The 55,118-nt window shown below is 67.4% G+C and carries 51 protein-coding genes and 3 pseudogenes; 30 read left to right on the top strand and 24 right to left on the bottom strand.

All coding sequences use genetic code 11. The features are described 5' to 3' along the window. Positions 1 to 22: 22 nt before the first annotated feature. Entirely contained in the window at positions 23 to 886 is an 864-nt protein-coding gene (locus ACXI0U_RS27965) for a sterol desaturase family protein (protein WP_479551140.1), read from the bottom strand. Between the two features lie 67 nt (positions 887 to 953). Between ACXI0U_RS27965 and ACXI0U_RS27970 the strand changes: the two genes are divergently transcribed. After that, the gene (locus ACXI0U_RS27970) at positions 954 to 1,910 is read left to right on the top strand and encodes an AraC family transcriptional regulator ligand-binding domain-containing protein (protein WP_431484527.1); all 957 of its coding nucleotides are present in this window, start codon (positions 954 to 956) and stop codon (positions 1,908 to 1,910) included. A 55-nt stretch (positions 1,911 to 1,965) separates the two neighbouring features. Here the strand turns inward: ACXI0U_RS27970 and ACXI0U_RS27975 are convergent, their stop codons facing one another. Beyond that, positions 1,966 to 2,616, bottom strand: a complete 651-nt coding sequence (locus ACXI0U_RS27975; protein ID WP_350448608.1) for a helix-turn-helix transcriptional regulator — start codon at positions 2,614 to 2,616, stop codon at positions 1,966 to 1,968. A 231-nt stretch (positions 2,617 to 2,847) separates the two neighbouring features. Between ACXI0U_RS27975 and ACXI0U_RS27980 the strand changes: the two genes are divergently transcribed. Both ACXI0U_RS27980 and ACXI0U_RS27985 read left to right on the top strand, forming a co-directional pair. Continuing rightward, a complete protein-coding gene (locus tag ACXI0U_RS27980) occupies positions 2,848 to 3,315 on the top strand; it encodes a protein activator (RefSeq protein ID WP_265168743.1) in 468 nt (155 codons plus the stop codon). 113 nt (positions 3,316 to 3,428) lie between these two features. Continuing rightward, entirely contained in the window at positions 3,429 to 4,058 is a 630-nt protein-coding gene (locus ACXI0U_RS27985) for a LysE family translocator (protein ID WP_431484529.1), read from the top strand. A gap of 225 nt (positions 4,059 to 4,283) precedes the next feature. On the opposite strand, the gene ACXI0U_RS27990 is transcribed toward ACXI0U_RS27985, so the two are convergent. Then, complete coding sequence (locus tag ACXI0U_RS27990; RefSeq protein WP_021221056.1) at positions 4,284 to 5,486, bottom strand: NAD(P)/FAD-dependent oxidoreductase; 1,203 nt, start codon at positions 5,484 to 5,486, stop codon at positions 4,284 to 4,286. A 359-nt stretch (positions 5,487 to 5,845) separates the two neighbouring features. Here ACXI0U_RS27990 and ACXI0U_RS27995 point away from each other — a divergent pair, with 359 nt between their 5' ends. Further along, positions 5,846 to 6,394 (top strand): RrF2 family transcriptional regulator, encoded by a 549-nt coding sequence (locus ACXI0U_RS27995; protein WP_479551141.1) that lies wholly within the window; start codon positions 5,846 to 5,848, stop codon positions 6,392 to 6,394. Positions 6,395 to 6,406: 12 nt separating this feature from the next. On the opposite strand, the gene ACXI0U_RS28000 is transcribed toward ACXI0U_RS27995, so the two are convergent. From ACXI0U_RS28000 to ACXI0U_RS28020, 5 genes are all read right to left on the bottom strand, one after another. Beyond that, positions 6,407 to 8,770 carry a DNA polymerase II gene (locus ACXI0U_RS28000; RefSeq protein ID WP_479551142.1) on the bottom strand — a complete coding sequence of 788 codons (2,364 nt, stop codon included), beginning with the start codon at positions 8,768 to 8,770 and terminating at the stop codon, positions 6,407 to 6,409. A 71-nt stretch (positions 8,771 to 8,841) separates the two neighbouring features. Beyond that, positions 8,842 to 9,153, bottom strand: coding sequence for a DUF2845 domain-containing protein (locus ACXI0U_RS28005; RefSeq protein ID WP_037022034.1), 312 nt, complete (start codon positions 9,151 to 9,153; stop codon positions 8,842 to 8,844). Positions 9,154 to 9,180: 27 nt separating this feature from the next. Further along, the gene (locus ACXI0U_RS28010) at positions 9,181 to 10,002 is read right to left on the bottom strand and encodes a class I SAM-dependent methyltransferase (RefSeq protein WP_374980842.1); all 822 of its coding nucleotides are present in this window, start codon (positions 10,000 to 10,002) and stop codon (positions 9,181 to 9,183) included. A 43-nt stretch (positions 10,003 to 10,045) separates the two neighbouring features. After that, entirely contained in the window at positions 10,046 to 11,203 is a 1,158-nt protein-coding gene (mltA, locus tag ACXI0U_RS28015; RefSeq protein ID WP_374980841.1) for a murein transglycosylase A, read from the bottom strand. Positions 11,204 to 11,593: 390 nt separating this feature from the next. Continuing rightward, positions 11,594 to 13,129, bottom strand: coding sequence for a nucleobase:cation symporter-2 family protein (locus ACXI0U_RS28020; RefSeq protein WP_374980840.1), 1,536 nt, complete (start codon positions 13,127 to 13,129; stop codon positions 11,594 to 11,596). Positions 13,130 to 13,428: 299 nt separating this feature from the next. Here ACXI0U_RS28020 and ACXI0U_RS28025 point away from each other — a divergent pair, with 299 nt between their 5' ends. Then, a complete protein-coding gene (locus ACXI0U_RS28025) occupies positions 13,429 to 13,695 on the top strand; it encodes a hypothetical protein (RefSeq protein ID WP_021221063.1) in 267 nt (88 codons plus the stop codon). 240 nt (positions 13,696 to 13,935) lie between these two features. Continuing rightward, positions 13,936 to 14,166, top strand: a complete 231-nt coding sequence (locus tag ACXI0U_RS28030) for a hypothetical protein (RefSeq protein WP_148304300.1) — start codon at positions 13,936 to 13,938, stop codon at positions 14,164 to 14,166. A gap of 6 nt (positions 14,167 to 14,172) precedes the next feature. On the opposite strand, the gene ACXI0U_RS28035 is transcribed toward ACXI0U_RS28030, so the two are convergent. Further along, a complete protein-coding gene (locus ACXI0U_RS28035) occupies positions 14,173 to 14,406 on the bottom strand; it encodes a hypothetical protein (protein WP_021221065.1) in 234 nt (77 codons plus the stop codon). 423 nt (positions 14,407 to 14,829) lie between these two features. Between ACXI0U_RS28035 and ACXI0U_RS28040 the strand changes: the two genes are divergently transcribed. Further along, on the top strand, positions 14,830 to 15,096 hold the full coding sequence (locus tag ACXI0U_RS28040; RefSeq protein WP_021221066.1) for a hypothetical protein: 267 nt from the start codon (positions 14,830 to 14,832) through the stop codon (positions 15,094 to 15,096). An 18-nt stretch (positions 15,097 to 15,114) separates the two neighbouring features. Here ACXI0U_RS28040 and metC read toward each other — a convergent pair whose 3' ends face one another. Next, on the bottom strand, positions 15,115 to 16,296 hold the full coding sequence (gene metC / locus ACXI0U_RS28045) for a cystathionine beta-lyase (RefSeq protein WP_043244344.1): 1,182 nt from the start codon (positions 16,294 to 16,296) through the stop codon (positions 15,115 to 15,117). A 655-nt stretch (positions 16,297 to 16,951) separates the two neighbouring features. Here metC and ACXI0U_RS28050 point away from each other — a divergent pair. Next, on the top strand, positions 16,952 to 17,143 hold the full coding sequence (locus ACXI0U_RS28050) for a hypothetical protein (RefSeq protein ID WP_043244345.1): 192 nt from the start codon (positions 16,952 to 16,954) through the stop codon (positions 17,141 to 17,143). 22 nt (positions 17,144 to 17,165) lie between these two features. Here ACXI0U_RS28050 and ACXI0U_RS28055 read toward each other — a convergent pair whose 3' ends face one another. Beyond that, positions 17,166 to 18,110: a p-hydroxyphenylacetate 3-hydroxylase reductase component gene (locus ACXI0U_RS28055; protein ID WP_021221069.1), complete on the bottom strand. Its 945-nt coding sequence runs from the start codon at positions 18,108 to 18,110 to the stop codon at positions 17,166 to 17,168. 68 nt (positions 18,111 to 18,178) lie between these two features. Then, the gene (locus ACXI0U_RS28060) at positions 18,179 to 19,351 is read right to left on the bottom strand and encodes a p-hydroxyphenylacetate 3-hydroxylase oxygenase component (RefSeq protein WP_021221070.1); all 1,173 of its coding nucleotides are present in this window, start codon (positions 19,349 to 19,351) and stop codon (positions 18,179 to 18,181) included. 277 nt (positions 19,352 to 19,628) lie between these two features. Here ACXI0U_RS28060 and ACXI0U_RS28065 point away from each other — a divergent pair, with 277 nt between their 5' ends. Then, positions 19,629 to 20,837 (top strand): MFS transporter, encoded by a 1,209-nt coding sequence (locus tag ACXI0U_RS28065; RefSeq protein WP_043244348.1) that lies wholly within the window; start codon positions 19,629 to 19,631, stop codon positions 20,835 to 20,837. Between the two features lie 15 nt (positions 20,838 to 20,852). On the opposite strand, the gene ACXI0U_RS28070 is transcribed toward ACXI0U_RS28065, so the two are convergent. The 4 genes from ACXI0U_RS28070 to ACXI0U_RS28085 all read right to left on the bottom strand — a co-directional run bounded on the left by ACXI0U_RS28070 (position 20,853) and on the right by ACXI0U_RS28085 (position 24,990). Continuing rightward, positions 20,853 to 22,022, bottom strand: a complete 1,170-nt coding sequence (locus ACXI0U_RS28070; RefSeq protein ID WP_431484532.1) for a Bcr/CflA family multidrug efflux MFS transporter — start codon at positions 22,020 to 22,022, stop codon at positions 20,853 to 20,855. A 91-nt stretch (positions 22,023 to 22,113) separates the two neighbouring features. Further along, entirely contained in the window at positions 22,114 to 23,436 is a 1,323-nt protein-coding gene (locus ACXI0U_RS28075) for a TRAP transporter large permease (RefSeq protein ID WP_021221073.1), read from the bottom strand. After that, positions 23,433 to 23,966: a TRAP transporter small permease gene (locus tag ACXI0U_RS28080; RefSeq protein ID WP_021221074.1), complete on the bottom strand. Its 534-nt coding sequence runs from the start codon at positions 23,964 to 23,966 to the stop codon at positions 23,433 to 23,435. The genes ACXI0U_RS28075 and ACXI0U_RS28080 overlap by 4 nt, the downstream gene beginning before the upstream one ends. A 4-nt stretch (positions 23,967 to 23,970) precedes the next feature. After that, entirely contained in the window at positions 23,971 to 24,990 is a 1,020-nt protein-coding gene (locus ACXI0U_RS28085; RefSeq protein WP_431484533.1) for a TRAP transporter substrate-binding protein, read from the bottom strand. A gap of 339 nt (positions 24,991 to 25,329) precedes the next feature. Between ACXI0U_RS28085 and ACXI0U_RS28090 the strand changes: the two are divergent. Then, a pseudogene (locus ACXI0U_RS28090) lies at positions 25,330 to 26,577 on the top strand (OprD family porin); the annotation flags it as partial. Positions 26,578 to 27,091: 514 nt separating this feature from the next. Here ACXI0U_RS28090 and hpaA read toward each other — a convergent pair. Together hpaA and hpaR (ACXI0U_RS28100) are read right to left on the bottom strand one after the other, a co-directional pair. Next, positions 27,092 to 27,982: pseudogene (gene hpaA, locus ACXI0U_RS28095) on the bottom strand (4-hydroxyphenylacetate catabolism regulatory protein HpaA). Positions 27,983 to 28,007: 25 nt separating this feature from the next. Continuing rightward, positions 28,008 to 28,429, bottom strand: a pseudogene (gene hpaR / locus ACXI0U_RS28100) (homoprotocatechuate degradation operon regulator HpaR). Positions 28,430 to 28,734: 305 nt separating this feature from the next. On the opposite strand from hpaR (ACXI0U_RS28100), the gene ACXI0U_RS28105 reads away from it, so the two are divergent. The 9 genes from ACXI0U_RS28105 to ACXI0U_RS28145 all read left to right on the top strand — a co-directional run bounded on the left by ACXI0U_RS28105 (position 28,735) and on the right by ACXI0U_RS28145 (position 37,811). Next, a complete protein-coding gene (locus ACXI0U_RS28105; protein WP_111264629.1) occupies positions 28,735 to 29,394 on the top strand; it encodes a fumarylacetoacetate hydrolase family protein in 660 nt (219 codons plus the stop codon). Positions 29,395 to 29,404: 10 nt separating this feature from the next. After that, positions 29,405 to 30,178 carry a fumarylacetoacetate hydrolase family protein gene (locus tag ACXI0U_RS28110; RefSeq protein WP_374980833.1) on the top strand — a complete coding sequence of 258 codons (774 nt, stop codon included), beginning with the start codon at positions 29,405 to 29,407 and terminating at the stop codon, positions 30,176 to 30,178. Positions 30,179 to 30,180: 2 nt separating this feature from the next. Beyond that, on the top strand, positions 30,181 to 31,641 hold the full coding sequence (gene hpaE, locus ACXI0U_RS28115) for a 5-carboxymethyl-2-hydroxymuconate semialdehyde dehydrogenase (RefSeq protein ID WP_271657842.1): 1,461 nt from the start codon (positions 30,181 to 30,183) through the stop codon (positions 31,639 to 31,641). 120 nt (positions 31,642 to 31,761) lie between these two features. Further along, positions 31,762 to 32,685, top strand: coding sequence for a 3,4-dihydroxyphenylacetate 2,3-dioxygenase (gene hpaD / locus ACXI0U_RS28120; protein ID WP_021221082.1), 924 nt, complete (start codon positions 31,762 to 31,764; stop codon positions 32,683 to 32,685). A 100-nt stretch (positions 32,686 to 32,785) separates the two neighbouring features. Next, positions 32,786 to 33,178, top strand: coding sequence for a 5-carboxymethyl-2-hydroxymuconate Delta-isomerase (locus tag ACXI0U_RS28125; protein ID WP_184489934.1), 393 nt, complete (start codon positions 32,786 to 32,788; stop codon positions 33,176 to 33,178). Between the two features lie 51 nt (positions 33,179 to 33,229). Next, positions 33,230 to 34,534: an MFS transporter gene (locus ACXI0U_RS28130; protein ID WP_271657843.1), complete on the top strand. Its 1,305-nt coding sequence runs from the start codon at positions 33,230 to 33,232 to the stop codon at positions 34,532 to 34,534. A gap of 12 nt (positions 34,535 to 34,546) precedes the next feature. Then, positions 34,547 to 35,350: a 2-oxo-hept-4-ene-1,7-dioate hydratase gene (gene hpaH, locus ACXI0U_RS28135; protein WP_184489932.1), complete on the top strand. Its 804-nt coding sequence runs from the start codon at positions 34,547 to 34,549 to the stop codon at positions 35,348 to 35,350. A 114-nt stretch (positions 35,351 to 35,464) separates the two neighbouring features. After that, a complete protein-coding gene (gene hpaI, locus ACXI0U_RS28140; protein ID WP_479551143.1) occupies positions 35,465 to 36,268 on the top strand; it encodes a 4-hydroxy-2-oxoheptanedioate aldolase in 804 nt (267 codons plus the stop codon). 88 nt (positions 36,269 to 36,356) lie between these two features. Next, entirely contained in the window at positions 36,357 to 37,811 is a 1,455-nt protein-coding gene (locus ACXI0U_RS28145; RefSeq protein WP_479551144.1) for an NAD-dependent succinate-semialdehyde dehydrogenase, read from the top strand. A 391-nt stretch (positions 37,812 to 38,202) separates the two neighbouring features. Here the strand turns inward: ACXI0U_RS28145 and hpaR (ACXI0U_RS28150) are convergent, their stop codons facing one another. Together hpaR (ACXI0U_RS28150) and ACXI0U_RS28155 are read right to left on the bottom strand one after the other, a co-directional pair. Beyond that, positions 38,203 to 38,625 carry a homoprotocatechuate degradation operon regulator HpaR gene (gene hpaR, locus ACXI0U_RS28150; RefSeq protein ID WP_111264608.1) on the bottom strand — a complete coding sequence of 141 codons (423 nt, stop codon included), beginning with the start codon at positions 38,623 to 38,625 and terminating at the stop codon, positions 38,203 to 38,205. A 54-nt stretch (positions 38,626 to 38,679) separates the two neighbouring features. Next, a complete protein-coding gene (locus ACXI0U_RS28155; RefSeq protein WP_479551145.1) occupies positions 38,680 to 39,741 on the bottom strand; it encodes an extracellular solute-binding protein in 1,062 nt (353 codons plus the stop codon). A 232-nt stretch (positions 39,742 to 39,973) separates the two neighbouring features. On the opposite strand from ACXI0U_RS28155, the gene ACXI0U_RS28160 reads away from it, so the two are divergent. The 4 genes from ACXI0U_RS28160 (at position 39,974) to ACXI0U_RS28175 (ending at position 43,185) form a co-directional block, all read left to right on the top strand. Further along, on the top strand, positions 39,974 to 40,447 hold the full coding sequence (locus tag ACXI0U_RS28160; RefSeq protein ID WP_479551146.1) for a GlcG/HbpS family heme-binding protein: 474 nt from the start codon (positions 39,974 to 39,976) through the stop codon (positions 40,445 to 40,447). A 90-nt stretch (positions 40,448 to 40,537) separates the two neighbouring features. Then, complete coding sequence (locus tag ACXI0U_RS28165) at positions 40,538 to 41,836, top strand: NAD(P)/FAD-dependent oxidoreductase (protein ID WP_021221092.1); 1,299 nt, start codon at positions 40,538 to 40,540, stop codon at positions 41,834 to 41,836. A gap of 225 nt (positions 41,837 to 42,061) precedes the next feature. Continuing rightward, entirely contained in the window at positions 42,062 to 42,427 is a 366-nt protein-coding gene (locus tag ACXI0U_RS28170; RefSeq protein WP_111264605.1) for a cupin domain-containing protein, read from the top strand. A 98-nt stretch (positions 42,428 to 42,525) separates the two neighbouring features. Beyond that, positions 42,526 to 43,185, top strand: coding sequence for a helix-turn-helix transcriptional regulator (locus tag ACXI0U_RS28175; RefSeq protein WP_350448594.1), 660 nt, complete (start codon positions 42,526 to 42,528; stop codon positions 43,183 to 43,185). 9 nt (positions 43,186 to 43,194) lie between these two features. On the opposite strand, the gene ACXI0U_RS28180 is transcribed toward ACXI0U_RS28175, so the two are convergent. From ACXI0U_RS28180 to ACXI0U_RS28190, 3 genes are all read right to left on the bottom strand, one after another. Continuing rightward, complete coding sequence (locus tag ACXI0U_RS28180) at positions 43,195 to 44,103, bottom strand: helix-turn-helix transcriptional regulator (RefSeq protein ID WP_479551147.1); 909 nt, start codon at positions 44,101 to 44,103, stop codon at positions 43,195 to 43,197. A gap of 431 nt (positions 44,104 to 44,534) precedes the next feature. Next, positions 44,535 to 45,311, bottom strand: a complete 777-nt coding sequence (locus ACXI0U_RS28185) for an SDR family NAD(P)-dependent oxidoreductase (RefSeq protein WP_021221096.1) — start codon at positions 45,309 to 45,311, stop codon at positions 44,535 to 44,537. A 92-nt stretch (positions 45,312 to 45,403) separates the two neighbouring features. Then, positions 45,404 to 46,921 carry an amino acid permease gene (locus ACXI0U_RS28190; protein ID WP_479551148.1) on the bottom strand — a complete coding sequence of 506 codons (1,518 nt, stop codon included), beginning with the start codon at positions 46,919 to 46,921 and terminating at the stop codon, positions 45,404 to 45,406. A gap of 322 nt (positions 46,922 to 47,243) precedes the next feature. Between ACXI0U_RS28190 and ACXI0U_RS28195 the strand changes: the two genes are divergently transcribed. From ACXI0U_RS28195 to ACXI0U_RS28225, 7 genes are all read left to right on the top strand, one after another. Next, complete coding sequence (locus ACXI0U_RS28195) at positions 47,244 to 48,065, top strand: molybdenum cofactor biosynthesis F family protein (RefSeq protein ID WP_184489920.1); 822 nt, start codon at positions 47,244 to 47,246, stop codon at positions 48,063 to 48,065. Then, on the top strand, positions 48,058 to 48,852 hold the full coding sequence (locus ACXI0U_RS28200; RefSeq protein WP_043246586.1) for an SDR family NAD(P)-dependent oxidoreductase: 795 nt from the start codon (positions 48,058 to 48,060) through the stop codon (positions 48,850 to 48,852). The genes ACXI0U_RS28195 and ACXI0U_RS28200 overlap by 8 nt, the downstream gene beginning before the upstream one ends. Beyond that, the gene (locus tag ACXI0U_RS28205; protein ID WP_479551149.1) at positions 48,849 to 49,622 is read left to right on the top strand and encodes an SDR family oxidoreductase; all 774 of its coding nucleotides are present in this window, start codon (positions 48,849 to 48,851) and stop codon (positions 49,620 to 49,622) included. The genes ACXI0U_RS28200 and ACXI0U_RS28205 overlap by 4 nt, the downstream gene beginning before the upstream one ends. A 187-nt stretch (positions 49,623 to 49,809) precedes the next feature. Further along, a complete protein-coding gene (locus tag ACXI0U_RS28210) occupies positions 49,810 to 50,793 on the top strand; it encodes a response regulator transcription factor (protein WP_271657854.1) in 984 nt (327 codons plus the stop codon). A 93-nt stretch (positions 50,794 to 50,886) separates the two neighbouring features. Further along, a complete protein-coding gene (locus tag ACXI0U_RS28215) occupies positions 50,887 to 51,756 on the top strand; it encodes a transporter (protein WP_374980820.1) in 870 nt (289 codons plus the stop codon). Beyond that, on the top strand, positions 51,746 to 52,945 hold the full coding sequence (locus ACXI0U_RS28220; RefSeq protein WP_479551150.1) for an MFS transporter: 1,200 nt from the start codon (positions 51,746 to 51,748) through the stop codon (positions 52,943 to 52,945). Before ACXI0U_RS28215 ends, ACXI0U_RS28220 begins: the two co-directional genes overlap by 11 nt. Next, positions 52,942 to 54,051, top strand: coding sequence for a class II histone deacetylase (locus ACXI0U_RS28225; protein WP_021221104.1), 1,110 nt, complete (start codon positions 52,942 to 52,944; stop codon positions 54,049 to 54,051). Before ACXI0U_RS28220 ends, ACXI0U_RS28225 begins: the two co-directional genes overlap by 4 nt. Before the next feature lie 20 nt (positions 54,052 to 54,071). Here the strand turns inward: ACXI0U_RS28225 and feaR are convergent, their stop codons facing one another. Next, positions 54,072 to 55,025 (bottom strand): transcriptional regulator FeaR, encoded by a 954-nt coding sequence (gene feaR, locus ACXI0U_RS28230; RefSeq protein WP_021221105.1) that lies wholly within the window; start codon positions 55,023 to 55,025, stop codon positions 54,072 to 54,074. Between the last annotated feature and the right edge of the window lie 93 nt (positions 55,026 to 55,118).

A 55,118-nucleotide genomic window follows, 5' to 3' on the forward strand; every position in this document is an offset into this window, starting at 1 on the left:
GGCGCCGCTCCAGGCTTCACCGTCAACTGGCAGCTTTACCCGCCTCCTCGGCCAGAGCCGTCTCCGGCTCCGGTGCGCGCTCGCGCACCACAGGCCAGAACAGCTCGTGCTGCCAGCTCACCGGGCGCAGGTGCTCGATGCCGTAACGCTCGGGGCGGCGGCGGGTGATCTTCGCCGTGCCGAACAGCACATCCCAGAAGAACAGCAGGTTGCCGTAGTTGCCCTTGTAATGGGTCACGCCGTCGTCGGCGCTGAGGCCGTGGTGGGCCGAGTGGGTGGAGGGCGTGGAGATGGTCCGCTCCAGCAGCCACATCAGCGGGCGCAGGGGGCGGATGCGGTAGAGCCTGTCGTCCCAGGGCACGCTGCTGTGGGCGCCGAAGATCACGCACATCTTGAGGATCAGGTAGACGTAGTAGACCGGCGCCAGTCCCATGTGGATGAGCATCCCGCTCAACCACAGGCCCGGCATCAGCAGGTAGTAGAAGCTGTTGTTGCGGTAGACGATGCGGATGCTCATGTAGGGCGCCGAGTGGTGTGCCCGGTGCAGGGCATAGAGCAGCGGCACGCGGTGGGCCAGGCGGTGCCAGGCGTACTGGGTGAGGTCATCGAACACCAGGAACAGCGCGAACCCCGCCAGCCAGGGCAGGCCGGCCAGGCTGCCTTTCGCCTCGGGCACGAAGTGGTCCAGCAGCCTGGCGCTGATGGTCATCACCAGGGGGAAGGTGAAGCCCAGCAGCAGGCTGGAGCCGATGATCTCGATCAGCGCGTCACGGCGCTGACCTTGGGGTTGGCGGAAGCAGGCACAGGCTATTTCCAGCAGGATGAACCCCAGGAAGATGGCGGCGACTATCAGCGTGGGGTTATTGGCGAGCGTTGTTGTATTCATGGCAATCTCGTTCCGGCCCGACAGGGGCATTGCCCAGCCATGAGAAACCAGGACACCCGCCCGACCTATGCGAGAAGAGGACAGAAACATCCGAATCGAGGCCAAGTCGCCGGTCCGGCGCTTCCATCGCGGCGCCATGGGCCAGGTGCTGGAGCGTTACCTCGATGCACAGTCCCGAGGCCCACAGCGCGACTACCAGTTGGTGGAGCTGGAGCAGCTCTGGGCGGATGCCGCGCGCCACGACCCCGCCATCGGCCTGCACCTGTTCGCCCGGTTCACCTCGCGGGACCTGCACGTGCTTACCCAGCTGTGCCTGTATTGCGTCGATGTCGCCCAGGCCGTCGCCTACTGGGCGCGCTATGCACCGCTGGCTTCGGACATGGAGAACCTGGTGCTGGTGGAAGATACCGGCGGCGTCGCCGTGGAGCTGCGCATCGACGCGCCCGAAAGCCTGGCCCGCTACGTGGTCGAGCACTACAACGTGATGGCGCTGACCCAGTTGCGCCGGGGCACAGGCGTCGAGGTGACACCGGCACGGGCCTGCTTCACCTACCCCCGCCCCGCCTATCACGCCGAGTACCGGGCCTGGTTCGGCGATGACCTGCAGTTCGGCTGCGACCACAACCGCCTGTACTTCGCCCCGGCCACCCTCAGCCTGCCGATGCAGGGACACAACCCCGGCATGCTCGACCTGCTGACCAGTGAACTCGACCGCCGCCTGGCCCGCCAGCACCAGCTCAGCGGCTGGGCCGCCCGTGTCGCCAGCGGCGTGCGCCGCAGCCTGGCGCGGGGTGAGGCGCCGAGCCTGGAGAACCAGGCCGAAGCCCTGCACCAGAGCCCGCGCACCCTGCGCCGGCGCCTGGAGGAGCAGGGCCTGACCTTCCGCCAGTTGCTCGACCTGGTACGTGGCGAACTGGAACAGCACCTGGAGTTGCAGGGCCTGGGCCGCGCGGAGATCGCCGAACAGCTCGGCTACGCCGACCTCGCCGCCTACCAGCACGCCCGCAAGCGCTGGCGCGACTAAGGCCGTAGTCCTGGCTTCAGCCCGGGAGGATGAGAGCAATCAGAAGGAATGCCGCTCAGCGGGCGCTGATGCGGTAGACGCAGCGGGAGGCATTGGCCAGCAGGTGCTGCTCGCGGACCACCTCGGCCTCCTCGCCCACCACTTCCTGGAACAGTTGCAGTTCGGAGCGGCAGAAGCCCTGGCAGCTCCGTGCCGCCACGCAGATGGGGCAATGGTCCTCGATCAGCAGCCAATCCTCGCCATCCCGCTCCACCCGCGCCATGTAGCCCTCGGTCGAGCGCACCGCCGCCAGCTGCTCCAGGCGCCTGGGCAGGCTGCGGCTGCTGCAGGCCTGGCGATAGACCGCGCGGGACTCCGCCTCGCGCTGGCAGATCAGGCGGTCCAGCCCCTCTTCGCCGAACAGCTGGCGCACCGAGCCGATCAACTGCACCGTGAGCTGCGCGTGGGTATCCGGGAAACGGGCGTAACCGGCATCGGTGAGCACCCAGTTCTGCCTCGGCCGCCCGGCACCGGATGCCGGCTCCTGGCGGCCTTCCACCAGCCCTGCGGCCACCAGCTTCTGCACCTGCTGGCGCGCCGCTTCCGGCGTCATCTCCAGGGCCTGGGCCAGGGCGGCGGTGGACACCGGGCCACGGGTCTTGATCAGCAGCAGGGTGCGATCGCCGGTGGAGGCAGCGGTGTCGGTGATGGGGTCGGAGGTGGTCAAGGCGCGGTCCGGATATCCAAGCGAATGGTTGCATATTAGAGAGCCGCCCGAAGCGCGTCGAGCGGGGATCGCCCTGCGCCCTGGGTAACTTCTTCCCATGGGCCAGGCGAGTGATCCGGCGACGCCATCCTTTGGCTGGCTGGGCAGCGTCTTGGATGGGTCTAGCCTGCGCCTACCGCCCCGGGCCAAGGACAGCCAACGGGGCATCGCATGCTGACAAGGAACGACACGATGAATCCCTACAAAGCCGCCCTGAAGATACTGGCCCTGCTCGGCCTGGCCATCTGGTCCCTGGTCTCCTCCGCCTTCACCCCAGGCGGCGCCTTCACCGCCACCGGCCCCTTCAGCGTGAAGTACAACCCGGTGCTGCCGGCGGTCACCTGCACGCTCACGGTGCACGGGGTTGCCAACCCCGGCGGTGGAGCCTCCGTGACGGCCGCCACCCTGACCGGCAGCAACCCGCTCTGCGCGAACATTGCCCCGCAAGGCCTGCCCTGGCCCTGGCAACCGACCAGCGTCACGACCGTGAATGTCAGCAATATGGGCATCAAGATCGGCACCGTAACCTGCAGCGCCGCAACGCTGGCCACCACCTGGAGCAACGCCAGTAACAGCCTGTCGGCGACCAGCCTGCCCTGGGGCAGTTGCACGCTGCAGAGCCTGACCCTGGTGACCACGCCGGCGCTCACCCTGCCCTGACTGACACCGGGTGTGCCATGAAAAAACCGCGCAGCTGTAGCGGGTGATGCCGGCGACGGCCCGGTAGTGTTGCGCGACCGGCCGCACCCGCGGCCCTCGCCAGGACCGCTGCCATGCTCGACCTCGACACCTTCGTCATCTTCACCTGCGCGGTGGCGCTGCTGTTGATCTCGCCGGGGCCGAACATGGCCTTCGTCATCAGCCACGGGGTTTCCTGCGGCTGGCGCGGTGGCCTGGCGGCGGCGCTGGGCATCAGCCTGGCGGATGCGACCCTGACCCTGCTCACCGCCGCCGGCATCACCGGCCTGGTGGCGGCCTGGCCGCCCTCCTTCGACATCATCCGCCTGGCCGGGGCCCTCTACCTGCTGTGGATGGCCTGGAAGACCCTGCGCAGCAGCGCCACCGCCGGTGCCACGGGCGTCGCGCCGCTGCCGCTGCGGGCGGTGCTGATGCGCGCCACCCTCAACAGCCTGCTCAACCCCAAGGCGCTGCTGTTCTTCATCGTCTTCCTGCCGCAATTCGTGGTGCCCGAGCGCGGCCCCATCGCCGAGCAGCTTCTGCTGCTGGGCGCCCTGCTCACCCTGCTGGCCTTCCTTTTCCATGCCGCCCTCGGCCTGGTGGGCGGAGCCATGGCACACCGCCTCAACGGCCGTGGCCGCTTCGCCAGCCTGCAGAGATGGGGCCTGGCCAGCCTGTTCGGCGCCCTCGCCCTGCGCCTGGTGGTGATGCAGCGGCCGGCTTGATGCGAGGCGCTTCGCGAGCAGAGCTCGCTCCTACGGGCGGTGCCCGGGGGCGACTCGTCTATGGGCTCGCAACCCCATGGGTTTCGCTCCGCTCTACCCATCCTACGGGTGAGCATCCGAGCCTTCGTGGATGGGGCGGGCGGCGTTCCGCGAGCCCCGCGAAACCCATCAATGCAAAAAGCCCCGCCGGTCCTGCGACCGTCGGGGCTGGGGTGACGCCGTGGCTTATGCGACGACCGGGATCGCCGGGTCGGCGGCGGCCAGGGCTTCGGCGCGGTTGGCGGCCGGCGGGTAGATCCACACGCTGTTGATCTGGGTCTTCAGCTGCTTGCCCTCCTCACGCACCAGCTTGACCTGGCGGTCCCAGCCTTCGGTGAACACCGCGCCCCAGGCGCCCAGGTCCAGGCAGGTGACGTACTTGGGCTGGCTGTAGGGGATCGGCTCGACGCCGAGCAGGTTGGCAGCGACGTTGTTGCCGGCCGAGCGGCCCAGGGCGATGGCGTGCTGGCAGGACATCAGGGCGAAGTTGCCCAGGTCGTCGGAGGCGGCGTAGGCGACGTCACCGGTGGCGAAGACGTCGTCCTGGCCGATCACCTTGAGGTTGCGGTCCACGTGCAGGCGGCCCTGGGCGTCACGCTCGGCGGGGATCTGTTCGGTCAGCGAACTGGCACGCACGCCCACGGTCCAGACCACGGTGCTGGCCTCGATGCGACGGCCGTCGGCGAGGGTCACGCCGCCTTCGTCCACCGAGGCGACGCTGGCGTCCAGGCACCATTCGATGCCCAGCTCTTCCGAGGCTTCGACGATCTGCGCACGCGGGCCGTCGCCCAGGGCGGCGCCGACGCGTGCGCCACGGTCGACCACCACCACCCGTACTTCGGCGTCGGCACCCAGCGCTTCACGCAGGCGCGCCGGCATTTCGGCAGCGGTTTCGATGCCGGTGAAGCCGCCACCGGCGACCACCACCGTGTTGCGCGCCTTGGAGGCCGGCAGCGCGCCCAGCGAGCGGATGTGTTCTTCCAGGCGCACGGCCTCTTCGATCTGGTCGACGTCGAAGGCGTGCTCGACGCCCGCCATCTTCGGCCGCACCACGCTGCTGCCGGTGGCCAGTACCAGGCGGTCGTAGGCCAGCTCGGCCGGAGCGCCCTGCTCGTCGCGATAGGCCACGCGCTTGCCTGCCACATCGATGCGGTCCACCAGGCCCTTGACGAAGTTCACGCCGACGGCGGCGAACAGCTCGCCCAGCGGCGCCTTCATGCGGTGCACGCCGGCTTCGTAGAAACGCGGACGCACGCGCAGTTCGGCCTGGGGCGCGAGGACACTGACCTCGACATCGGTGCGGCCATGGATGTCCAGCAGGCGCGTGGCACTGAGGGCGCTCCACATGCCACCGAAGCCAGCGCCGACGATCAGGATGCGTTGTTTCATGTTCGTATCTCCAAAGAGGTAAGGGTCGTGTTCGGTTCGAATAGGGACGGGGCTACGAGTGGCGCCAACTGCATGTCCGGGTACGGCTGTTCGTGTGGCGCCATCAGCCGCTCACATCTACGACTATATTGATCGTAGTTTATGGCGACAAGTATTTTTTCTTTGCCCTCCACTGCTTCGCTCGCCATGCTGCTGGCTGCACCGCTCAAGGGCGCACCTTTCTGCAGCCTCCAAGGCACTGCGCAACAGCGTTGGAGCGGACGGACGGCAGCCCCGCCCATCGCCGAAGACGCAGCGGGCCTTGAGATGCATGGGAACAGATCGCAGAATATATGCGACACAAATAGTCGGAGTTATGAATGTCTCTTTACAGCGCAGGGGTCGAGTACGGCATCCACTGCCTGCTCTTTCTCGTGGACGACCGTGGTGACAGCCGCGAAGCCAGCGTGCGCGACATGGCCGAACTGCAGGGTGTGCCCCAGGAGTACCTGGCGAAGGTGTTCACCAAGCTGGCCAAGGCCGGGTTGGTAGCCGCGACCGAAGGCGTGCGCGGCGGCTTCCGCCTGGCCCGCCCCTCGGACGAGATCAGCGTGCTGGATATCGTCCGCGCCATCGATGGGCACAAGTCGATCTTCGAATGCCGGGATATCCGCGGGCGCTGCGCCCTGTTCGAAGGTTCGCCGCCGGACTGGGCGCTGGAAGGCACCTGCTCCATCCATGCGGTGATGCTGACGGCGCAGAAGCGCATGGAAGAGGCGCTGGCCCAGCAGACCATCCTCGACATTTCCCGCCGCGTGGGCCGCAAGGTGCCGGCGGAATTCGGCGCCCAGATCGCCGAGTGGATGGACGAGCGCCAGCAGAACCGCACCGGCGGCGAGTCGATTCCCCTGGTCAACCTGCCCGACTGAGCCGGCGCCGGCTCAGAACAGGTCGAGCTGGCCGTCGATCAGCTTGCTGAAGTCGCCCTGGACGAAGGGCAGGATGGCATCCGCCACCGGTTGCAGCTGGCGGGTGACGTAGTGGTCGTAGTCGATGGGCGCGCGGCGGTTCTCCAGGGGCTCGGGCCCGGCGACGGTGATCAGGTAGCTGATCCAGCCGCCGTTCTGGTACTGACGCGGGCGCCCCTGGCTTTGGTTGTAGTCATCGGCCAGGCGCGCGGCACGCACATGGGGCGGGACGTTGCGCTCGTAGTCGTCCAGCCGCCGGCGCAAGCGCTTGCGGTAGATCAGCAGCTCGTCCAGCTCGCCGGCCAGGGTGCGGCGCACGTAGTCGCGCACATAGTCCTGGTAGGGCTCGCGGTTGAAGATGCGCAGGTACAGCTCCTGCTGGAAGCGCTGGGCCAGCGGCGACCAATCGGTGCGCACCGTTTCCAGCCCCTTGAAGACCATCTCCTCGCTGCCATCGGCACGCGTCACCAGCCCGGCGTAGCGCTTCTTGCTGCCCTCCTCCGCGCCCCGCACCGTGGGCATCAGGAAGCGGCTGTAGTGGGTTTCGTACTGCAGTTCCAGTGCGCTTTCCAGGCCGTATTCCTGCTGCAGGTGTTCGCGCCACCACTGGTTGACCCGCTGCACCAGCGACCGGCCGATGGCGGCCGCCTCCTGCTCGCCATGGGCGCGGCCGAGCCAGACGAAGGTGGAGTCGGTGTCGCCGTAGATCACCTGATGACCCTGTGCCTCGATCAGCGCGCGGGTGCGGCGCATGATCTCGTGGCCGCGCAGGGTGATGGACGAGGCCAGGCGCGGGTCGAAGAAGCGGCAGCCGCTGGAACCGAGCACGCCGTAGAAGGCGTTCATGATGATCTTCAGCGCCTGGGATAGCGGCTGGTTGTGCTCGCGCTTGGCCGTTTCGCGCCCCTGCCACACCCGCTCGACGATGGCCGGCAGGCAGTGCCTCGTGCGTGAGAAACGTGCCTCGCGGAAGCCCGGTACCGAGTGTTCGTCATCGGGCTGGCGCAGGCCTTCCACCAGCCCCACCGGGTCGATGAGGAAGGTGCGGATGATCGAGGGATACAGGCTCTTGTAGTCCAGCACCAGCACCGACTCGTACAGGCCGGGGCGCGAGTCCATGACGAAGCCGCCCGGGCTGGCCTCGGGCATGCGTTCGCCCTGGTTGGGCGCGACGAAGCCCTGGCGGTGCATCAGCGGGATGTACAGGTGGCAGAAGGCGGCCACCGAGCCACCGCTGCGGTCGGCGGGCAGGCCGGTGACCGTGGCCCGCTCGAGGAGGAAGGTGAGCAGCTCGGTCTTCTCGAAGATGCGCGTCACCAGCTCGCAGTCCTTGAGGTTGTAGCGCGCCAGGGCGGGCTTGTCCTCGGCGAACATGCGGTTGATCTCGTCCATGCGCTGGTAGGGGGTGTCGATGGCCTTGCCTTCGCCGAGCAGGGTCTGGGCGACGCTCTCCAGGCTGAACGAGGGGAAGCTCCAGGTGGCCGAGCGCAGCGCCTCGATGCCATCGATGATCAGCCGCCCCGGGGCTTCGGCGAAGTAGTGGTTGTTGCGGCTGCCGTGCTCGCGCCAGCCCATGGCCTCGCCACCGCGCCCCAGGCGCAGGGGCACCTTGAGGCGCTTGGCGTGCTCGTTGAGCACCCGCAGGTCGAACTGCACCAGGTTCCAGCCGATGATGGCGTCCGGGTCGTGCTCCACCAGCCACTGGTTGAGGCGTTCGAGCAGCTGTGCGCGGTCGTCGCAGTACTCCAGGTCGAAGTCCACCTCGCGGGCATCGCCGTTGGCCGGGCCGAGCATGTACACCTGGCGCTGGCCGCAGCCTTCCAGGGCGATGGAGTAGAGCTCGCCGTGGAGGGTGGTCTCGATGTCCAGGGACACCAGGCGCAGGCGCGGACGGTAGTCGGGCGCCGGCTTCATCTGCCCGTCCAGCAATGCGCCCTCGGCATCGGGCGTGCCGCCGAAGAGCACCGGGGCGGTGATGAAGCGCTCCATCAGGTAGCGCTCGGGCGGGCGGATATCGGCCTCGAAGACGTCGACACCGGCCTGGCGCAGGCCCTTGTCCAGGCCGATCAGTTGCCGATGCTGCTGGCAATAGAGGCCGAGCACCGGGCGGTGGCGGAAATCGCAGAGCCCCAGGGGTCGCAGCTCGACGCCACGCTCGTTCTTCAGCAGCGCCTCGGCGCGCTCGCGCTGCTCGGCGGGGAGGAAGGCCACGGAGGTCTGCGGCGCCAGACGCAGGTAGCGGGGGCCGTCATCGGTCGCCAGCCAGAAGCCCACTTCCGTGCCCGCGGGCGTATCGCGCCAGTGCCGGGTCAGGACGAAGCCCTGCTGTAGTTCCACCTTGCGACCTCGAGGAAAGATTCAGGGGCGCGATTCTACGTGGCCCGGGCGACGCGCGCCCGCCCGATCGGCTAGTCGCGGGTGCTCCTGACTTCCTTCAGCTTGCCTTCGATGAAGTGCAGCTCGCGGGTCATGCCGTTGCGCGGGCCGTAGGTCCAGATGTCCACGGTCACCGCGTTGAGCTTGGGCACGCCGTTGTTGCGCAGGGCCGGCAGCGTGCGCACGCGCTTGTCCGGCTCGCCGCACTTGCGCAGCACCTCCTCCAGGCTGTCTTCCTGCAACACCAGGCCCTTGCTGCAACGCAGGGTCAGGGCCTGGGCCGGCGCGCACCAGGCCGCGATGAGCAGCAGGGCGAGCAATGCACGGGGGATAAAAGGCTTCATGGGTCGTCCTCCAGCAATCAGCAATCGTCAGCGCTTGATCGCCTGCAACGTATAGCTCAGGGGCAGACGCCAGGGTGCCTCGTCCAGGCGCCATTCGCCATCGGCGTGCTGGCTCATGCGCCCGGGCAATGCGTTCCAGGGCAGGCTCTGGTGCTCTTCCAGGGCGGTGATCTGCATGCCGTGGCCGAGCAAGGCGGTGATGATCTCGCCCAGGCCGTGGTTCCAGATATGGGTGACGGTGGCAGTGAGCGTGTCGGGGGATTCCACGTAGGTGGTGTCGCATTCCCAGACCAGCGGCTCGGCCCGTTCGAAGTACGGCAGGTCGACATGGAGGGTGTCCTCCCGCTCCTCGTCTATCGCCCACATCATCGGATGGCCCTCGCGAATGAACAGGCGCCCGCCCGGCTTCAACAGCGAGGCCACTACGCGGGCCCAGCGCTCGATGCTGGGCAGCCAGCAGAGCGCGCCGATACCGGTGTAGACGAGGTCGAAGGCGCCGGGCTCCAGCACCTGGTCGGCGTCGTACACGTCCGACTCCAGCCATTCCAGCGGCGTGCCGCACCGCTCGGCCAGGGAACGGGCCTCGGCGATGGATTGCGGCGAGAAATCCAGCCCGCACATCTGCGCGCCGAGCCGGCTCAGGGACAGGGTGTCGGTGCCGATGTGGCACTGCAGGTGCACGCCGCGCAGGCCGCTGATGTCGCCGAGGCGCGGCAGGTCGAAGCGCACCACCTCGGAGAGGTGCTGCGGGTCGGCGACGAAGGCCGCCGCGTCATAGCCGCGCGAGGTGGCGTGAAGCACCGCGCGCTGGTCCCAGTTGGCCTTGTTCAGGAGGATGTAGTCGCTCATGGAAATCTCCTTTTCCTGCGGATAGTCGAGTACCGCCCAGGGTTCAGGGCGACTCCGGCGGCGCCATGCCCTTGGGCCAGAGCATCCAGATGCGCCCTTCCTGCTTCATGTTGCCGGCCAGCTCGCCGGCCTCGTGGCCGGTGCCCCAGAACAGGTCCGCGCGCACTTCGCCGACGATGGCGCCGCCGGTGTCCTGGGCCGCCACAGGGCGTACCACGGGCGCGCCGTCCGGGCGGGTGGTGGAAAGCCAGAGCAGGCTGCCGAGGGGGATCACCTTGCGGTCGATGGCCACGCTGTAGCCGGCGGTGAGGGGCACGTTGAGGGAGCCGCGCGGGCCTTCATTGCTGTCCGGGCGGGCACTGAAGAACACATAGCTGGGGTTGCTGGCCAGCAGCTCATCGACCCGGCCGGGGTTGGCGACGGCCCAGTCACGGATGCGGCCCATGCTCACCTCCTCCTTCTGCAGCAGCCCCTGTTCCACCAGCCAGCGGCCAACGGGGCGATAGGGGTGGCCGTTCTGGTCGGCGTAGCCGATGCGTAGCTGGCGGCCATCGTCCAGCTGGATGCGCCCGGAGCCCTGGATCTGCAGGAACTGCAGGTCCATCGGGTCGTTGAGCCAGGCCAGCACCGGCGCCTTGACGCCCTCGCCACGAATGGCGGCGGCATCGTCGTAGGGCTTGAGCACCCGGCCTTCCAGGCGGCCACGCAGGCGCTTGCCCTTGAGCTCGGGGTAGATCTCGTCCAGGGCGACGACGATCAGGTCGTCCGGCACGCCATAGACCGGCACCTGCCCCTGTTCGGTGCGTTGCAGGTGGCCGGGGTAGACCGGCTCGTAGTAGCCGGTGATCAGGCCGTGCTCGCCCTTCTCCGCCGAACGCAGGCTATAGGGCTGCAGGTTGGCACCGAGGAAGGCGCGGACGGCGCTGGCTTCCATGGGCACCGGCGCCGCGGCGGCACAGATGGCGGACCAGACCGGGTCCTTGGCCAGGCGAGTGCAGGCCGAGCGCCAGGCGGCGAAGCCGTTGAGCAGCTCCTGGTCGGCCGTGGCGGGCACCTGGCTCCAGTCGACGGCGAGGTAGGTGGTGGCCTTGACCGGCGGCTGGGGCTTCTCGGGCTCGCCCTGGTCGCAACCTGACAGCAGCGCAGCAAGGGGAATGAGGCAGAAAAGGGTTCGGCGCCAGTGGCGGAAAGCTGGGGACACGCGGGGGATTCCTGGGCAGTGGTGGCGAAGCGCGTAGCTTGGTGAAGGCAAAAGCCCAGGTCAAACGCAACGGCCCGGGCAGGCGGTAACAAAGCGTTATCAGAGATTGCAGGAAGGCCCCGGGGTTCCCTGCGCCCTCCTTCCAGCGCCAATTTTCGGGGTGACTGTAGGGGCGATTTCAGTCGCCAAGCGATGCGCAGCATCGCCCTTGCCTCTCTTGCGCCCTCCCCCTCGCAGACACGCCCCCGGTGGATGGAAGTCGAGGCATGCCTCCCGCAGAAGCTTCGCGAGCAGAGCTCGCTCCTACGGGAACGTGCCGGCCGGTGTGGCCGATGCCCCAAATAAAGAACCCGGCCACTGGGGCCGGGTCCGGTTCATTGCGGGGGTGCGTCAGTGCACCGCGTCCGCCTGGCTTCGCGTCGGCCGTGGGGCCGGGCTGCCGTGGTGGTCGTCATCGTCGGCCAACGGCACCTCGTTACCTTCGGCGTCGTACAGCTTGCCGTTCTGGAAGTAATCGCCATCGTTCAGCGCGGCGATGTCGGTGTAGCGCAGGCTGCGTTCGTGGCCGGCGGAGATCACCGAAGGCTGGTCGGGGTTACCGGCGGTGAACTGGTTGAACACCAGGTTCAGCAGGATGGCCATGATTGCCGCCGAGCTGATGCCGGAATGGAAGATGGTTTCGAACCAGGCGGGGAAGTGCTCGTAGAAGCTCGGTGCGGCGATCGGGATCATGCCGAAGCCGAGGGAGGTGGAGACGATGATCAGGTTCATGTTGTTGCGGTAGTCGACCTTGGCCAGGGTGCGGATGCCGCTGGCGGCGACGGTGCCGAACAGCACGATGCCGGCGCCACCAAGTACCGAGGTCGGCACGGCAGCGACCACGCGCCCCATCACCGGCAGCAGGCCCAGGGTGACCAGGATCAAACCACCGGTGGCCACCACGTAGCGGCTCTTCACACCGGTGACGGCGACCAGGCCGACGTTCTGGGCGAAGGCGCTCTGGGTGAAGGAACCGAACAGCGGCGCCAGCACGCTGGACAGCATGTCGGCGCGCAGGCCGTTGCCGAGGCGCTTGGAGTCGACCTTGGTGCCGATGATCTCGCCCACGGCGAGGATATCGGCCGAGGTTTCCACCAGGGTCACCAGGATCACGATGCACATCGACAGGATGGCGGCGAAGTGGAAGGTCGGCATGCCGAAATGCAGCAGCGACGGCATCGCCACGATCGGGCCTTCGCCGACCTTGGAGAAGTCGGTCAGGCCCAGGGCCATGGCGATCAGGGTGCCAATGACCATGGCCAGGAGGATCGACAGGCGAGAGATGGTGGAGCTGCCGATCTTGCTCAGCAGCAGCACGATGCCCAGGGTCATGGCGGCCAGGCCGATGTTGGTCATGCTGCCGAAGTCCGGGGACTGGCTGTTACCGCCCATGGCCCAGCGTGCGGCCACCGGCATCAGCGTCAGGCCGATGGTGGTGATCACCACCCCCGTGACCAAGGGCGGGAAGAACTTGGTGACGCGGGAGAAGATGGGGGTGATCAACAGGCCGATCAGTGATGCGGCCATCACCGCGCCCAGCACCGACTGGATGCCGCCCTCACCGTTGTTGCTGCCGAGGATGGCGATCATGGTGGCGACGCCGGCGAAGGACACGCCCTGGACGAGGGGCAGCTGACAGCCGAAGAACGGCAGGCCGAGGGTCTGGAGGAGGGTTGCGAGGCCGCCGGCGAACAACGAGGCGGCGATCAACAGACCGATTTCGGAAGGGCTTAGCCCTGCCGCCTGGCCGAGGATCAGCGGGACGGCGACTATGCCGCCATACATCGTCAGGACATGCTGCAAGCCGTAGGCGAGGTTGGCGCCGATGCCAAGGTTCTCGTCTTCCGGACGTGATGCGACGGACGTAGCTTCGGATAGCTTGTTCATGAGGAGGTGCACTCACTTCTTGTCGTTGTTGTGGGCGCACTGTAAACAAAAGTGTCTGCATATATCCAGAGGGTTGTATACAAAAAATACGCTAGTGAAATCCTCATTTCCTGACCAAGTGGTCATAGCCCTGTATCCATGCGGGTTGCGGCCTGAAGGCAGCAAAAGCGGACGTGACGGACGGCACTTTTCGAGTCGTGGCACGGCTCACACTGACAGTGTTTACAGCGACTGGATTTCGCCTACGCTGATGCCGTGACCAGGTGGTCAGCCCAACCGCATTCAAGGAGGAAACGCGCATGCCGCTCGCCATGGCCGATATCGGCAAACTCTTCACCCTCTACATGCCCGCCTACATGTGCGAGGCGACCCGCATGGACAACGGCACGGTCTCGCTGCAATTCACCCGCCGTACCGATCTGGACGTCATCACCATCCACGGCATGACCCAGGCCGAGCTGTCGTCGCCGCTGTCCATCCGGCAGTTGAGCAAGGTGCTGAGCGAGGAATTCGCCATCGCCATCGCCAACCGCCGCAGCTTTCGACCCCGCGCCCTGAGCGCGTGACCCCAGCGGCACGCCCGGGCAACCACCCGGGCACGCCGCCGCAACCCGCATCCTTCCGCCCTCCTCGACCCGCGCTGCACGCAACCGGAACCCGCACGCCCCTGCATCGCTCCAATCTGCGGTCGCCGCCGGCATTCGCCGTTGCGACGAAAGATCGGCTTCGCACTGGCGCAGGCCCCGGTTTCCGCTGCACTATCGCAACGGGAGAAAGAGCCAGGTTCGCCAACAAGGAAGGCTGCAATGCATTACTTCGACATCCAGTACAAGCTCAGGGGCGCACCAAGAAGCCTTCGTGTGCGCCACACGGAAAAGGAAATGGGCCTGGAGCTGGCCCTCGCGCACATCATTGCCGAGCACCGCGGGCAGCTGGAAGTGGACCGCAGCCTGGGCGGCTCCTCCTTCGAGAACAAGGTGCTCGCCTCCCAGGAGATCGGCGTCTCCGGCGTCACCACCCACCGGGTGGACGGCTAGCCCGGATCAGGCCGAGATCAACGGCCAACGGTCCTGGATGAATTCGCAGCCCAGCGGCGGCTGCCCGATCACCACATAGACCCTGCGCTCCCGCTCGGTCTCCAGCAGCACGCCTTGCAGGCACTGGCTCGCCACCAAGTCGAACCAGTGCGGCTGCTGCGCCCGGTCCTTCTCCATGTAGCGCTGCACGGCGATCTTCACCGCCTGTGGGCGATAGGGCTCCCAGGCCTCCAGGGTCATGCAGTTCTCCCGCGCCCAGCCACTGGCGGGCAAGGCCCCCGGCTGCCGTGGCCGGCGCCCCCAGGGAACCCACTCGATGGAGCCATCGGGCCGCACCACGGGCAGTTCCGCCCTGGGGCTGAGGAAGTACACCCGCCTCGCCCTGCCGCTCTCCGTAAAACGACCCGCCACCTCGACGCCTCCGCACATGACGACCCCCGAACCCTGGCTACCGATAGGAAAATCGACCGTTAAAAACGACTTCCGCTGCATGGCGTGACATGCCTTTCGTCGCCAAGTGCCGCCAATGCTCAAGGGCGCGGGTTGCAGCAGATTGCTAGCATTGCCAGCGCGGCGCGTTCTGCTAGGTTTGCCACTTCTGATATCAGGGGGTCATCGGTACGCCAGTGCACCGATGCAGTGCGATCGAGTCCGCAGACGCTTATGGAATGGTTGATCAGTTACCGGTTCAAGGGTGAACCCCGGCACATGAAGATGAACACCCGGGACATCCCCAACATCAAGGCCATAGGCTTCTCCATCTACACCCTCGAGTTCCCGGGCGAGAAACGGCCGTCCCGCTCCAGCGAAGCGATCCAGGATTGGCTCGCCGACTGCAACATCGAAGTCACCGACGTGCGCCTGCTACGGCGCACGGGCGGCGCCGAGGCACCCTACAGCCAGCTGCTGCCCGGGCGCGACTCTTCCTGACCGCCCATCCGCAGCGTCTCAGCCAGCTGCGGCCAGGCGGGCGAAACCACGGGCCAGGTCGCCCTTGAGGTCGTCCATGTCTTCCAGGCCGATCTGCAGGCGCAAGGCGAAGCCTTCGGCCTCCCAGCGGGTGGCGGTGCGGTAGGTGCTGCAATCGAAGGGGATCACCAGGCTTTCGTAGCCGCCCCAGGAGAAGCCCATGCTGAAGATCGACAGGTTGTCGAGCATCGCCGCCAGGCCATCGCGGGTGTAGCCCGGCGCCAGGACGATGGAGAACAGCCCGGACGAGCCCTTGAAGTCGCGCTTCCAGTGGGCATGGCCGGGGCAGCTCTCGAAGGCCGGGTGCAACACGCGGGACACCTCCGGGCGCTCGCTCAGCCAGCGGGCCATCTCCAGGCCACGCCGCTCTGCTTCCTTGAGCCGCAGGAACAGCGTGCGCATGCCGCGCAGCGCCTGCACGCAGTCTTCCGCGCCGGGCAGCATCGACATGGCGTCGTAGGTGGCGCGCAGGGCCGGCCAGCAAGCCTCGTTGGCGGTGACCAGCCCCAGCAGGATGTCCGAATGCCCGCCCAGGTACTTGGTGCCCGCCTCCACCGTCAGGTCGATGCCGTGGTCGTGGCCACGGAAGAAGATCGGCGTCGCCCAGGTGTTGTCGAGGATGGTCTTCACCCCGTGGCGGCGCGCCACCTCCACCAGGGCCGGGATGTCCTGCACCTCGAAGCTCTGCGAGCCGGGCGCTTCCAGGAACAGGGTGGTGGTGTTCGGGCCGATCAGGCGTTCGATATCGGCGCCGATCATCGGGTCGTAGTAGGTGGTGGTCACGCCGTAGCGAGCCAGCATCTGGTTGCAGAAATTGCGCGTGGGCCGGTAGACGCTGTCGGGGATCAGGATGTGATCGCCCGCCTTGGTGGTGCTGAACAGCGCCAGCGCCACGGCCCCCAGGCCCGAGGTGGACAGCACGGTGCCCTTGGCGCCGGTGAGCTGGGTCCAGGCGTCCTCCAGGTGGGCGATGGTCGGCGAACCGGCCGTGCCGTAGGAGAAGCGGCTGCGCCGGGCTTCGATGTCATCCAGCGTTTTGTAGATGATGGTCGAGCCCTTGTAGAGCGGCGCGTTGACGAAGCCGAACTGCTCCGCCGGGTCGCGGCCGAGCATGGTGAGCTGGGTGCTGATACTGAATGCCGGGATATCGTCTTTGTTCATTGCGAGGCGGACCAGGGATCGTCGAAGCAAGCGATGCTACCTGAAGCCTGCCCGTGGTTCACGAAGGCTTCCCATCAGCGACTGGCTTTAACGCCCAGGGCAATACCGCGTTAGGACGTGGCGTTGCTTTTGGCTCCCTGGCAGAGGGCACACCAGACCTCGAAGCGTGCAGCCACTGCTCACTCCGGACGGGTGTGCTGCGCGCACCTGGGGCTCGCCGGAAGCACCGTGCGGCGGGGCGCACGGCACACCCTACATGGCACCAGTTTTCGTAGGATGGGTCGGGCGGCGTTCCGCGAGCGAAGCGAAACCCATGCGGCGGAGGTGGCACAAACCCTTAGGCGACCGGAACCAGCCGTGCTTGAGCGCTTGCGTTAGACCACAACAGCTAACGCAGGCAGAGCCAACGAAACGTCACACGTTCGACATGAAACCGTCATCCAATCCCACGATCATGGCCTTGCATCCAACGGCAGATGGATGCATGCAGAATGCTTCTGATTGGCAGGCCCATATGGGTAATACCGACCTCTTGCAGGTCGGTTTTTTTTTGCGCCGGGGAATCCGTTGCAGGCCATTACCAAGCCGGCCCGCTGCAACTTCACGGCAACATTCATCCCCCAGACTGCGCGCAGTTTTCCCCGAGGTCCTACCCGTGACACGCGCCACCCGAGACTTCCGCAAGAACCTGGAACGCGTCGCCATCCACAACGAGGACGCCGCCATCGCCGTGATGCGCGCCGCCGACCGTATCGGCGACGAGTCCCTGCGCCAGCAGCTGTTCGCCGTCATCCAGCGCATGCACCAGGACGCCCTGGACCTGCGCGCCATGCGGGACGCCGTCTAGGCCTCCCGCACGGCATTCCGCCTCAGGCCTCTCCCAGTCGGGCGACCGCCCGCAGCATCTCCTTGAAGGTGGCCAGCTGCTCCTGGCTGAAGCGGGCGAAGACGCGCTCCTGCTGGCGTTCGGCGATCTCCCAGAGGGTTTCCGCCTGGTCCATGCCTGCGGGCGTCAGGCTGCAGCCCTGGGCATCGCCGCTGAGCATGCCCTTGCGGGTCAGGGTGTCCACCGCCGCTTCGATCTCCCGCGTCGGCATGTTCACCAGTTGCTGCAGGGCGGCCATGCCCAGGCTCGCATCCTTCTCCAGCACCATCAGCATGCGCGCCTCGCTGGTGCGCAGCCCGGTGGACAGCTGCCGGGGCTGGTAGTCCTCCTGGTAGCCGCGCACGGCCTGGGTCATCAGGTAATAGAGGTTGTCGTTGAGGCGCCCCTGGAAGGCGGTGCGGGTGGCGGCCTCGTCCTTCTTCAGCAGGCGCGGGTGCGGCAGCACCGTCGAATAGGCGCCCTGGTGATACAGCAGCGGCGCCCGGCCCAGATCATCGAAGGCGACGACCTTGCCAATCAGGATCCAGTGATCGCCACCGTCCAGCTCCTGGTACTTCTCACACTGGAAGCGCGCCGCGCATTCCTCAAGCAGCGGCGCACCACCGGCGCCCTCCTCCACGCGCAGGCCGGCGAAGCGGTCGTCGCTGGGGCGGGCGAACTGGTTGGAAATGTCGATCTGGTCGGCGGCCAGCACGTTCACCGCGAAGTGCCCGGCACGGGCGAAGACCTCGTGGCTGGTGGCGCGCTTGTCGATGCTCCAGAGCACCAGCGGCGGGTCCAGCGACACCGAGTTGAAGCTGTTGGCGGTCATGCCCACGCGGCGGCCATCGGCGGCGGCGGTCATGACGGTCACGCCGGTGGCGAAGTTACCCAGGGCACGGCGGAAGGCACGCGGGTCGAAGCCCGCTTCATTGTTCTGTTGAGTCATGGCGATTCCTCGCAACCGGGCCCGTGCCCGGTTGGCAGGTGAGCGAACGGAGTGTGGCGCGGAGCAGGTCAGACCATGCTCGGGTCGGGCTCCAGGCCCATCAGCTCGCGGCCGAGTATCTGCGCGCAGACGTCGTAGTCGGTGTACGCGTGGGCGCCGGTCATGTGCGAGTCGCGGAACAGCCGCTGCATCTCGTTGGCGTCGAACCAGGCGGTGCCGCCGGCAGCCTCGAACAAGCGGTCCACGGCCTGGATGCACATCTTCACCGCGTAGGCCTGGTTGGTGCGCCAGAAGGCCAGGGTCGGGCGATCCGGGTACTGGTGGCGCTCGGCGTGTTCGGCGTGCTCCTGCCAGGTCTTCTCCAGGAAGGCACGGGCGGCGGCCACCTGGTGGGTGGATTCGGCCAGGCGCATCAATGCCGGGGTGGCGGTGCCGACGCTGACGCCGGTGTAGGCGCGCACGCGGTTCCTGGTCTTCTCGGCATAGGCCACCAGCATGCGCTCGGCGACGCCCAGGCTGATGGCGGCGAAGCCGCTGGCGAAGTACGGGCGGTAGGGGGCGTAGAAGATCTTGCTGTCCGGGTACAGACCGAAGCCGGCGGAGCGGCCTTCCATCATGTCCTTGGCCGCCTCGATGCGGTGATCGGGGATGAACACGTCCTTGAGGATCAGCGTCTTGGTGCCACTGCTGCGCATGCCGGCGACGTACCAGTCGTCACGTATCTCGTAGTCCGCACGGGGCACCACGCCGAAGCAATAGACCGGCGGCTCGCCCTCGCCCGCCGGGCGGCGGAAGCCGACGATGGCCCATTCGGCGTGGTCGCAGCCGCTGCTCCAGCCCAGCTCGCCATTGAGGATGATGCCGCCCTCGACGTTCTCGGCCTTGCCGAAGGGCGCAATGCTGCTGCTCGCGGTGGCGTCGCGGTTCTCGCCCCATACCTCGTCCTGCAGGCGCTTGGAGAACATCGCCATCTGGTGGCTGTGGGTGCACAGCAAGCTGAAGGCCCAGGCGGTGCCGCCGCAGGCGCCTGCCAGGGCCACCACGCAGTCGGCGAACTCGGGCAGGGAGATTTCCAGGCCACCGTAGGCCTTGGGCTGGAAGGCGCGGTGCATGCCGATGCCCTTGAGCATGGCGATGTTCTCGGCGGGCACCATGCGCTCCTGCTCCGCACGGGCGGCGTTGGCGGCGATGGCAGGCAGGATGGCACGGAGGTCTTCGAGCAGAGGATTTGGCTTTTTCATGCGGGTACCCGGTCTATTTATTGTTAGTCGCCACCGGTTGGGCCAGCCCTCGCCGCGTGGGGCGAAGGGGCTGATTCCGGTAACCTGGGGTCCATTATGAAGATGTGAACGATGGCTAAAAATGCACGATCCGGATACTCGATTGCACTTTCCATGGCGAAAAAGCGTTCTCCGGAGAAATCCCCGGCGGGGAACGATTAATGTGTTAACGATCCGCCTTTTCCTTTAGCATTCACCCCCGAGAAACCCGCCCCCAGCCCAGCCCGAACGCCCGCCGATGCCCCAGCTGCCCAACGCCCTGCGCGCCTTGCGCCATCGCAACTTCCGCCTGTATTTCACCGGTCATTGCATTTCCACCCTGGGCACCTGGATCCAGCAGGTGGCGCTGGCCTGGCTGGTCTACCGGCTCACCGGCTCCGCCGCGCTGCTCGGCATCACCACCTGCGTCGCCCTGCTGCCGCAATTGCTGGTCGGCCCCTTCGCCGGCGCCTGGATCGACCGCCACGACAAGCGCCGCCTGCTGATCGCCGTCGAGGGCCTGCTCGGCCTGCAGGCCCTGGCGCTGGCCGGGCTCACCGCCAGCGGCCTGATCACCCCGGCGCTGCTGGTGGCCATGGCCGCCCTGCTCGGCGTGCTCAACGCGGTGGACACGCCGCTGCGCCAATCGCTGCTGAGCCGGTTCGTCGACGACAAGGCCGACCTGCCCAATGCCCTGGCCCTCAACGCCATGCTCTTCACCCTGTCGCGCTTCATCGGCCCGCCCCTGGCCGGCCTGCTGCTGGGGCTGGTTGGCGAGGCGGTGTGCTTCGCCCTGAACGCCGCCTCCTACCTGGCGCTGATGGCCGGGCTGCTGTGGGTGCGCATGGCGCCGACGCCACGGGCCACCGGCACCTTCCGCAATGTGTTCGGCGAGGGTCTGGACTACGCGCGCCGCGACCCGAAGATCCGCCTGATGATCCTCAGCGTGCTGGCCCTCAACCTCACCGCCTCCAGCTACGTGGTACTGCTGCCGGTGTTCGCCAAGGACATCTTCGGCGGCGACGCCACCACCCTCGGCTGGCTCTGGGGCGCGGCCGGGCTGGGTTCGCTGCTGTCGACCATCGTCCTGGCCAACCACGGCGGCGGCAGCGCCCTGTCGCGGCTGATCCTGCTCTCCTCCTGCGCCTGCGGCCTGGCCATGCTGGCCTTCGCCTGGAGCACCCAGCTGCCGTTGTCGCTGGCGGCCATGGCGGTGCTCGGTTTCGGCATCTCCTGCAGCAACGTCGGCACCAACATCATCCTGCAGAGCAGCGCACCGGAGGCCCTGCGCGGCCGCGTCGTGGCGCTCTACACCTCGACCCGCTTCGGCTTCGACGCCCTCGGCGGCCTCTGCGCCGGCCTGCTCGCCTCGCACCTCGGCGCCCCGCCGGTGCTGGCACTGGGGGGCGCGCTGTTGCTCGGCTACTGCCTGTGGCTGGCGAACCATCAGCGCCAGGTCGCGGCCTAAGCGACACCGCCCCCCTCAGCGCCGGGCGAACAGCGCCGCCAGCAGGCAACAGGCGCCACAGCCGGCCATCACCAGCGCCATGGGCAGCGCCGTGCCGTCATGGAGGCCGCCCACCAGCGCGCTGGCCGCGGTGCCCAGGCCGAACTGGGTAGCCACCGCCAACCCTGCCGCCGCACCGGCACGCTCGGGGAACTCGGCGAGCAGCGAGGCCAGGCAGTTGGCCCCGAGCATGCCGGTGACGCTGACGTAGAGCGCCACGCACACCACGATCGCCACCAAGCCACCCAGCCCCAGGCCCACCAGCAGCGCCAGGGCCAGCCCCGCCGTGGCCGCCACCAGCGCACCGAGAAACAGCAGCCGGCGCGGCCCCAGGCGCCCGACCAGCCGCGCATTGAGCGTGGTCGCCAGGATGATCCCGGCGATATTCAGGCCAAACAGCCAGCCATAGCCCTGGGGCGAAACCCCGAAGTGGCCGATGTAGACGAAGGGTGAGGCGGTGATGAAGGCGAACATCCCGGCGAAGCCGCTGCCCATGCAGAAGATGTAGCCCAGCGCACGGGGCCGCAGCGCCAGGTGCCCGTAGGCGAGGAAGGCCGCCCCCAGCGAGCGGCTGCGCGCCTGGGGTGGATGGCTCTCGGGCACCTTCAGCGCCACCAGGGCCAGGCACAGGCCGGAGAAGGCCATCAGCAGCAGGAACAGCGAGCGCCAGCCGGCGAGCAGCATCAGGTAGCCGCCCAGCAACGGCGCCACCAGGGTGGCGAGCATGGTCACCAGGTGCATCAGCGACAGTACCCGGGCGGCGTCCCCCAGGGGAAACAGGTCGCGCACGATGGTCCGCGCCAGCACCGAAGCCGCCGCACCGCCCAGAGCCTGCAACAGGCGCCAGGCCAGCAGCTGCTCGACCTCGGCGGCCAGCGCACAACCCAGGCTGGCGATCAGGTACAGGGCGATGCCGCCCAGCAGCAGGGGCCGCCGACCGAAGCGATCCGACAACGGCCCGTAGAGCAACATGCCGAGGCACAGCCCGGCGAGGAACAGGCCGATGCTCATTTGCACCTGCGCCTCCGAAGCCGCCAGGTCGCTGGCGATCAGCGGCAGGCTCGGCAGGTACATGTCGATGGACAGCGGCCCGAAGGCCACCAGGGCGGCGAGCAGCAGGATCAGGCGCTTGGGGTGGGCAGTCATGGGTGGGTTCCTGGGCGTTCGATGGACGAGAGTGCGGGTGTGGCGGACGAAAAAAGGCCGCCCGCAGGCGGCCAGGTGCAGCGAGGGACAATCAGAGGCTCAGCAGCCACAGGCTCAGGCCCGGGAAGGCCACCAGCAGCACGATGCGGGCGAGGTCCGAGCAGAGGAACGGCACGATGCCCTTGGCGGTTTCGCCGTAGGGCACGTTGCCGGCGGCCCGCTGGACGATGAACAGGTTCATCCCCAGGGGCGGGTGGATCAGGCCGATCTCCACCACCATCAAGGCGAGAATGCCGAACCAGATGGACTTGTCGGAGTCGCTCAGGCCGAAGAAATCCAGGCCCATGATCATCGGGTAGAAGATCGGGATGGTCAGCAGGATCATCGCCAGGGAATCCATCACGCAGCCCAGCGCCAGGTAGAGGCCGAGGATGATCACCAGCACCAGCATCGGTGCCAGGCCGCTGCCGATCACCCAGGCGGCCAGCTCGCCGGGCATCTGGGTCAGCGCCAGGCCGGAGTTGAGCAGATCGGCACCCAGCAGCACGAGGAAGATCATCGCCGAGGTTTCCGCCGTGCCCAGCAGGCTGGCGCGCATGCCCTTCCAGCGCATGCCGCCCTGGGTGAAGGCGAGGACGCCGCAGGCCGCCGCGCCGATGGAGGCCGCCTCGGTGGGGTTGGCCCAGCCACCGTAGATGCCGACGATCACCACCAGGAAGACGCCGACCACCGGCAGTACGTTGACCAGCGCCTTGCCCCGCTCGGCCAACGAGGCCTTGGGCGAGACGGTGGCCTGGGATTCGTCCCGCGACACCATGATCCGCAGCACCAGCAGGTAGCCGATGATGGCGATCACCCCCGGCACCACGGCAGCGACGAACAGCTTGGCGATGGATTCCTGGGTCAGAACGGCATAGATGATCAGCGGCACCGACGGCGGGATCAGGATGCCCAGGGTGCCCCCCGCAGCCACCGTGGCCGTGGCCAGGCGCCCGGAATAGTTGTGCCGGCGCAGCTCCGGCAGCGCCACGTGGCTCATGGTGGCCGCGGTGGCCAGGGACGAGCCGCAGATGGCGCCGAAGCCCGCGCAGGCACCGATGGCGGACATGCCCATGCCACCCTTCCAGTGGCCGATGAAGGCCGAGGCGCAACGGAAGATCGAGCGCGACAGCCCGCCATGGGTGGCGAACTGGCCCATCATCACAAACAGCGGGATCACCGCCAGGTCGTAGTTGGACAGGCGCGAATAGGCCAGGTCGTTGAGGGTGAACAGCAGGCTCGACAGGTCGCCGTCGTTGACCGCCCAGAAACACGCCGCGCCACCGACCAGCATGGTCAGGCCGATGTGCACCCGCAGCAGCAACATGCTCATGGTGATCGCCAGCGCGATCAGCCCCAGGGCCAGGCCGCTCATGCGTCACCTCCCGCACCGCGCAGCACCTGGGCGACCCGGGCCAGGGCACAGATGCCCAGCAGCACCAGGCTCGGCACGATCAGCGCCAGCGGAATCCACAACGGGATCGACAGCAGCGTGGTGGCATCGCCGAACTCGCGGTTGTCGAGCATCTGCAGGCCGGTGCGCCAGGCCAGCAACCAGGCCACCGCGCAGCACAGCAGGTGGGCGAAGGCGTCCAGGCACAGGCGCACGCCGGCGGGCAGCCAGTTGGTCAGCGCATCCACGCGGATATGGGTGCCGCGCAGTTCGCACAGCGGCAGGAAGGCAGCGATGGCCACCGAGGCGCCCACTTCCATCAGCTCCATGTCGCCACGGATGGGCGTGGAGAACAGCTTGCGGCCGACGATGGACACCACCGACATGCCGACCAGCGCCAGCAGGATGGCACCGCCGGCCAGGGCGAAGCCGTGGGTGACGCGCAACAGGGCCTGGCGTACCAGGCCCCCCTGCTCGCCGGCTTCGATATCGAAATGCAGCGACTCCTTCATGGCCTCAGTGCCCCGAACCGGCCAGGGAGCGCACGGCCTCGACCAGCGCCTTGCCGTCCAGGCCCTTGCCGTCCGCCTCGCTGATCCAGTGCTGCACCGCGCTCTCGGACGCCTGGCGCATCTCGCCGTAGGCGGCCTGGTCCAGCACCACCAGGCCCTCGGCCGGGGTCGCGTCGTGGGCCTTGTCGGTGGCCACGTCCCAGGCGCTGGCGAAGCGTTCGGACAGCGCCTTGCCGCTGTTGCGCTCGATGATCGCCTGCAGGTCGGCCGGCAGGCTGTCGAACTTGCGCTGGTTCATCAGCAGGGTCAGCACCGTGTAGCCGAAAGCGGGCTGCCCGGCCGGCACGTCGCTGTGGTACTGGGTCACCTCGTCCAGCTTGGTCGCCGGCACCACCTCCCAGGCGGCCAGGGCACCGTCGACCACCCCCTTGGAGATCGCCTCGGTCATCTGCGCCGGCGGCATGCTCACCGGGGTCGCGCCCAGGCTTTCCACGGTTTTCGCCGCGGTGCGGCTGGAGGCACGCAGCTTGAGGCCGGCGAGATCGGCCAGGCTGCGCACCGGCTTGCCACGGGTGTGCAGGCTCATGCCGCCGTCACCGTGCACCACCAGCACCTTGTAGCCCTTGAAGTCGTCGCGGGCGTAGCGCTCGTAGAAGTCCCAGATGATCGCGTTGCCGGCCTTGCCGCCCATGGGCAGCACGAAGGGCAGCTCCAGCGCCTCGACACGGGGGAACTTGCCGGCGGAATAGGCCGGGGCCGTCCAGACGATATCGGCCACGCCGTTGCGCGCCATGTCCGCCAGCTTGGCCGGCGTGCCGCCCAGCTGCATCGAGGGGTAGAGCTGGCACTTCAGGCGGTCGGCCGACTCCTGGCGCAGCTGTTCGCACCAGGGCTCGATGATGTTCGCCTGGGCATTGGAGGTGGACGGCAGGAAGTGGGCGACCTTCAGGGTGATGGTTTCGGCCTGGGCCGAGGCGGCGCCGAACAGCACCGCGCAGAGGGCGGGAATTGCGAGGGATTTCATGGCGATAGCTCCGTCTTGTTGTTGTAGCCATGCGTGTGGGCGCTGGCGGCATTGGGAAGCGAATTACGTTAATACATTAATTTTTATCGCTTGCCTGTCAACAGAAAGAAGCCGAAACCAGGGGCATACCAAAGGCTAAGGTTTTACTTTAAGAATTTTAAATCGTTATTTTTCATGTATTTATATAGATATATTCATGTCATATCTCATTAAAGGCCTGCCCAATCGCCACCCGATCATATTGTTAATATTTTAATTAATGACTAGATTGCGCGTGCCATCGCAGCGGCCAGACCGTGGCGATAGGCTTCCGACACACCTTTCCTAGAGACAAGAACAATGACCAGGAAAATACGCTCCGCCCCCGTACTCACCTGCCTGCTGGCGAGCCTCGCCGGCACCGCCCACGCGGACCTCGTCAAGGACAGCAAGGCCAGCATCGAAGCGCGCAACATGTACATGAACCGCGACTTCCGCCAGAGCGGCGCCGCCCAGGCCAAGGCCGAGGAATGGGCCCAGGGCTTCACCGCGCGCTTCGAGTCCGGCTTCACCGAAGGCACCATTGGTGTCGGCCTGGACGCCATCGGCCAGGTGGCGATCAAGCTCGACTCGAGCCGCGACCGTCGCGGCACCGGCCTGCTGGCCTATGGCGCCCAGAGCCTGGAGCCGGAGGACAACTACAGCGAGCTGGGGCTGACCGCCAAGCTGCGCGCCTCGAAGAGCGTGCTGCGCATCGGCACCCTGCAGCCGCAGCTGCCGGTGGCGGCGTACAACGACGTGCGCCTGCTCTCCTCCACCTACGCCGGCGGCCTGCTCACCTCCCAGGAATGGGACGGCCTGACCCTCAACCTGGGGCGGCTGGAGAAGATCAACCTGCGGGATTCGTCGAGCAACGACGAGATGAACTACGGCGGCGTGGAAAGCGCGCACCTGGACCTGCTCGGCGGCAGCTACGCCCTCAACCTGGCGCTGACCCTGAGCTACTACCACGCACAGATGCAGGACATCTATCGCCAGCACTACCTCGGCCTGGTGCACAACGCCACCCTCGGCGAGGGCGTCACCCTGAAGACCGACCTGCGCTACTTCGACACCGGCGAGGACGGCGAGCACCGCTACCGCAGCACCGCGCGGGTGGACGGCGGGCGCATCGACAACCGCTTCTTCAACGGCATGGTCACCCTCGGCATGGGCGCCCACAAATTCGGCCTCGGTTACCAGAACCTCTCCGGCGACGGTGACTTCGCCTACCCGGGCCTGGACCCCTACTCGGTGAACCTGGTGACCTTCAACGTCTTCACCAAGGCCGAGACCGATGCCTGGCAGGCACGCTACGACTTCGACTTCGTCGCCCTCGGCGTGCCCGGCCTGACCTTCATGACCCGCTACGTCAGCGGCAAGCACGTGCAGACCGCCACCGTGCAGGACGGCCGCGAATGGGAGCGCGACACCGACCTGGTCTACACCTTCCAGGACGGCTCGCTCAAAGGCCTCAACATCCGCCTGCGCAACGCCACCTTCCGCTCCGGCGACGGCCTGCGCACCGATGTCGACGAAAACCGCCTGATCATCGGCTACACCCTTGCCGCTGTTCTGATTGCCCCGCAGGGGATTGCGGCACAGCGCACGCGGGTGGACCCGCTTCACCGGTCCACCTTTCGTGCTCGGGGCCCGGAGCCGTGCCGTAGGTTGGCGCCGAGCGCAGCGAGGCCCAACGCAGCGATGTTCGGCCTGGCAACGTTGGGCTTCGTACCTCAGCCCAACCTACAAGAGCTCCGGATTTTCATGCGATTCCGCTGGTGATTGCTCCTGGGGAGTGGGGGCGATTCATCCGCGAAGCTCTGTGCCATGACTCCCCGGGCTGAAGCCCGGGCTACGGTGCTGTGCGTAGGGCCGGCTCACTCGCGAAGCGATACATCACAAGCGCTTCGCGAGCAGAGCTCGCTCCTGACAAGCCCATGCCCGGCGCACGCCCCGTGGGAGCGGATTCATCCGCGAAGCGCTGTGCCATGACTCCCCGGGCTGAAGCCCGGGCTACGGTGCCCATGCTCCATGCCTCTTGTAGCCTGGGCTTCGGCCCAGGAACGAAGCCCGCACAAACCTACCCGCCGTTACGCGCCCGGTACTCACCGGGCGTGATGCCGGCATGGCGGGAGAAGAAGCGGCTGAAGTAGGCCGGGTCCTTGAAGCCGAGCTGGTAGCAGATCTCGTTCACCGAACTGCCGGTGAACAGCAGCAGGCGGCGCGCCTCCTGCATCAACCGCTCGTGCACCAGGCGCTTGGACGGCAGGCCGGCGATGCGCCGGCAGATGTCGTTGAGCCGCGCCTCGGTGACGCCAATCTGCCCGGCGTACTCGGCCAGCGCCCAGTGCTGCGGGTAGTGCTCCTCGATCAACGCATTGAAGCGGTGGAAGAATTGCAGGTCATCACGCCGTGCCGGCTGTGCCTTGAGCGAGCGGGTGGACAGGCAGCAGGCTGATGAAGATCAGCCGCGTCAGCGCCTCCAGGCTTTCGCCCCGGCCGGAACGCTCGGTGCGGAACTCCTCGCCCAGGTAATCGAACAGCTGGTCGAGGCGCTGACCTCGGCAGCGAAGCTGCCATCCAGCTCGTCGAAGGCCACGCACACTGCACCGATCTGCGGCCCGGCAGCCAGCCCGAGCCCGGCCTCCAGCAGCGGCCACACCAGTTGCTGGCGCACGGTCAGCACATGGCCATCGGCATCCGCCTCGGTGACGAAGGCATGGGGAATGGTCGGCGGAGTGAGGAAGAACAGCGGCCCCTGGCGGTGGTACTGCTGCTCGTCCAGGTAGACGCGCACCGAGCCGCTCTTTACGTAATGCACCTGGAAGAAGCGGTCGTGGCGGTGCACCGGCATGTTGCGGCCGAAGAAGTCGGCCAGCCGGCCCAGTTGCTCGTAGTGCACGTCGGCATCGGCGTAGCGCTGGTCGTAGACCTGGCCGATATCGATGTTGGGGATCGGGGAAGACGCCATGGCCCGCAGCCTCACCCGATCTCTATCAGGGTTTTATTTGTTTGAGTTCGTTCAGCAGGCCCAGCAACTGCTGCAGCTTCTCCTCGCCGAACTGCGCCTGGATCCGCTGGTAGTTGCTCTCCATGCCGTCGCTCATGGACACGAAGCACTGCTGCCCCACTTCGGTCAGGCCGACATAGACGCGGCGCTGGTCCTGCGGGGACTTCCAGCGGCGGACGATGCCATCGCGCTCCATGCGCACCAGCACCCCGGTCATGCTCGGCTTGAGGATGCAGGCCTGGTGGGCCAGCTGGTGGCTCTCCATCTCGCCGTTCTGCCGCAGGATGCGGATCACCCGCCACTGCTGTTCGGTCAACCCATGCTGGTTGAGCAGCGGGCGGAAGAATCCCATGGCCGCCTCGCGTCCTGTAAGAGGGTCAGGGTCAGGGAAGGTCTGGGCGCTGCCATGTGTGCTCCGGATGAACGCGATGGCGGATTTAAGCAACAACCGATGGCACGACGCAAACCCTGCCAGCCGCCCCGCGCGCTTTGTCACACCCGGTCAAGCCCGTGGCAGGAATGGACAATCCGCCGGCCGCGCCGGGGTTTCTAATGGCTCAACGATCGAATTGTCCTTTGGTAGGGCTTGATCATCGTTAATATATTAATTATAAAGTTAGCATGTTAACAAAATGACTTCGGGTGCCGCTTCCCACCGTCAGCGCGCACCTTCTTTTATCCGGGGATGACCCCACTGCTTCAGGAGTGAACCCATGCGTCGCGCAACCAGCGAAGTCGCTACCGGCACCCTGTTCGGCGTCGCGCTGAACTACCAGGGCCTGCTCGAAAGCCGACTGGCCGAGTTCGACCAACCCCCTTACCAGAAGCCACCGGTCAAGCCGGTGCTGTTCATCAAGACCTCCAACACCCGCAATGGCGACGGCCAGCCGGTGCCCTACCCGCGTGACGTCGAACGCCTGCAGCCAGGCCCTGCCCTCGGCGTGGTGATCGGCCGCAACGCCAGCCGCGTCAGCGCCGAGAACGCCATGGCGCATGTCGCCGGCTACCTGGTGGTGAACGAGTTCAGCCTGCCGGAAGACAGCTACTACCGCCCGGCGGTCAAGGCCAAGTGCCGCGACGGCTTCTGCCCCCTGGCCAGCGAAGTGGTGCCGGCCAGCGAGATCGCCGATCCGCACGCCCTGCCCCTGCGCCTCTTTGTCAACGGCGAACTGCGCCAGGAAAACACCACCGCCAACCTGGTGCGCAGCATTCCCCAGCTGATCGCCGAGATCAGCGAGTTCATGACCCTGCACGAAGGCGACGTGCTGATCACCGGCACCCCCGAGGGCCGCGTCGACGTGCGCCCCGGCGATGAAGTGGTGGTGGAGATCGAAGGCCTCGGCCGGCTCACCAGCACCCTGGTCGCGGAATAAGGAGACGCAGATGAAACACGCACGCATCCGCCATCAGGGCGACATCCACGCGGTCACGGTCGAGGCCGGCAACGCCGTGCGCCTGGCCGACGGCCGCCTGCTCGCGGAAGACGCCGTCGAGTGGCTGCCCCCGGCCACCGGCGCCATGTTCGCCCTGGGCCTGAACTACGCCGACCACGCCGCCGAACTGGCCTTCAAGGCGCCCACCGAGCCGCTGGCCTTCATCAAGTCGCCGGGCACCTACACCGGCCACAACCAGGTCACCTGGCGCCCCGACAACGTCGCCTACATGCACTACGAGTGCGAGCTGGTGGCGGTGATCGGCAAGCCCGCGCGCAACGTCAAGCGCGAGGACGCCCTGCAGTACCTGGCCGGCTACACCGTCTGCAACGACTACGCCATCCGCGACTACCTGGAGAACTACTACCGGCCCAACCTGCGGGTGAAGAACCGCGATTGCACCACCCCGGTGGGCCCCTGGATCGTCGACGCCGCCGAGGTGCCCGATCCCTCGAAGCTCAGGCTGCGCACCTGGATCAACGGCGAGCTGAAGCAGGAAGGCACCACCGCCGACATGATCTTCGACATCCCCTACCTGATCGAATACTTCTCCAGCTTCATGACCCTGCAGCCGGGCGACATGATCGCCACCGGCACGCCGGAGGGCCTGGCCGACGTGGTGCCGGGCGATGAAGTGGTGGTGGAAGTGGAAGGCGTCGGCCGCCTGGTCAACCGCATCGTCAGCGAAGCCGAGTTCTTCGCGTCCCGTAACAACGAGGTTTGAACATGATCAAGCACTGGATCGATGGCCGCGAGGTCGAAAGCAAAGACGTCTTCACCAACTACAACCCCGCCACAGGCGAAGCCATCGGTGAGGTCGCCAGCGGTGGCGCCGAAGAGATCGCCGCCGCCGTCGCCGCCGCCAAGGACGCCTTCCCCAAGTGGGCCAACACCCCGGCCAAGGAGCGCGCCAAGCTGATGCGCAAGCTGGGTGAGCTGATCGACCAGAACGTGCCACAACTGGCCGAGCTGGAAACCCTGGACACCGGCCTGCCGATCCACCAGACGAAGAACGTGCTGATCCCCCGCGCCTCGCACAACTTCGACTTCTTCGCCGAGGTCTGCACCCGCATGGACGGCCACAGCTACCCGGTGGACGACCAGATGCTCAACTACACCCTCTACCAGCCGGTAGGCGTGTGCGGCCTGGTATCGCCGTGGAACGTGCCGTTCATGACCGCCACCTGGAAGACCGCGCCCTGCCTGGCCCTGGGCAACACCGCGGTGCTGAAGATGAGCGAGCTGTCGCCGCTGACCGCCAACGAGCTGGGCCGCCTGGCCCTGGAAGCCGGGATTCCCAAGGGCGTGCTCAACGTGGTGCAGGGCTACGGCGCCACCGCCGGCGACGCCCTGGTCCGTCACCCGGACGTGCGCGCCATCTCCTTCACCGGCGGCACCGCCACCGGCCGCAAGATCATGCAGACCGCCGGCCTGAAGAAGTACTCCATGGAACTGGGCGGCAAGAGCCCGGTGCTGATCTTCGATGACGCCGACCTCGACCGCGCCCTCGACGCCGCGCTGTTCACCATCTTCTCGCTCAACGGCGAGCGCTGCACCGCCGGCAGCCGCATCTTCATCCAGGAAACCGTCTACGACCGCTTCGTCGCCGAGTTCGCCGCCCGCGCCAAGCGCCTGATCGTCGGCGACCCGCAGGACCCGAAGACCCAGGTCGGCTCGATGATTACCCAGGCCCACTACGACAAGGTCACCGGCTACATCCGCATCGGCATGGAAGAAGGCGCCACCCTGCTGGCCGGCGGCCTCGATCGCCCGGCGGGCCTGCCCGCGCACCTGGCCAAGGGGCAGTTCATCCAGCCCACGGTGTTCGCCGACGTCGACAACCGCATGCGCATCGCCCAGGAAGAGATCTTCGGCCCGGTGGTCTGCCTGATCCGCTTCAAGGACGAGGCCGAAGCGCTGCAACTGGCCAACGACACCGAATACGGCCTGGCCTCCTACATCTGGACCCAGGACATCGGCAAGGCCCACCGCCTGGCCCGTGGCATCGAGGCCGGCATGGTCTTCATCAACAGCCAGAACGTGCGTGACCTGCGCCAGCCCTTCGGCGGCGTCAAGGGCTCGGGCACCGGCCGCGAAGGCGGCGAATACAGCTTCGAAGTGTTCGCCGAGATCAAGAACGTCTGCATTTCCATGGGGAGCCACCATATCCCTCGCTGGGGATTGTGAGGCGCCGCGCCCCTTCTCGCCTTCGAGGAAGGGGCGCAGGATAACGATTACCGAGCGTGCACCGACAATCACAATGAACCCTGAAGGCCCGGCGGCGGGCCTTCCACTCGGAGAACGACCATGGGCAAACTCGCTCTGGCTGCCAAGATCACCCACGTTCCATCCATGTACATCAGCGAGCTCGAAGGCCCGCGCAAGGGCTTCCGCAAGGCGGCCATCGACGGCCATATCGAGATCGGCCGGCGCTGCCGCGAGCTGGGCGTGGACACCCTGGTGGTGTTCGACACCCACTGGCTGGTGAACGCCAACTACCACGTCAACTGCGGCAAGCACTTCCAGGGGCTGTACACCAGCAACGAGCTGCCGCACTTCATCGCCAACATGGAGTACGGCTTCCCCGGCAACCCCGAGCTGGGCCACCTGCTGGCCGCGGAATGCAACCGCTACGGCGTGGAGACCATGGCCCACGACGCCACCACCCTGGCACCCGAGTACGGCACCCTGGTGCCCATGCGCTACATGAACACCGACCAGCACTTCAAGGTGATCTCGGTCTCCGCCCTGTGCACCTCCCACTACCTCAACGACAGCGCCCGCCTCGGCTGGGCCATGCGCAAGGCGGTGGAAGAGCACTACGACGGCACCGTGGCCTTCCTCGCCAGCGGCTCGCTGTCCCATCGTTTCGCCCAGAACGGCCAGGCCCCGGAGTTCGCCACCAAGATCTGGAGCCCCTTCCTCGAAACCCTCGACCAGCGCGTGATCCAGATGTGGGAAGGCGCCGAGTGGGAGGAGTTCTGCGGCATGCTCCCCGAGTACGCGGCCAAGGGCCACGGCGAAGGCTTCATGCACGACACCGCGATGCTGCTCGGCGCCCTCGGCTGGTCGAAGTACGACGGCCACGCTGAAGTCATCACCCCCTACTTCGCTGCCTCCGGCACCGGCCAGCTCAACGCCGTGTTCCCGGTCACCCCGCAGGACGGCTCGACCATCCCGCAACCGCAAGCCTCCAACCCGGCCGGCGTCGCTTCCGCCAGCCGCCTGTAGCACCCGTGGCGGCGGGCCCCACGCCCGCCGCCACGCCCCCTGAACGCCACGCCAGCCGGTGGCGGATGCGCAGCCGCCATCCGCACCAGAGGAGGACCGCATGCCCCATTTCATCGCCGAATACACCGACAACATCGAACGCGAGGCCGACCTGCCCGGCCTGTTCGAAAAGGTCCACGCCTGCCTGGGCGACTCCGGCGTCTTCCCCCTCGGCGGCATCCGCAGCCGCGCGGTGCGCCTGGACACCTGGCGCATGGCCGACGGCAAGCACGACTACGCCTTCGTCCACATGAGCCTCAAGGTCGGCGCCGGGCGTGACCTGGAAACCCGCCGCCAGGTCGCCGATGCGCTGTTCGAGGTGATCAAGGCGCACTTCGCCGAACTCCAGGCCTCGCGCCTGCTGGCCCTGTCCTTCGAACTCACCGAGCTGCACCCGGAGCTCAACTACAAGCACAACAACGTCCACGCGTTCCTCAAGGGGCAGGCGGGCTGAGCACCGCCCCACCCCCGACCCGTCATTGGCAACTCCAAGAAGTACAAGACCATGAGCCAAGCGAAATCCCTGCCCCTGTCCCACGCCAGCGCCGACGACCTGACCTTCCGTCGCATCGGCTGGCGCCTGATGCCCCTGCTGCTGACCTGCTACCTGTTCGCCCACCTGGACCGCATCAACATCGGCTTCGCCAAGCTGCAGATGAGCGCCGACCTGCAGTTCAGCGACACCGTCTACGGCCTCGGCGCCGGCCTGTTCTTCATCGCCTACGCGCTGTTCGGCCTGCCCAGCAACATCGCCCTGGAGCGGGTCGGCCCGCGCCGCTGGATCGCCTTCCTCATGGTCACCTGGGGGCTGATGTCCACCGGCATGCTGCTGGTGGAAAGCGCCACCGGCTTCTACACCCTGCGCTTCCTCCTGGGCGTGGCCGAGGCCGGCTTCTTCCCCGGCATCCTGGTCTACCTCAACCGCTGGTTCCCGGCCCAGCGTCGCGGCCAGATGATCGCCCTGTTCGCCATCGCCGTACCCATGGCCGGCGTCATCGGCGGCCCGCTGTCGGGCAGCATCCTCGACGGCTTCCACGACTTCATGGGCCTGCGCGGCTGGCAATGGATGTTCCTCATCGAAGGCCTGCCGGTGGTGCTGCTCGGCCTGCTGGTGTGGCGCGCCCTGCCCGACGGCTTCGAGCAGGTCGCCTGGCTCGACGCGCAGCAGAAGGACAGCCTGCGCCAGCAGATGGCCGGCGAAGAGCGCGGCAAGACCATCACCTCGTTCAGCGGCATCTTCCGCGACCGCAACGTCTGGCTGCTGGTGGCGATCTACTTCGCAGTGATGCTGGCGGTGAACACCATCGCCTTCTGGATGCCCGCGCTGATCCACGGCGCCGGCATCGCCCAGGACCGCAACGTCGGCCTGCTCAGCGCCATCCCCTACCTCGCCGGCTGCTTCTTCATGGTCGCCCTCGGGCGTTCCTCGGACCGCCTGCGCGAGCGCCGCTGGCACCTCTGCGTGCCCCTGCTCATGGCCGCCAGCGGCCTGGTGCTGGCCGGCCTGTTCCCAGACCGCGTGCTGCCGGTGATGACCGGCCTGCTCATCGCCGGGATGGGCGCCAGCGCCGCCCTGCCGATGTTCTGGCAGCTGCCGCCGGCCTTCCTCTCGGTGCGGGTGCAGGCCGCCGGCATCGCCCTGGTCAGTTCCTTCGGCAGCATCGCCGCCTTCCTCGCGCCCTACCTGATCGGCTGGATGCGCGACACCACCCACAGCGCCAGCCTCGCCCTGTTCCTGCTGGCCTTCCTCATCGCCCTCGGCGGCCTGCTGGTGCTGCGCACCCCGGCCGCCCTGGTCAACCCACGCTAAGAGAGACTCACCATGCTCGACGCCAGCATCATCCAGCAATCCGCCGCCCGCCTCGACGCCGCCGAGCGCTCGCGCCAGCAAGTGCGCCAGTTCTCCCTGGACCACCCCGAGATCACCATCGAGGACGCCTACGCCATCCAGCGCGCCTGGGTGGAGCAGAAGATCCGTGACGGCCGCAAGCTGGTGGGCCACAAGATCGGCCTCACCTCCCGCGCCATGCAGGTGTCCTCCAACATCACCGAGCCGGACTACGGCGCGCTGCTGGACGACATGTTCTTCGACGAAGGCAGCGACATCCCCTTCGAGCGCTTCATCGTCCCCCGCGTGGAAGTGGAACTGGCCTTCGTCCTCGGCAAGCCCCTGCGCGGGCCGAACTGCACCCTGTTCGACGTGCTCGACGCCACCGAATGGGTGATCCCCGCCCTGGAAATCATCGACGCGCGCATCCAGCAGGTGGACCCGGACACCAAGGCCACCCGCAAGGTCTTCGACACCATCTCCGACAACGCCGCCAACGCCGGCGTGGTCATGGGCGGGCGCGCCATCCGCCCCACCGAGCTGGACCTGCGGCGCATCCCGGCGATCCTCTACCGCAATGGCGTGATCGAGGAATCCGGCGTCTCCGCCGCCGTGCTCAACCACCCGGCCAAGGGCGTCGCCTGGCTGGCCAACAAGCTGGCCCCCTACGACATCACCCTGGAAGCCGGGCAGATCATCCTCGGCGGCTCCTTCACCCGCCCGGTGGCCGCCAACCCCGGCGACACCTTCCACGTCGACTACGACCAACTGGGCTCGATTGCCTGTCGGTTTGTATGAACTTGAGCTGGAAGCTTAGAGCTTGAAGCTGGAAGAAAAGGCGGTTCGTGCGCGCTTCCGGCTTCCAGCTTCCAGCTTCCAGCTTCCAGCTTCCAGCTTCCCAAGGAGCTTCCCATGCCCACCCTCATCAACACCTTCAAACAACGCCTCCTGGCCGGCGACGCGCAGATCGGCCTGTGGCTCGGCCTGGCTGATCCTTATTGCGCGGAGCTGGCCGCCAATGCCGGCTTCGACTGGCTGCTGATCGACGGCGAGCATGCGCCCAACGACCTGCGCAGCCTGCTCGGTCAGTTGCAGGCGGTGGCGCCCTACCCGTCGCAACCGATCATCCGCCCGCCCATCGGCGACCCGGTGCTGATCAAGCAGCTGCTGGACATCGGCGCGCAGACCCTGCTGGTGCCCATGGTGGATTCCGCCGCCCAGGCCGCCGAGCTGGTGCGCGCCATGCGCTACCCGCCGTCCGGCATCCGTGGCGTTGGCAGCGCCCTGGCCCGCGCCTCGCGCTGGAACAGCGTGCCCGGTTACCTGGACCAGGCCGACGAGCAGATGTGCCTGCTGGTGCAGATCGAAAACCTCGACGGCCTCGCCGCGCTCGATGCCATCGCCGCCACCGAGGGCGTCGACGGTGTGTTCATCGGCCCAGCCGACCTTTCCGCCGCCATGGGCCATCGTGGCAATCCCGGGCATCCCGAGGTGCAGGCCGCCATCAAGGATGCCATCGCGCGCATCCGCCGTGCCGGCAAGGCTGCCGGCATCCTCAGCGCCGACGAGACCCTGGCACGCCGCTACCTGGAACTGGGTTGCGCCTTCGTCGCCGTCGGCGTCGACACCAGCCTGCTGATGAAGTCCCTGCAGGCCCTCGCCGGCCGCTTCAAGGGCACGCCCGCCCCGCAATCCAGCGCCGGCAGCGTCTACTGAGCCGAACACCCTCAACCTCTTACAGCCCGACCCGGCCCTGCTTGCAGGCCCGGGAACGGGCATGGACCGTCCGAAACAAGGCAGACCGATGAAACTCAACGACCTCAACCTGCTGCGCGAACAGGCCTATGTGAACGGCCAATGGATCGAAGCCGACGACGAAGGCCGCTTCAGCGTGACCAACCCCGCCAACGGCGAGCTGATCGCCGAAGTCGCCTCCCTCGGGCGTGCCGAAACCGCCCGCGCCATCGACGCCGCCCAGGCCGCCCTGCCCGCCTGGCGCGCCCGCACCGCCAAGGAGCGCAGCAGCATCCTGCGCACCTGGTACGAACTGATCATGGCCAATCAGGAAGACCTGGCCCACCTGCTCAGCTGGGAACAGGGCAAGCCCCTGGCCGAGAGCCGTGGCGAGATCGCCTACGGCGCCAGCTTCATCGAATGGTTCGCCGAAGAAGCCAAGCGCGTGTACGGCGACGTCATCCCCCACGACAAGCCCGGCCGCCGGCTGGTAGTGATCAAGCAGGCCATAGGCGTGGTCGCCGCCATCACCCCCTGGAACTTCCCCAACGCCATGATCACCCGCAAGGTCGGCCCGGCCCTCGCCGCCGGCTGCACCGTGGTGCTCAAACCCGCTTCGGAGACGCCCCTGTCCGCCCTGGCCCTGGCCGAACTGGGCAAGCGCGCCGGCCTCCCCGCCGGGGTGCTGAACATCGTCACCGGCACCCGCTCGCGGGAGATCGGCGGCGAGCTCACCGGCAACCCGAAGGTGCAGAAGCTCTCCTTCACCGGCTCCACCGGCATCGGCAAGCTGCTGATGGCGCAATGCGCCGAAACCATCAAGAAGGTCAGCCTGGAACTGGGCGGCAACGCCCCCTTCATCGTCTTCGACGACGCCGACCTCGACGCCGCCGTGCAGGGCGCCCTGGGCTCCAAGTTCCGCAACAGCGGGCAGACCTGCGTCTGCACCAACCGCCTGCTGGTGCAAAGCGGCGTGCACGACGAGTTCGCCCGACGCCTGGTGGCCGCGGTCAACGCCCTCAAGGTCGCCCCGGCGGACGAGGACGGCGCCCAGCAGGGCCCGCTGATCAACGCCAAGGCCGTGGAGAAGATCGAAGAACACATCGCCGACGCCCTCGCCAAGGGCGCCACCGTACTCGCCGGCGGCAAACGCCACGCCCTGGGCGGCAGCTTCTTCGAGCCCACGGTGCTGGGGGATGTGACCGCCGAGATGCTGGTGGCCCGCGATGAAACCTTCGGCCCCCTGGCGCCGATCTTCCGTTTCGACACCGAGGAACAGGCCATCGCCCTGGCCAACGACACCGAATTCGGCCTCGCCTCCTACCTCTACACCCGCGACCTCGGCCGCGCCTGGCGCGTCAGCGAAGCCCTGGAATACGGCATGGTCGGCGTCAACGAAGGCCTCATCTCCACCGAAGTCGCCCCCTTCGGCGGCATCAAGCAATCCGGCCTTGGCCGCGAAGGCTCGAAGTACGGCATCGACGACTACATCGAACAGAAATACATGTGCCTCGGCATCGGCTGAAGCCCATTGGTGGGCTGAAGCCCACCCTACGGGAATGCCCCACCCCACCGGGCAGCACCCCGTGGGAGCGAATTCATTCGCGAAGCTTTTCGCGGTTGAAACCACTCCAACAATCCCCCCAACGCCGCGCAGTCCTGTAGGGGCGAATTCATTCGCCAAGCGGCGCGCAGCGCCGCCATAGGTTGGCGCCACCCTGTGGGAGCGAATTCATTCGCGATGCTTTTCGCGGTTGAAACCGCTCCCACAATCCCCCAAACACCGCGCAACTCTGTAGGGGCGAATTCATTCGCCAAGCGGTGCGCAGCGCCGCCATAGCTTCGCGAGCAGAGCTCGCTCCTACGATCGTGCAATTGGGAAGGGGTACGAAGCCCAACCTACACAGCTCATTGCCTCAAGGCTTGATGCCCTTCAGCTCCTGCAACAGCTCCAGCAGTTCCTGCAGCTTCTCCTCGCCCAGTTGCGCCTGGATGGATTGGTAGCCCCGCTCCATCTCCTGGCTCATGGACTGGAAGCAGGCCTCGCCCTGTTCGGTCAGGGCCAGGAGGATGCGGCGCTGGTCTTCGGCGACCTTGCGCCGGCGGACCATGCCGTCGCGCTCCAGGCGGGCGAGTACGCCGCTCATGCTGGGTTTGAGGATGCAGGCCAGGCGCGCCAGCTTGTGGCTTTCCATCTCGCCTTGCTGGCGGAGGATGCGGATGACCCGCCACTGCTGCTCGGTGAGCCCGTGGAGGTTGAGCTGGGGGCGGAAGAAACGCATGGCCGACTCACGGGCCTGCAGCAAGGTGAGGGTCAGGGAAGCACGGGTATTGGGCATGGATTGGGCAGTGTCGGAAATTAGTTCACAGTTTAACGAATGGCGCTTTCCGCGTCATGGCGAACGGCTCGCCTTGAGTTTCGCCCAGAAGGCGTCCAGGGCCATTTTCTGCTTCTGGTTGAGCCGCTCGAGCACGTACAGGCGCCGGCGCTCGTCGCTTTTCAGCACCTGCATGGGGCGCTCCTTGGCCAGCTCCGCCAGCTCGGGGGTATCGGCGGCCAGGGGCGAGTAGAACTGGCTGGCGCGGGCATCGGCCAGGGCGTTGCGCGGCTCCAGCAGGTAGTCGATGAAGCGGTAGGCCAGGTGCGGATGCTCGGCATTGACGGGGATCGCCAGGCTGTCGATGAAGACCATCGCGCCCTCGTCGGGAATCCGGTAGCTGAGCGCCGGGTTGCGCGCGGAGGCGGTCAGCGCATGGCCGACCCAGGCCATGGCCACGCACAGGCGGCCGTCGGCCAGGGCATCGATGTAGGTGTCGTTGTCCAGGTGCCGCGCCATGCGGGCGATGCCCAGCAGGGGCTGCAGATTGCGCTCGACCTGCCGCGCGCCATAGCTCGACAGGCTGCGGCCCCGGTAGTTGAACCAGAGCGAGGCGGTCTCTTCCGGCGCGTCCAACAGGCCGATGCCGCAACCGGCCAGTCGCGCGGCCTGGCGCTCGTCGAACAGCAGCCCCCAGCTGTTGGGCAAGGGCCCGCCATAGCTGGCTTCGGCCAGCTTCGGGTTGACCACCAGTCCCACCGAGCCCCAGAGGTAGGGCACCGCATAGCGGTTGGCCGAATCGATGCCGGCGAGCATCGCCAGCAGGCCCACGTCGACGCTGGCGTAATGGCTGAGGCGCCCCGTATCCAGGGGCGCCAGCTGGCCGTTGTGGATCAGCCGCGAGAGCTGGAAGTGCGACGGCACGACGATGTCGAAGGCCTGCTCGCGGCCCAGGGCGGCATCCAGTTCCTCGGCGGCGGTCATGGTCTGGTATTCGACCCGGATGCCGGTCTGTTTCTGGAAGTCCGCCAGCACCTGCGGCTCGATGTAGTTCTTCCAGTTGAGGACCCGCAACACCTCCTCGGCCCGGGCTTCCAGGGCCAGCAACAGCATCGCCAGGCAGGCCAGCAGTCTCATCGCGCAACTCCTTGCAGGGAATGGGGCCGGCACCTGCCGGGTGCGCCATTAGGAGCGAGGCGACGCCCACCCGTCATGTTCGAGGCTGCCAGCTTCTTGCTTGCCCGTGCCGGATTCGCCCAAGCGTGACCCCTTTCCCATTCACCGCCCGGAAAAACCCGCGCCCGGGTCATTGCGGCCGGTCATTAACCTGTTCATGATCGAGCGATAAAAATACCTACAGGTCGCTCCCATGAACGCACTGCTGCGCACACAGACCCATCTCGGCCTCGCCCTCGCCATGCAGGCGCTGCAGGCCGCCCTGGATGCCGCCGCCGAGCAGGGCGCCCGGGTCAGCATCCAGGTGGTGGACGCCGCCGGCCTGCCGATCCACAGCGCGCACATGGACGGCGCCCCCGGCCCCAGCCGCGCCATCGCCCTGAACAAGGCCGTCACCGCCGCCGGCTTCGGCATCGCCACCCATGCCTGGCAGGAGCGCCTCGAGGGCAGCTCCGCCGCCGTGCGCCAGGGCCTGCCCCTGCAACCGGGGATGGCCCTGTTCGGCGGCGGCGAGCCCTTCCACCACCAGGGCCAGGTGATCGGCGCCATCGGCATTTCCGGTGCCTCGGAACGGCTCGACGGGGTCTGCGCCCGCGCGGCCGTGGAGCGCGTCGCAGAGCTGCTGGCGCCAGGTTTACCCGGCGCCTGTCACCCCGGGTCAAGGTGACGGGCAGTGAGGGACAAGACCGCAAGGGGCCGCACGCCCCTTAATAGTCGCCAGCAGAACGCATTCCACCCACCGTTTCAGGCTGCAGTCATGATCAATATCGAGACACCCACCTACTACACGGCCACCAAGAAGTACGACCTCGCCTTCCCCTCCCTGGAGGCGGACCTGGACGCAGACGTCGTCGTGATCGGCGGAGGGTTCTCCGGGATCAACACCGCGCTGGAACTGGCGGAACAGGGCATCACCAACATCGTCGTGCTGGAGGCCCGCTACCTGGGCTTCGGCGGCACCGGCCGCAACGGCGGGCAGATCATGGCCGGCATCGGCCACGACCTGGAGAAGATCCGCAACGACGTGGGCGAGGACGGCCTGCGGCAGATCTTCGAAATCAGCGACCTGGGCGCCGACATCATCAAGGGCCGCATCGCCAAGTACGGCATCGACGCCGACTTCTGCCACGGCTACGGCTACATGGGTTTCAACGGCCGCCAGGAGAAGACCCTGCGCGCCTGGGAGAAGGAGTTCAAATCCCTCGGCTCGCCCCACGAGATCCGCTTCCTCGGCGGCTCCGAGGTGAAGCAGATCATCGGCTCCGACGCCTACAGCAGCGCCCTGCTGCACATGGGCGGCGGCCACGTGCACTCCCTCAACCTGCTGCTGGGCGAGGCCAAGGCCCTGGCCAGCCACGGGGTGAAGATCTTCGAATACAGCCCGGCGCTGGAAGTGACCTACGGCGAGCGCATCACCGTGCGCACCGGCAAGGGCTCGGTACGCGCCGGCAAGCTGCTCTGGGCCTGCGACAGCTTCCTCAACAAGCTGGAGCCGGAGCTGCACAAGACCACCATCAACACCTACGCCTTCCAGATGATGACCGAGCCGCTCCCGGACGAGCTGATCCAGCGCATCAGCCCCATTCGCGGAGCCTACAGCGACATCCGCCCGGTCATCGACTACTACCGCGTGACCAACGAGAACCGCCTGCTGTTCGGTGCGGCGACGCCCTTCGTCGAGCACATCCCCGGCGATCTCAAGGCCTGGAACCGCAACCTCATGCTGAAGATCTTCCCCTACCTCAAGGACGTGAAGATCGACCTCGCCTGGGGCGGCCCCATGGCCTGCAGCCCCAACCTGTTCCCGCAGATCGGCACCCTGCCCGGCCGCCCCAACGCCTACTTCGTGCAGGGCTACTCCGGCTTCGGCGTCACCCCCAGCCACATCATCTGCAAGGTGCTGGCCGAAGGCATGAGCGAAGGCTCGTCACGCTATGACCTGATCAGCTCGGTGCGGCGCATCAAGGTGGTCGGCAAGGACCATATCCGCCCGCTGCTGCTGACCGCTGGCAAGAGCTGGCACCAGGTGTCCGGCTACTGGAACGGTCGCCGTTGACTGTGATCGGCGCGGCTGCGCGTCGGCGGTACGGCGCTGGGATCGGCCTTGGAATGCTCACTCACAGATGTGAACTCCGCTTCCGCGGCCGCTCCCGCCTGGTACCGCTCTAGCTCGCTCGTGCCGGAAGGGGTGCAGCGGAGATGCAAATACCGTCATTCCCGCGAACGCGGGAACCCACTAAACGAGCAACCCCACTTTTTCATCACTCGCAGGAGAACTGCCATGTCCCTCACCCCCATCAAGACCGGTATCACCCTCGCTGAACTGGATGCCTGGGGCACCGTCGCCGACCTGGGTTCGGAAATCCTCGAAGGCGAGGTCAAGGCCTTCGGCAAGATGACCGCCGGCGCCCCAACCGACCCGGTCAGCGCAGCCTATTTCGGCACCACCGGCGGCAAGTTCCGCATGGTCTACCCGTTCAACGAGCAAGCCACCGTGGTCACCGGCGAGGTGATCCTCACCGACGAATCCACCGGCCAGACCACCCGCTTCAAGGCCGGTGACAGCTGGTACGTCGCCAAGGGCACCCCGGTGCTCTGGGAAGTCCCCGGCGAGAGCTTCGTCAAGCACTACTACGCGGTGGCCTGACCTTTCCAGGTGCCTGCCCCCCGGGGCAGGTTCGCGCCACTGGCAACCTCTGCGGCGATGGTCTGCACTGCCCTCACCGCTCACACGAGGGTTCCTCCATGACGCCATCCCCCGTCGAATTCGCCAGGCATTGCCTGAGCACCTTCACCCACTTCGTCCCCGCCTCCCTCGGTGCCTTCTACCTGATCGACGATCAGTTGCAGGCCCGCGACTTCCAGCTGCTGGGCATGCACCCGCAGATGCACGACGCCTACCTGCGCCACTACCGCCACCTCGACCCGCTGCAACCCGGCGCCTGCCTGGCCACCGGCCTGCCGGTGGTGCCCCTGCAAGCAGGCCAGGCCCGCCAGGACGAGGCGCAGAACCGCGAATACCAGGGGTTCCTGCGCGCCCATGAGGTGATAGACGTCGTTGAAGTCATCGCCCAGGCCGGCGAGCGCCCCGTGGCCGGGTTGTCCCTGCTGCGTTGCAGCGGCATGCCGGCGTTCTCGGAGGAGGAACTGGCCAGCCTGGCGGCCCTGCAGGGGATGATGGAGGCCGGTGTTCAGGCCCTGGTGCCCGTCGCCGAGCCGAAGCTGCAAGGCCTCACCCCGCGTGAACGGGAGATCGCCCTGCTGCTGCGCGAAGGCATCGGCAACAAGCAGCTCGCCCGCCACCTGGGCGTCGGCCTGCCGACGGTGAAGACCCACCTGCTCAACCTGTTCCGCAAGGTCGGTGCCAGCAGCCGCACCGAACTGGTGGCGATGCTGTTCCTCTGACGGCGCCCCTCAGCGCCCCGACTGCTGCACCAGGGTGGCGGGCACGACACCAGCCGGGGGCTCGCCCAGTTCGGTGCCCAGCAGGTGATTGACGAAGAGGTGGAACAGCTCCGACTGGCTGGAAATGCCCAGCTTGCTGTAGAGGTGCTTGCGGTGGTTCTTCACCGTGCCCTCGGCGATCTCCAGGTGCAGGGAGATGGACAGGCTGGAATGCCCCCGCAGGATCAACCCCACTATGGCCTGCTCGCGCGCGGTCAGGCGGTCGGTGGCGAAGCCGGAGAAGGCCGCCGCCAGGTGCTCGGCGATGCTGCGCTCGGGCCGTGCCCCCAGCGGCTGGGCGGCGACCTTGGCGTAATGGCGCTGGAGAAAGGCCTCCAGCGCCGGCTGGCAGAGCCGCAGCGCGGCCACGTCCTGATCCGAGAACACCGGCGAGCCGTTGCAGCGCATCAGCGAATAGGCCGCGTAGGTGCCGCCGGGCAAGGGCGAAAGAAACACGATCTCCTCCGCCAGGCTGCCCGACGCCAGGGAAATGCACGGGTGCACGTCCGGCGAATTGAAATACTCACCCTCGAAGAAGGCATCCGGCGCCAGCTCCGCCATGCGGTAGAGGCCGGCGGGCCGGCCATGGGCGCAGGCGGTGTAGACCGGGTCCAGCAGGTAGGTGCCGTTGACATAGCGCTGCATCGCGCCGGGCTCGGGGATGCCGTGCAGGTTGTCGTGCAGCAGCGCGGGGCTGCCGCCGGCGGGGTAGACGAAGATGCAGCTCTGGTCGAAGGCCGCCAGGGCCTGCAACGCCTCGTCCAGGCGCTCGGCGAAGGCAGCCGTCTCCACGCTGGCGATCAGCTCGGGGCTGTGTGCGTGCCAGGCTTCCAACACCTGCCAGCCCTGGGAATGGGAGAGTCCTGCTGCGTGCGCCATGCTTCACCTTCTTGTTGTCCGGCCGCCCCGCCCAGGTGCAGAAATGAGCCTTGGGGCGCGCGTTTCAGGGGTGTTTTCAAGAAAGCATTTTGCTTGCCACAACGCCTTCCACGCCAGCGCTTTTCAGCGCGACCGTAGGGGCGAATTCATTCCCCCAGCGGTGCGCAGCACCGCCGTAGGTTGGTGCCAAGCGCAGCGCGGCCCAACGCTGCAAGGTCAGGCTCCGCCACGTTGGGCTTCATCCCTCAGCCCAACCTACACAGCGCAGTCCTGTAGGAGCGAATTCATTCGCGATGCTTTTCGCGGCTGAAGCCGCTCCCACAACCCAACCCCAAACACCTCACCACCTGATAACCCCCGCTCCTTGCACGCCCCCAATGAAAAAGCCCGACACAGTCACCTGCATCGGGCTCGTCCGGCTGCGTTCCCTGCTACACGGACGAAAAGCCGTTATCGACGAACAGATGGGCGCCGCTGACGAAGGAGGCATCGTCGGAGGCGAGGAACAGCGCGGCCCGCGCCACCTCCTCCGGCTCGCACAGGCGGCCCTGCTGGGCGGCGATGTCCGCCTCGCTGGCGTTGACGCCCATGGCCTGCAGATCATGCAGCTCGCGCATGCCGTGGGCGGTGCGGATGAAGCCCGGCGCCACCGCGTTGCAGCGGATGCCGCGGTCGCGGAACTCGACGGCGATGGCCCGGGCGAACATCTGGCAAGCGCCCTTGGTGGCGTTGTAGACCACCTCCCCCGGCGTGGCGTACTGGGCGGAGATGGACGAGGTGCAGACAATACTGCCCTTGCCCTTCGCCAGCATCTGCGGCAGCACGGCGCGGGTCATCAGGAACATGCTCTTGACGTTGACCGCCATCAGCCAGTCCCACTCCTCTTCCTGCACCTCCAGGAAGGGCTTCACGATCAGCGTGCCGGCGTGGTTGAACAGCACATCGGCCGGGCCCAGCGCGGCGAGGCTCGCCGCCACCGCCGCATCCACCTGGTCGGCCTGGGACACATCGGCGCCCAGGCCGATGGCCCGTCCACCCTCGGCCTCGATCTGCGCGGCCAGGGCGCGGGCGGCCTCGGCGTTGCGGTCGATGATGGCGACCGCCGCCCCCTCGCGGGCGAACAGCCGGCTAGCCGCCTCGCCGCAGCCGCCGGCGCCCCCGCTGATGATTGCGACCTTGCCGTGCAGGCGTGGTTGGTTGGAAAGCATGGCAACTCCTGGTTCAAGGGTTCTATGTAGAGGTGGCGGGGCACGAACCGGCCCCGCCACGTGGCGTGCATGGGGTTATCCGAGAGCGGCCTTCAGCGCGGGTGCCCTTCGCGGCCACCACTGACGGCGAAGGCCTCTTCCGGCGACAGCACCAGGCGGTGACGGCGGTAGAAGGCGAAGTAGGCCATGCCGATCAGGTACCAGGCGGCGGCGCCCAGGGCGGCCCATTTGTAGAGCGGGTCGAGGAACTGGTAGATCAGCGTGATGGCCGAGATGCCGATCACCACCAGCGCGCCGAACACGCCGTAGGGGCTGCGGTAGGGGCGCGGCAGGTCCGGGTGCAGGCGGCGCAGACGGATGAAGGCAATGCTCTGCAGGATGTAGGAGATCATCCCGGCGAACACGATCATGCTGACCATGATCCCGCCCATCAGCGCGTTGTTCTCGCGGCCGAAGCTGAACCAGAACACCAGCAGGATGCTCAGCGCCAGCAGCGAGCCGGTCAGCAGGGCGACGTTGGGCGTCTTGTTCACCGGATGGGTGACCGACAGCGCGGTGGGCAGGTAGCCGGCGCGGGACAGCGAGTAGATGTTGCGTCCGGCGGCGAAGCTGCCCGCCAGGAAGGACGCCGCCAGGCCCAGCACCGCCACGGCCGAGAGCACCTTGCTCGCGGTGTGCCCGAAGATCTCGCGGAAGCCGTCCAGCAACGGCTCGCCCGAGCTGCTCATGGCGAAGGCGCCACCGCCGATGGAGGCACTGAAGAACAGCACGCCCAAAGCCAGCACGGTGAGGATCAGGATGCCGAACACCAGCGCGCGCGGCACATGGCGGCTGGGGTCGTGGGACTCCTCGGCGGTCAGCGGCAGCTGCTCGATGGCGAGGAACATGTACACGCCGAAGGGCAGCGCGAGCATGATTCCGGTGAGGCCGAAGGGCAGCCAGGGCCCGTTGCCGCCGGCCACTTCCACCGGCGTGCCGGCGTCACCTGCGGCCAGGTTCAGGGCCTTGGCGGCGAAATCCACATGGGGGATGGCCGTGGCGAAGAAGAACACCAGCACACCGATGGCCGCCAGGGTGATCACCACCACCACGCACATCGACACGCCCAGCCCACGCACAGAAAGCAGCAGCATGCAGGCGTAGCCCACCAGCCACCACAAGGGCTGCCACTCCGGCGCGGTGCCGAAGATCGCCGACAGGTAGGTACCCATGAAGAACATGTTGCCGGCGGGCGCCAGGATGAACTCGATGTTCTCCGCCAGCCCGGTGCTGAAGCCGCCCCATGGCCCCAGGGTGGTACGGGCGAAGGAATAGGCGCCGCCGGTATGGGGCAGCGCGGCGGACATCTCGCCGATGGACGAACACAGCAGCAGGTACATGAAGGCGATGATCACGGTGGCCGCCAGCATGCTGCCGAAGCCCTGGGCCAGGCCCAGGTTCCAGCCGGAATACTGCCCGGCGATCACCGCGCCCACACCCAGCACCAGCAGGGTGAAGAACCCCGCATGGCGCTGCAGCGTGCGCTGTTCGAAATAGCCGGCGGACACATCCTGGTAGCTCACGCCACCGCTGCCCGAGGCAGGCCGCCCCAGTGTGGTGCTCTCGTTCATCTCGCCCCTCCCCTTGTTCGGTTTGTTTTGTTGGGTATGGGGGGATGGTCGGGGCAAATGAGGGGGATGGGTATGTCCCTAAAGGGACAGCTTGAAAAGGCAGCTGGAAGCTGGAAGCAGAAAGCCGGAAGAAAAAGCGGCTCTGGCTTCTGGCTTCTGGCTTCTGGCTTCTGGCTTCTGGCTTCTGGCTTCAAGCTTCAAGCTTCAAGCTTCAAGCTTCAAGCTTCAAGCTTCCGGCTGCTCCTCATCCCTCCGGTTGATACCCCCATGCCTTCCCCCCGGCGACCATTAAGTCCTCATCAACAAGCACGAGGACCGCTCCATGACCACCCAATCCGACTGGATCACCGTAGGCGCCCTGGCCGAGGGGTTTGCCCCGGAGGCCTTCATCCTGCCCAACCTGGCCGATCTCGACGGCAAGCGCTTCGACCTGCAGTTCGACAACGGCTGGAGCATCGCCCACGTGTTCGCCGATGGGCACCTGGACTGGGCGCTGGCCGACGGTTCTTCCAGCGGTCGCTCGCCCTACCGCGCCACCTCGGTGCGCCCGGGCATCTACCTGGTGGACTTCATCAAGGAAGAACACGGCCAGCTGTGGTCGGTGACCCTGGTGCTGGACACCGCCGCCAGCGCGTTCAGCGCGGTGCTGGGCCGCCTGCCCGATGCCGCCGCCACCCGCGAGGGCCTGTACGGCCGCGCCCTGGCCGGCAAGAGCCTGACCGGCGTCGAGGTGCAGTTCTTCCACGGCACCCTCGACCGCCCCTTCCAGCCGGGCGCCTGCCCCCACGCGCCGACCGCCGAGCTGGTGGGCCTGCGCAACCGCTACCGCTACAGCCCCACCGAGGTCTACGAGCACATCTACCTCAACGAGAACTACTACAGCTGGCAGTGCCTGGCGGGCGTCGAGAAGGGGCTGTGCGACACCGACCGTTGCCACTACCTCAAGATCGCCGACGAGCTGTACCTGTTCGTCTGGCGCGAGAAGATCGTGCCCACCCTCGGCGTGGTGATGATCGACCTCAAGGCCCACCGCAGCGACGGCAAGATCTTCGGCTATGCCGACGGCGATTTCGGCGCCCTCTCCAACTTCCCCGTGTCCTCCCATTGCGACGTGCTCAACCGCACGGTGTATGGCGATGCATAAGCGCACGGTGGTGATCACAGGGGCCGGCACCGGCATCGGTGAAGCCTGCGCCCGGCGCCTGGGGCGCGAAGGCGCCAACCTGGTGCTGATCGGCCGCCGCGCCGAGCCCCTGCAACGGGTCGCCGCCGAATGCGGCGGCCTGGTGCTGGTGGGCGATGCCGCCAGCAGCGCCGACTGGGCCGGCTTCGTCGCCGCCATCCACGCACGCTTCGGCGGTATCGACGCCCTGCTCGCCTGTGCCGGCGGCCACGGCCTGGGCAGCGCCACCGACACCAGCGACGACGCCTGGCAGGCGGCCATGCGCGGCAACCTCGACACCGCCTTCCACAGCGCCCGCGCCTGCCTGCCGTCGTTGCTGGAGCGGCGCGGCAGCATCGTCCTGCTGGGCTCCATCGCCTCCCTGGCGGCGGGCCCGGAGGTGTGCGGCTACACCACCGCCAAGCATGCGCTGCTGGGCCTCACCCGTTCGCTGGCGCGGGATTACGGGCCGCAGGGCGTGCGGGTCAACTGCGTATGCCCCGGCTGGGTGCGCACGCCCATGGCCGACGAGGAAATGCAGCCGCTGATGCAGCACCACGGCGAGAGCCTCGACGCCGCCTACGCGCGGGTCACCGCCGAAGTGCCCCTGCGCCGCCCGGCCCAGGCGGAGGAGATCGCTGCGCTATGCCGCTTCCTGATCAGCGACGAGGCCTCCATCCTCACCGGCGCCACCCTGGTGGCCGATGGCGGCTCCAGCATCGTCGACGTGCCCACGCTCGCCTATACGCGGCTTGGCGGTGCGTCATGAGCCCCGCCTTCGATTTCACCGGCCGCAGCGTGCTGGTCACCGGCGGCGCCCAGGGCATTGGCCGGGCCATCGTCGAAGGCTTCGCCGCCTGCGGGGCGCGGGTGCTGATCGCCGACCTGCAACAGGCCCCGGTCGAAGCCCTGGCGCAGTCGCTGCGCGACGCCGGCCGCGAGGTGCATGCGGCAGCCATCGACCTGGCGGACCGCGACGCCATCCTGCAGTTGCTCGGCGGCCTGCCCCGGCTCGATGTGCTGGTGCACAACGCCGGTTACTTCCCCTTGAGGCCGCTGCAGGAGATCGGCCCGGAGCTGCTCGAACGCACCCTGGCAGTGAACCTCGGCGCGCTGTTCTGGCTCACCCAGGGCGCGCTGCCGCTGTTCCGCCAGCAGGCGCGCGGCTGCGTGCTGGTCACCTCCTCGGTGACCGGGCCACGGGTGGCCTACCCGGGGCTCACCCACTACGCGGCGTCCAAGGCCGGGGTGAACGGTTTCATCCGCAATGCGGCACTGGAGCTGGCCGCCGAGGGCGTGCGCGTCAACGGGGTGGAACCGGGGATGATCCGCACCCCCGCCATGGGCAACCTGGGCGACGGGGAGCATGCCGCCGCCATCGCCCGGGGCGTGCCCCTGGGGCGCCTGGGGGAGCCTGGTGACATCGCCGCCGCCATGCTGTTCCTCGCTTCGGACCAGGCCTCCTACATCACCGGGCAGACCCTGGTGGTGGACGGCGGCGCCACGCTCCCGGAGACCCTCGCAACCATTGGCGGCTGAATGCCGAAGGCCAGCGCCGGCGGGGGTCGCCGGCCTATCCTGCATCTGTAGGATGGTGACCCCCGCCACCCTTGGCGATACTCGTTCCAGGCCCTGCCTCGTCGTACAGACACCGGCCACCCACTGATGACTGAGAGCCGCTCGCCGGCTCCGACAAAAACAACAAAGTCGCAGACAGGTACCTCCCATGAGCCAGATCGACGAACACCTCATCACCCCCCGCCGTTTCGCCGCCTTCAACGCCTGCGTGCTGGAGCTGCAACGACTGGCCCAGGAACAACCCCTCGCCCGTTTCCATCGCCACGCCCTGCAACGCCTGCAGGCGCTGCTGGCCTTCGACAAGGCCTGGTGGGGGCACGCGGCGATGGTCGCCGACCTGCCGGAGGAACACAGCTCCCAGGTGTTCGGCCTGCCCGCCAGCTACGTGGAGGACTGGCAGTCGATCCGTGAGCAGGACATCACCGTCGGCCTGGTGCAGTCGCAACCCGGGCGCTCGGTGATCGTCGACAGCCAGGCCGAAGACACCCCCGCCGGGCTGCGCTGGCTGGGGCGCAAGCACGGCTTCGGTGAATTCCTCTGCGTGATCCACATCGACCCGCAAACCCAGCTCAGCGTGCACCTGACGCTCTACCGCCGCCCGGGCGCGCCGCGCTTCGGCGAGGAGGAGCGCTTCCTCCTCGACCAGGTGATGCCGCACCTGGTGGCCGCCGAGGGCGCCAACCAGATCCGCGCCCTGGTGGCCCTGCGTGAAACCCTGGACGGGCCCAACACCCTGGCGCTGGCCGTGTGCGACCGCCAGCGCACCCTGCACTACGCCGAGCACGGCTTCGTCGAACGCCTGCTGCTGGAATGGCCCCGCTGGAGCGGCCCGCGCCTGCCCGAGGCGGTGGACGCCGCCGGCTACCGGGGCCAGCACCTGCAGCTGGACGCCACCGAAGTCGGCGACCTGCTCCTGCTCAGCGCCCGCCTGCGCCCCGCCCTGGCGCAACTGAGCGCCCGGGAAACCGACGTCGCCGAACGCTTCGGCGGCGGCAGCACCTACAAGGAAATCGCCCGCGACCTGGGCCTGGCGCCGAACACCGTGCGCCATCATATCCGCAGCATCTACGACAAGCTCGGCATCAACGGCAAGGCGGGCATCGCCCACCTGCTGCACCACACCTCGAACTAAACCCACACGCTCCCCGGCTCCATCTCCACCCGCCCTTAAGAAGGCGGGACGGGGAGCCTTTGCCTGCACCTACCCGCCAGAGGAACCCTGCACATGCACAGCCGCTACACGCTTCCGCTTGCCCTCGCCGCCGCCCTTGCCGCCTCCAGCGCGCAGGCCGCCGACCTCAATGCCCGCGACTTCGTCTCGGCACCGGTGGGCACCGTGCTCGGTGTCGGCTACCTGCCGCTGACCCGTGCCAACGACTACCACGGCGCGGGCGACAGCACGGGCAAGGCCGACCTCGCGGTCAACGCCTTCGCCTGGCGCCAGCTGATCTTCACCGACATCTGCGGCACCCTATGCACCCCGCAGTTCATCGTCCCCTACGTGGACGTCGACATCCGTGCGCCAGGCGCCGCCAGCCGCAGCAGCGAACGCGGCCTGGGCGACCCGCAGGTGGGCGGCACGCTGTTCTTCATCAACGACCCGCAATCGCGCACCTACAGCGGCCTGCTGACCATGCTCACGGTGCCGGTGGGCGAATACCACGGGCGCAACCCGGACGCCTCCCCCGGCGCCAACCGCTGGGCACTGCACCTCAACTACAACTACACCCAGGGCGTCGGCGAGAACTGGATCCTGGAGGCCAACCTCGAAGCCCAGGTCTATGGCAAGAACGACGACTACTTCGGCCAGGACCTGGAGCAGAAGCCGCTTTACCGCCTGCAGGCCTTCGCCTCCTACGACTTCACCCCCAGCACCTACGGCGCCCTGCGCCTGATCCACGCCGACGGCGGCGAACTGGAATTCAACGGCCGCACCCTCGACGACACCCACCAGCGCTACACGCAGCTCGGCTTCGAGGTGGGCCACTGGCTGGACCCGCGCAACCAGGTGCTGCTGGGCCTGACGCGCAACGTCGCCACCGAGAACGCCTTCGAGCAGAACAACCTGCTGCTGCGCTTCGTCCATGTCTTCTGAGGGCCACGCCATGACCACCGCCGTTTCCGCGGGGCTGCCCCGCACCCGCCTGCTGGCCATCGTGCTGTTCGCCGCCATCGTCCCCTGCGTGCTGATGGCCGCGCCGGCCATCGCCACCCAGTACGCCCTCCAGCTCGGCCTCGGCCCGGCGCAGATCGGCCAGCTGTTCTCCGCCGAGCTGGCCGCCATGAGCCTGGCCACCCTGCCCGCCTACCTCTGGCAGCCGCGCCTGGACTGGCGGCGGGTGGCACGCGGCGCGGCCCTGCTGTTCATCGTCGCCAACCTGGCGTCGGCCTGGGCGAGCGCCTTCCACCCGCTGATGGCCCTGCGCGTGGTCAGCGCCCTGGCCGGCGGCACGCTGATGGTGCTGTGCATCGCCAGTGCGGCGCAGAGCCAGGACCGCGACCGCGTATACGGGCTCTGGGTCATGGGCCAGCTGGTGCTCGGCGCCATCGGCCTGTGGCTGCTGCCGCCGCTGTTCGAGCGCTTCGGCCTGCAGGCGCTGTACCTCGGCCTGGCCCTGCTGATGCTGCTGTGCCTGCCGCTGGCCGGCAGCTTCCAGGGCGTCACCCCGGCCGCGCGCACGCTTGAGCGGGCACCCGGTGGCATCGGCTGGCGCGCGTTGCTGGCGCTGTTCGCCGTACTGGCCTTCTACGTCGGCCTCAGCGGCGTGTGGACCTTCATCGGCAGCATCGCCGGCGCCGCAGCCATCGACCCGGCCAGCAGCGGGCGCATCCTCGCCGTCGCCACCCTGCTGGGCATCGCCGGCTCGGCCTGCGCCGCGCTGATCGGCAAGCGCTGGCCGCGCGGGGCGATGCTGCTGCTCGGCTACGCCCTGATGACCGGCGCGGTGCTGCTCCTGCTCGACCAACCGGGCATCGCACGCTTCGCCACCGCAGCCCTGGTGTTCAAGTACACCTGGACCTTCGCCCTGCCCTTCATCCTCGCCTGCCTGGCCGACCTGGACCGCGACGGCAGGTTGATGAACACCACCAACCTGCTGATCGGCGGCGGCCTCGCCCTCGGCCCCGCCATCGCCGGCCCGCTGTTGGAAAGCAGTGTCGGCATGCGCGGCGTGCTGCTGCTCAGTGCCACCTGCCTGCTGCTGTCCTTCGCCGCACTCAGCCTCGCCCGCCTGCAAAGCGGCGCGCCGTCCCCTTCCCTCGACAACACCGGAGCCAATCCATGAGCCGCCGTACCGCCTTCTTCTCCGATGAACTCTGCTTCTGGCACAGCGCCGGCATGCACGCCCTGACCCTGCCCGTGGGCGGCTGGGTGCAACCGCCGGCCGCCACCGGCTTCGCCGAATCGCCCGAAACCAAACGCCGACTGAAAAGCCTGCTGGATGTCTCCGGCCTGTCCCGCCAGTTGCTGCAACGCAGTGCGGAGCCGGCCACGGACGAGGACCTGCTGCGCGTCCACCCGGCCCACTACCTGCAACGCTTCAAGGCCCTGAGCGACGCCGGTGGCGGCGAGCTGGGCAGCGAAGCGCCCATCGGTCCCGGCAGCTACGAGATCGCCAAGCTTTCCGCCGGCCTGGCCATCGCCGCGGTCGACTGCGTCATGCGGGGCGAGGCGGACAACGCCTACTCGCTGTCGCGACCGCCGGGCCACCACTGCCTCGCCGACCAGGCCATGGGCTTCTGCTTCCTCGCCAACATCGCCATCGCCATCGAGGCGGCCCGGGCCCGCCACGGCCTGCGACGGGTGGCGGTGATCGACTGGGACGTGCACCACGGCAACGGCACCCAGTCGATCTACGAGGAAGACGGCGAGGTGCTGACCGTTTCCCTGCACCAGGAGAACTGCTACCCACCGGGCTACAGCGGCCTGGAGGATCGCGGGCGCGGCGCCGGCCTGGGCAGCAACATCAACATCCCCCTGCCGGCCGGCAGCGGCCACGACGCCTACCTGCAGGCCATGCGCCGCATCGTCTTGCCGGCGCTGGAGCGCTTCCGCCCGGAGCTGATCGTGGTCGCCTGCGGCTACGACGCCAACGCCGTGGACCCGCTGGCGCGCATGCTGCTGCACAGCGACTCGTTCCGCGGGATGACGGCGCTGCTGCGTGAAGCGGCGGAGGGGTTGTGCGGCGGGCGCCTGGTGCTGGTGCACGAAGGCGGCTACGCGGAAGCCTACGTGCCCTTCTGCGGGCTCGCGGTGATGGAGGAGTTGTCGGGGGTGCGTACCGCCGTGGAAGACCCGATGCTGGCCTTCATCCAGCTGCAGCAGCCCGGCGAGGCCTTCGCCGGTTTCCTGCATGACCAGGTGGAGCACCTGGCCACGCAACTGGGCTAGGAAGGTGAGTGGAGCCGCCGTCAGAAGCCGGCGGCGGCCTCCATCAACGCGCCGGCACGGAAGTCCTTGGGCGAGCGCTCGAAGTGCTTCTTGAACGACCGGCTGAAATGCGCCGAATCGGTAAAGCCCCACTTGTAGGCGATCGAGGTGATGGACTCGCCCCGGAGGATGGGGTTGGCCAGGTCATCGGCGCTGCGCTGCAGGCGCGAGCGCTGGATATAACGGCAGACGCTGTCGCCCTGTTCCTCGAACAGCCGGTACAGGTGGCGGACCGAGATATCCAGGCGGTTGGCCAGGGCCAGCGGCGTGAGGTTGGGCTGGGACAGCGACTCGTCGATGATCTTCTGCACATAGCTGCGCAGGTTGGCGCCTTGCAGGGAATCGCAGTTGCCGACCTCCACGCGATCCTGGCCCAGCGCCGGCTCCAGCAGGGAGATGAAGGCGTTCTCCAGGGCCTCGATCTCGTCATCGTCCGAACCCGCCTGCTCGCGGCACAGCTGGTCCATCAGCAAGTGCAGCATCTTACCGCTGGCACGGGTCGAGGAAATCTTGCCGAACTTGGCCTGCTTGGACTTGAACGCGCGCTCCACTGCCTCGCGCGGCAGGTGCAGGGAGGCATGGTCGATCAGGCCAAAGGGGGTGATCTCGCAGGCGCCCACCGAATCCATCAGCAGCAGCTCGCCCGGCGCCAGGTCGATGCTCACGCCGCCCTGTGCCACCCGGGAAAAACCACTGCGCTGGCTGATCAGGAAGCAGTGGCGGTCGTCATCGCGATCGGCCTTGAGGGAAGAACGGGAAATAAGCCCGGCATTGGTGCGCAGGTGCGCCATGGTGAGGCCGGAATGGCATTGCGCGGAGATCTCGCCGATGAACAGCGAACGGCTGGTAGCCAGTTGGGTTTCGAACCTGCCGCAGATGTTCTGCAGCGACTTTTGCCAGTCTTCCAGACCGCCACGGGCTTCTTGAGCACGCATACGAACCTCCGGAGTTATCTTGTTTTTGTTGCGAGATTGTTAACATGTTATCTATGCGAGCGCAACAAGGACTCGATGGCGTCTGAAGATGCA

The sequence above is a fragment of the Pseudomonas sp. C9D1 genome (genome assembly GCF_056491235.1).

Coding starts and splice junctions, on each gene's coding strand:
- ACXI0U_RS27965 (WP_479551140.1), bottom strand. CDS start 886: ATGAATACAACAACGCTCGCCAATAACCCCACGCTGATAGTCGCCGCC.
- ACXI0U_RS27970 (WP_431484527.1), top strand. CDS start 954: ATGCGAGAAGAGGACAGAAACATCCGAATCGAGGCCAAGTCGCCGGTC.
- ACXI0U_RS27980 (WP_265168743.1), top strand. CDS start 2,848: ATGAATCCCTACAAAGCCGCCCTGAAGATACTGGCCCTGCTCGGCCTG.
- ACXI0U_RS27985 (WP_431484529.1), top strand. CDS start 3,429: ATGCTCGACCTCGACACCTTCGTCATCTTCACCTGCGCGGTGGCGCTG.
- ACXI0U_RS27990 (WP_021221056.1), bottom strand. CDS start 5,486: ATGAAACAACGCATCCTGATCGTCGGCGCTGGCTTCGGTGGCATGTGG.
- ACXI0U_RS27995 (WP_479551141.1), top strand. CDS start 5,846: ATGTCTCTTTACAGCGCAGGGGTCGAGTACGGCATCCACTGCCTGCTC.
- ACXI0U_RS28005 (WP_037022034.1), bottom strand. CDS start 9,153: ATGAAGCCTTTTATCCCCCGTGCATTGCTCGCCCTGCTGCTCATCGCG.
- ACXI0U_RS28010 (WP_374980842.1), bottom strand. CDS start 10,002: ATGAGCGACTACATCCTCCTGAACAAGGCCAACTGGGACCAGCGCGCG.
- ACXI0U_RS28020 (WP_374980840.1), bottom strand. CDS start 13,129: ATGAACAAGCTATCCGAAGCTACGTCCGTCGCATCACGTCCGGAAGAC.
- ACXI0U_RS28025 (WP_021221063.1), top strand. CDS start 13,429: ATGCCGCTCGCCATGGCCGATATCGGCAAACTCTTCACCCTCTACATG.
- ACXI0U_RS28030 (WP_148304300.1), top strand. CDS start 13,936: ATGCATTACTTCGACATCCAGTACAAGCTCAGGGGCGCACCAAGAAGC.
- ACXI0U_RS28035 (WP_021221065.1), bottom strand. CDS start 14,406: ATGACCCTGGAGGCCTGGGAGCCCTATCGCCCACAGGCGGTGAAGATC.
- ACXI0U_RS28040 (WP_021221066.1), top strand. CDS start 14,830: ATGGAATGGTTGATCAGTTACCGGTTCAAGGGTGAACCCCGGCACATG.
- metC (WP_043244344.1), bottom strand. CDS start 16,296: ATGAACAAAGACGATATCCCGGCATTCAGTATCAGCACCCAGCTCACC.
- ACXI0U_RS28055 (WP_021221069.1), bottom strand. CDS start 18,110: ATGACTCAACAGAACAATGAAGCGGGCTTCGACCCGCGTGCCTTCCGC.
- ACXI0U_RS28060 (WP_021221070.1), bottom strand. CDS start 19,351: ATGAAAAAGCCAAATCCTCTGCTCGAAGACCTCCGTGCCATCCTGCCT.
- ACXI0U_RS28065 (WP_043244348.1), top strand. CDS start 19,629: ATGCCCCAGCTGCCCAACGCCCTGCGCGCCTTGCGCCATCGCAACTTC.
- ACXI0U_RS28070 (WP_431484532.1), bottom strand. CDS start 22,022: ATGACTGCCCACCCCAAGCGCCTGATCCTGCTGCTCGCCGCCCTGGTG.
- ACXI0U_RS28075 (WP_021221073.1), bottom strand. CDS start 23,436: ATGAGCGGCCTGGCCCTGGGGCTGATCGCGCTGGCGATCACCATGAGC.
- ACXI0U_RS28080 (WP_021221074.1), bottom strand. CDS start 23,966: ATGAAGGAGTCGCTGCATTTCGATATCGAAGCCGGCGAGCAGGGGGGC.
- ACXI0U_RS28085 (WP_431484533.1), bottom strand. CDS start 24,990: ATGAAATCCCTCGCAATTCCCGCCCTCTGCGCGGTGCTGTTCGGCGCC.
- ACXI0U_RS28105 (WP_111264629.1), top strand. CDS start 28,735: ATGCGTCGCGCAACCAGCGAAGTCGCTACCGGCACCCTGTTCGGCGTC.
- ACXI0U_RS28110 (WP_374980833.1), top strand. CDS start 29,405: ATGAAACACGCACGCATCCGCCATCAGGGCGACATCCACGCGGTCACG.
- hpaE (WP_271657842.1), top strand. CDS start 30,181: ATGATCAAGCACTGGATCGATGGCCGCGAGGTCGAAAGCAAAGACGTC.
- hpaD (WP_021221082.1), top strand. CDS start 31,762: ATGGGCAAACTCGCTCTGGCTGCCAAGATCACCCACGTTCCATCCATG.
- ACXI0U_RS28125 (WP_184489934.1), top strand. CDS start 32,786: ATGCCCCATTTCATCGCCGAATACACCGACAACATCGAACGCGAGGCC.
- ACXI0U_RS28130 (WP_271657843.1), top strand. CDS start 33,230: ATGAGCCAAGCGAAATCCCTGCCCCTGTCCCACGCCAGCGCCGACGAC.
- hpaH (WP_184489932.1), top strand. CDS start 34,547: ATGCTCGACGCCAGCATCATCCAGCAATCCGCCGCCCGCCTCGACGCC.
- hpaI (WP_479551143.1), top strand. CDS start 35,465: ATGCCCACCCTCATCAACACCTTCAAACAACGCCTCCTGGCCGGCGAC.
- ACXI0U_RS28145 (WP_479551144.1), top strand. CDS start 36,357: ATGAAACTCAACGACCTCAACCTGCTGCGCGAACAGGCCTATGTGAAC.
- hpaR (WP_111264608.1), bottom strand. CDS start 38,625: ATGCCCAATACCCGTGCTTCCCTGACCCTCACCTTGCTGCAGGCCCGT.
- ACXI0U_RS28155 (WP_479551145.1), bottom strand. CDS start 39,741: ATGAGACTGCTGGCCTGCCTGGCGATGCTGTTGCTGGCCCTGGAAGCC.
- ACXI0U_RS28160 (WP_479551146.1), top strand. CDS start 39,974: ATGAACGCACTGCTGCGCACACAGACCCATCTCGGCCTCGCCCTCGCC.
- ACXI0U_RS28165 (WP_021221092.1), top strand. CDS start 40,538: ATGATCAATATCGAGACACCCACCTACTACACGGCCACCAAGAAGTAC.
- ACXI0U_RS28170 (WP_111264605.1), top strand. CDS start 42,062: ATGTCCCTCACCCCCATCAAGACCGGTATCACCCTCGCTGAACTGGAT.
- ACXI0U_RS28175 (WP_350448594.1), top strand. CDS start 42,526: ATGACGCCATCCCCCGTCGAATTCGCCAGGCATTGCCTGAGCACCTTC.
- ACXI0U_RS28180 (WP_479551147.1), bottom strand. CDS start 44,103: ATGGCGCACGCAGCAGGACTCTCCCATTCCCAGGGCTGGCAGGTGTTG.
- ACXI0U_RS28185 (WP_021221096.1), bottom strand. CDS start 45,311: ATGCTTTCCAACCAACCACGCCTGCACGGCAAGGTCGCAATCATCAGC.
- ACXI0U_RS28190 (WP_479551148.1), bottom strand. CDS start 46,921: ATGAACGAGAGCACCACACTGGGGCGGCCTGCCTCGGGCAGCGGTGGC.
- ACXI0U_RS28195 (WP_184489920.1), top strand. CDS start 47,244: ATGACCACCCAATCCGACTGGATCACCGTAGGCGCCCTGGCCGAGGGG.
- ACXI0U_RS28200 (WP_043246586.1), top strand. CDS start 48,058: ATGCATAAGCGCACGGTGGTGATCACAGGGGCCGGCACCGGCATCGGT.
- ACXI0U_RS28205 (WP_479551149.1), top strand. CDS start 48,849: ATGAGCCCCGCCTTCGATTTCACCGGCCGCAGCGTGCTGGTCACCGGC.
- ACXI0U_RS28210 (WP_271657854.1), top strand. CDS start 49,810: ATGAGCCAGATCGACGAACACCTCATCACCCCCCGCCGTTTCGCCGCC.
- ACXI0U_RS28215 (WP_374980820.1), top strand. CDS start 50,887: ATGCACAGCCGCTACACGCTTCCGCTTGCCCTCGCCGCCGCCCTTGCC.
- ACXI0U_RS28220 (WP_479551150.1), top strand. CDS start 51,746: ATGTCTTCTGAGGGCCACGCCATGACCACCGCCGTTTCCGCGGGGCTG.
- ACXI0U_RS28225 (WP_021221104.1), top strand. CDS start 52,942: ATGAGCCGCCGTACCGCCTTCTTCTCCGATGAACTCTGCTTCTGGCAC.
- feaR (WP_021221105.1), bottom strand. CDS start 55,025: ATGCGTGCTCAAGAAGCCCGTGGCGGTCTGGAAGACTGGCAAAAGTCG.